The sequence below is a fragment of the Aquimarina atlantica genome, from assembly GCF_000626715.1.
GTDB lineage: Bacteria > Bacteroidota > Bacteroidia > Flavobacteriales > Flavobacteriaceae > Aquimarina > Aquimarina atlantica.
The window spans coordinates 345,355-403,025 of the sequence record NZ_AQRA01000002.1; the positions used below are offsets into that span (position 1 = coordinate 345,355).

47 protein-coding genes and 1 tRNA gene (2 of these 48 only partly in view) are annotated in these 57,671 nt (G+C 33.8%); 15 read left to right on the plus strand and 33 right to left on the minus strand.

What is annotated here, in order from left to right; all coding sequences use genetic code 11:
* The 3 genes from ATO12_RS06015 to ATO12_RS06025 form a co-directional block, all read right to left on the minus strand.
* A protein-coding gene (locus tag ATO12_RS06015) for an enoyl-CoA hydratase/isomerase family protein (RefSeq protein ID WP_034240100.1) crosses the window boundary here: on the minus strand, positions 1-58 show its 5' end (the start). It extends 707 nt beyond the left edge of the window; the window shows 58 of its 765 coding nt (coding positions 1-58); its start codon is at positions 56-58; its stop codon lies off the left edge, out of view.
* Positions 59-383: 325 nt separating this feature from the next.
* Positions 384-1,712 carry an MATE family efflux transporter gene (locus ATO12_RS06020; RefSeq protein WP_034240102.1) on the minus strand — a complete coding sequence of 443 codons (1,329 nt, stop codon included), beginning with the start codon at positions 1,710-1,712 and terminating at the stop codon, positions 384-386.
* Positions 1,709-2,209 carry a GNAT family N-acetyltransferase gene (locus tag ATO12_RS06025; protein WP_034240105.1) on the minus strand — a complete coding sequence of 167 codons (501 nt, stop codon included), beginning with the start codon at positions 2,207-2,209 and terminating at the stop codon, positions 1,709-1,711. The genes ATO12_RS06020 and ATO12_RS06025 overlap by 4 nt, the downstream gene beginning before the upstream one ends.
* A gap of 196 nt (positions 2,210-2,405) precedes the next feature.
* On the opposite strand from ATO12_RS06025, the gene ATO12_RS06030 reads away from it, so the two are divergent.
* Entirely contained in the window at positions 2,406-3,206 is an 801-nt protein-coding gene (locus ATO12_RS06030; RefSeq protein WP_034240108.1) for a universal stress protein, read from the plus strand.
* A gap of 76 nt (positions 3,207-3,282) precedes the next feature.
* A tRNA-Ala gene (locus ATO12_RS06035) sits at positions 3,283-3,356 on the plus strand.
* A gap of 84 nt (positions 3,357-3,440) precedes the next feature.
* Here ATO12_RS06035 and ATO12_RS06040 read toward each other — a convergent pair.
* From ATO12_RS06040 to ATO12_RS06090, 11 genes are all read right to left on the minus strand, one after another.
* Positions 3,441-3,977, minus strand: coding sequence for a hypothetical protein (locus ATO12_RS06040; protein WP_034240110.1), 537 nt, complete (start codon positions 3,975-3,977; stop codon positions 3,441-3,443).
* 5 nt (positions 3,978-3,982) lie between these two features.
* Positions 3,983-4,204 (minus strand): hypothetical protein, encoded by a 222-nt coding sequence (locus ATO12_RS06045; protein ID WP_165583343.1) that lies wholly within the window; start codon positions 4,202-4,204, stop codon positions 3,983-3,985.
* An 87-nt stretch (positions 4,205-4,291) separates the two neighbouring features.
* Positions 4,292-5,179 (minus strand): hypothetical protein, encoded by an 888-nt coding sequence (locus tag ATO12_RS06050; RefSeq protein ID WP_034240114.1) that lies wholly within the window; start codon positions 5,177-5,179, stop codon positions 4,292-4,294.
* Positions 5,176-5,550, minus strand: a complete 375-nt coding sequence (locus ATO12_RS06055; protein ID WP_034240117.1) for a hypothetical protein — start codon at positions 5,548-5,550, stop codon at positions 5,176-5,178. Before ATO12_RS06055 ends, ATO12_RS06050 begins: the two co-directional genes overlap by 4 nt.
* 53 nt (positions 5,551-5,603) lie before the next feature.
* Positions 5,604-7,190, minus strand: a complete 1,587-nt coding sequence (locus tag ATO12_RS06060) for a ComEC/Rec2 family competence protein (RefSeq protein ID WP_034240120.1) — start codon at positions 7,188-7,190, stop codon at positions 5,604-5,606.
* A gap of 248 nt (positions 7,191-7,438) precedes the next feature.
* Complete coding sequence (locus ATO12_RS06065) at positions 7,439-7,957, minus strand: site-specific integrase (RefSeq protein WP_034240123.1); 519 nt, start codon at positions 7,955-7,957, stop codon at positions 7,439-7,441.
* Positions 7,958-8,116: 159 nt separating this feature from the next.
* A complete protein-coding gene (locus ATO12_RS06070) occupies positions 8,117-8,512 on the minus strand; it encodes a hypothetical protein (RefSeq protein WP_034240126.1) in 396 nt (131 codons plus the stop codon).
* Positions 8,512-9,003 carry a hypothetical protein gene (locus ATO12_RS06075; RefSeq protein ID WP_034240129.1) on the minus strand — a complete coding sequence of 164 codons (492 nt, stop codon included), beginning with the start codon at positions 9,001-9,003 and terminating at the stop codon, positions 8,512-8,514. Before ATO12_RS06075 ends, ATO12_RS06070 begins: the two co-directional genes overlap by 1 nt.
* 467 nt (positions 9,004-9,470) lie before the next feature.
* Entirely contained in the window at positions 9,471-12,776 is a 3,306-nt protein-coding gene (locus ATO12_RS06080) for a VCBS repeat-containing protein (protein ID WP_165583344.1), read from the minus strand.
* Between the two features lie 114 nt (positions 12,777-12,890).
* Positions 12,891-14,411 carry a RagB/SusD family nutrient uptake outer membrane protein gene (locus tag ATO12_RS06085; RefSeq protein ID WP_081801980.1) on the minus strand — a complete coding sequence of 507 codons (1,521 nt, stop codon included), beginning with the start codon at positions 14,409-14,411 and terminating at the stop codon, positions 12,891-12,893.
* A gap of 29 nt (positions 14,412-14,440) precedes the next feature.
* Positions 14,441-17,506: a SusC/RagA family TonB-linked outer membrane protein gene (locus ATO12_RS06090; RefSeq protein ID WP_034240134.1), complete on the minus strand. Its 3,066-nt coding sequence runs from the start codon at positions 17,504-17,506 to the stop codon at positions 14,441-14,443.
* 142 nt (positions 17,507-17,648) lie between these two features.
* Between ATO12_RS06090 and ATO12_RS06095 the strand changes: the two genes are divergently transcribed.
* Genes ATO12_RS06095 through ATO12_RS06135 form a run of 9 tightly spaced genes read left to right on the plus strand, consistent with a single transcriptional unit; the run spans position 17,649 to position 31,942 of the window.
* Positions 17,649-18,647 carry a GntR family transcriptional regulator gene (locus tag ATO12_RS06095; protein WP_034240137.1) on the plus strand — a complete coding sequence of 333 codons (999 nt, stop codon included), beginning with the start codon at positions 17,649-17,651 and terminating at the stop codon, positions 18,645-18,647.
* A gap of 3 nt (positions 18,648-18,650) precedes the next feature.
* Positions 18,651-19,556 carry an aldose 1-epimerase gene (locus ATO12_RS06100; RefSeq protein ID WP_051575642.1) on the plus strand — a complete coding sequence of 302 codons (906 nt, stop codon included), beginning with the start codon at positions 18,651-18,653 and terminating at the stop codon, positions 19,554-19,556.
* Positions 19,549-21,552 carry an MGH1-like glycoside hydrolase domain-containing protein gene (locus tag ATO12_RS06105; RefSeq protein WP_051575643.1) on the plus strand — a complete coding sequence of 668 codons (2,004 nt, stop codon included), beginning with the start codon at positions 19,549-19,551 and terminating at the stop codon, positions 21,550-21,552. The genes ATO12_RS06100 and ATO12_RS06105 overlap by 8 nt, the downstream gene beginning before the upstream one ends.
* 3 nt (positions 21,553-21,555) lie before the next feature.
* Positions 21,556-24,594 (plus strand): aminotransferase class III-fold pyridoxal phosphate-dependent enzyme, encoded by a 3,039-nt coding sequence (locus ATO12_RS06110; RefSeq protein WP_034240476.1) that lies wholly within the window; start codon positions 21,556-21,558, stop codon positions 24,592-24,594.
* A gap of 7 nt (positions 24,595-24,601) precedes the next feature.
* Positions 24,602-27,742 (plus strand): glycoside hydrolase family 2 TIM barrel-domain containing protein, encoded by a 3,141-nt coding sequence (locus ATO12_RS06115; RefSeq protein ID WP_034240139.1) that lies wholly within the window; start codon positions 24,602-24,604, stop codon positions 27,740-27,742.
* 6 nt (positions 27,743-27,748) lie between these two features.
* Complete coding sequence (locus ATO12_RS06120; RefSeq protein WP_034240142.1) at positions 27,749-29,329, plus strand: solute:sodium symporter family transporter; 1,581 nt, start codon at positions 27,749-27,751, stop codon at positions 29,327-29,329.
* Complete coding sequence (gene galK, locus ATO12_RS06125; protein WP_034240146.1) at positions 29,330-30,481, plus strand: galactokinase; 1,152 nt, start codon at positions 29,330-29,332, stop codon at positions 30,479-30,481. It begins immediately after the preceding gene.
* Position 30,482: 1 nt separating this feature from the next.
* Positions 30,483-30,926: a YybH family protein gene (locus tag ATO12_RS06130; protein WP_034240149.1), complete on the plus strand. Its 444-nt coding sequence runs from the start codon at positions 30,483-30,485 to the stop codon at positions 30,924-30,926.
* Positions 30,920-31,942 carry a UDP-glucose--hexose-1-phosphate uridylyltransferase gene (locus ATO12_RS06135; RefSeq protein WP_034240152.1) on the plus strand — a complete coding sequence of 341 codons (1,023 nt, stop codon included), beginning with the start codon at positions 30,920-30,922 and terminating at the stop codon, positions 31,940-31,942. The genes ATO12_RS06130 and ATO12_RS06135 overlap by 7 nt, the downstream gene beginning before the upstream one ends.
* Before the next feature lie 274 nt (positions 31,943-32,216).
* Here the strand turns inward: ATO12_RS06135 and ATO12_RS06140 are convergent, their stop codons facing one another.
* From ATO12_RS06140 to ATO12_RS06170, 7 genes are all read right to left on the minus strand, one after another.
* Positions 32,217-32,489: a hypothetical protein gene (locus tag ATO12_RS06140; protein ID WP_051575644.1), complete on the minus strand. Its 273-nt coding sequence runs from the start codon at positions 32,487-32,489 to the stop codon at positions 32,217-32,219.
* A gap of 350 nt (positions 32,490-32,839) precedes the next feature.
* A complete protein-coding gene (locus ATO12_RS06145; protein WP_081801981.1) occupies positions 32,840-33,889 on the minus strand; it encodes a S41 family peptidase in 1,050 nt (349 codons plus the stop codon).
* 40 nt (positions 33,890-33,929) lie between these two features.
* A complete protein-coding gene (locus tag ATO12_RS06150) occupies positions 33,930-34,703 on the minus strand; it encodes a hypothetical protein (RefSeq protein WP_034240157.1) in 774 nt (257 codons plus the stop codon).
* A 44-nt stretch (positions 34,704-34,747) separates the two neighbouring features.
* The gene (locus tag ATO12_RS06155) at positions 34,748-35,215 is read right to left on the minus strand and encodes a hypothetical protein (RefSeq protein WP_034240159.1); all 468 of its coding nucleotides are present in this window, start codon (positions 35,213-35,215) and stop codon (positions 34,748-34,750) included.
* Between the two features lie 100 nt (positions 35,216-35,315).
* The gene (locus ATO12_RS06160; protein ID WP_034240160.1) at positions 35,316-35,519 is read right to left on the minus strand and encodes a hypothetical protein; all 204 of its coding nucleotides are present in this window, start codon (positions 35,517-35,519) and stop codon (positions 35,316-35,318) included.
* A gap of 168 nt (positions 35,520-35,687) precedes the next feature.
* Complete coding sequence (locus tag ATO12_RS06165) at positions 35,688-36,791, minus strand: helix-turn-helix domain-containing protein (RefSeq protein ID WP_034240163.1); 1,104 nt, start codon at positions 36,789-36,791, stop codon at positions 35,688-35,690.
* Positions 36,792-36,877: 86 nt separating this feature from the next.
* Positions 36,878-37,828, minus strand: a complete 951-nt coding sequence (locus ATO12_RS06170; RefSeq protein ID WP_034240165.1) for a helix-turn-helix transcriptional regulator — start codon at positions 37,826-37,828, stop codon at positions 36,878-36,880.
* Between ATO12_RS06170 and ATO12_RS06175 the strand changes: the two genes are divergently transcribed.
* From ATO12_RS06175 to ATO12_RS06190, 4 genes are read left to right on the plus strand one after another with little or no spacing between them, the layout of a single operon-like run.
* Positions 37,810-38,793, plus strand: a complete 984-nt coding sequence (locus ATO12_RS06175) for a polysaccharide deacetylase family protein (RefSeq protein ID WP_034240167.1) — start codon at positions 37,810-37,812, stop codon at positions 38,791-38,793. The two genes, ATO12_RS06170 and ATO12_RS06175, sit on opposite strands and share 19 nt — an antisense overlap.
* Entirely contained in the window at positions 38,790-39,197 is a 408-nt protein-coding gene (locus ATO12_RS06180) for a DoxX family protein (protein WP_034240168.1), read from the plus strand. The genes ATO12_RS06175 and ATO12_RS06180 overlap by 4 nt, the downstream gene beginning before the upstream one ends.
* A 3-nt stretch (positions 39,198-39,200) precedes the next feature.
* The gene (locus ATO12_RS06185; RefSeq protein ID WP_034240170.1) at positions 39,201-40,307 is read left to right on the plus strand and encodes an alkene reductase; all 1,107 of its coding nucleotides are present in this window, start codon (positions 39,201-39,203) and stop codon (positions 40,305-40,307) included.
* Between the two features lie 4 nt (positions 40,308-40,311).
* Complete coding sequence (locus ATO12_RS06190) at positions 40,312-40,689, plus strand: cupin domain-containing protein (RefSeq protein ID WP_051575645.1); 378 nt, start codon at positions 40,312-40,314, stop codon at positions 40,687-40,689.
* A gap of 7 nt (positions 40,690-40,696) precedes the next feature.
* Here the strand turns inward: ATO12_RS06190 and ATO12_RS06195 are convergent, their stop codons facing one another.
* The 12 genes from ATO12_RS06195 to ATO12_RS06250 all read right to left on the minus strand — a co-directional run.
* A complete protein-coding gene (locus ATO12_RS06195; protein WP_034240173.1) occupies positions 40,697-41,575 on the minus strand; it encodes a cation diffusion facilitator family transporter in 879 nt (292 codons plus the stop codon).
* Between the two features lie 2 nt (positions 41,576-41,577).
* Complete coding sequence (locus ATO12_RS06200) at positions 41,578-41,946, minus strand: DUF3703 domain-containing protein (RefSeq protein WP_034240176.1); 369 nt, start codon at positions 41,944-41,946, stop codon at positions 41,578-41,580.
* A gap of 58 nt (positions 41,947-42,004) precedes the next feature.
* Complete coding sequence (locus tag ATO12_RS06205) at positions 42,005-42,418, minus strand: Fur family transcriptional regulator (protein WP_034240178.1); 414 nt, start codon at positions 42,416-42,418, stop codon at positions 42,005-42,007.
* A gap of 2 nt (positions 42,419-42,420) precedes the next feature.
* Entirely contained in the window at positions 42,421-43,614 is a 1,194-nt protein-coding gene (locus tag ATO12_RS06210; RefSeq protein ID WP_034240181.1) for an efflux RND transporter periplasmic adaptor subunit, read from the minus strand.
* Positions 43,615-43,616: 2 nt separating this feature from the next.
* On the minus strand, positions 43,617-48,005 hold the full coding sequence (locus ATO12_RS06215) for a CusA/CzcA family heavy metal efflux RND transporter (RefSeq protein ID WP_034240182.1): 4,389 nt from the start codon (positions 48,003-48,005) through the stop codon (positions 43,617-43,619).
* Positions 48,006-48,130: 125 nt separating this feature from the next.
* Positions 48,131-48,448, minus strand: a complete 318-nt coding sequence (locus ATO12_RS06220) for a DUF6660 family protein (RefSeq protein WP_034240184.1) — start codon at positions 48,446-48,448, stop codon at positions 48,131-48,133.
* Between the two features lie 622 nt (positions 48,449-49,070).
* Positions 49,071-49,670, minus strand: a complete 600-nt coding sequence (locus ATO12_RS06225; RefSeq protein ID WP_051575646.1) for a hypothetical protein — start codon at positions 49,668-49,670, stop codon at positions 49,071-49,073.
* A 17-nt stretch (positions 49,671-49,687) separates the two neighbouring features.
* Positions 49,688-52,081, minus strand: coding sequence for a TonB-dependent receptor (locus tag ATO12_RS06230; RefSeq protein WP_034240186.1), 2,394 nt, complete (start codon positions 52,079-52,081; stop codon positions 49,688-49,690).
* An 80-nt stretch (positions 52,082-52,161) separates the two neighbouring features.
* Positions 52,162-52,446 carry a hypothetical protein gene (locus ATO12_RS06235; RefSeq protein ID WP_034240195.1) on the minus strand — a complete coding sequence of 95 codons (285 nt, stop codon included), beginning with the start codon at positions 52,444-52,446 and terminating at the stop codon, positions 52,162-52,164.
* A 57-nt stretch (positions 52,447-52,503) separates the two neighbouring features.
* Positions 52,504-53,352: an alpha/beta hydrolase family protein gene (locus ATO12_RS06240; RefSeq protein WP_316932917.1), complete on the minus strand. Its 849-nt coding sequence runs from the start codon at positions 53,350-53,352 to the stop codon at positions 52,504-52,506.
* A gap of 37 nt (positions 53,353-53,389) precedes the next feature.
* The gene (locus ATO12_RS06245; RefSeq protein WP_034240198.1) at positions 53,390-56,125 is read right to left on the minus strand and encodes a PD-(D/E)XK nuclease family protein; all 2,736 of its coding nucleotides are present in this window, start codon (positions 56,123-56,125) and stop codon (positions 53,390-53,392) included.
* A gap of 184 nt (positions 56,126-56,309) precedes the next feature.
* On the minus strand, positions 56,310-57,671 hold the 3' portion of the coding sequence (locus ATO12_RS06250) for an OmpA family protein (RefSeq protein WP_034240201.1). It continues 36 nt past the right edge of the window; 1,362 of the gene's 1,398 nt are visible here — the last part of the coding sequence; the start codon falls outside the window, past its right edge — the gene reads right to left on this strand; its stop codon occupies positions 56,310-56,312.

A 57,671-nucleotide genomic window follows, 5' to 3' on the forward strand; every position in this document is an offset into this window, starting at 1 on the left:
TCGTTGCAATGGTATTTTCTGTATGCGTATATAGACTTCCGTTAGATCTTGGTATCATTATTGTTATAACTTTTATAGTAAAAGTAACTAATACCAACCGAAGATTAAAATACCACATATAATTATTTTAGGTGGTATCATTCACCCATCTGGTGACCTCTGTATTGAAATTGTTTAATAAACAATCTTAATACGATCAAATGCTTATTTCTTAGTGAAAATTAATTGTAATTATCTAAAATATAATACGTTTATATAAAGATGGTTCATAAAAAATATATAAAGAAGATGTTAGAAGAGTTTTTTGAAAAAAATAGATTACGAATAGGGATTTTATTAATTCTTATCTATGCTCCATTACTATTTGTCCTTATTTATCCTTTTTAAGAGATCAAGGGCAAAAACTTATTTCTAAACTTAATGAGAAGTGCTACTCCTCTAAAAAGCGCCCAAACCGTAAATGCTATCCATATCCCATACAGCTTTAAATCAAAAAAATTGCATAAATAAAGAGTCGGTATAAATCCTAAGAATGTTGCTCCTAATAATACATTTCTTAAATACTTCATTTCACCCAGGCCTTTAAAAATTCCATCAAAGACAAAAGCCAAACCATTAATAGGCTGTACAATCAAAACAATAAAAAAGACACTGTAAAATGTTTCTAACACTATGGTTTCGCTTGTAAATACTTTTCCTATTGTATCATAAAATATAAACCCAAATATTGCCAAAATCAAACTCACACCAATACCATAGCTACTTACACGCTTTCCTAATTTCCAGAGGGATGTATAGTCTTTTGCGCCTAATAGTTTTCCGCCAAGGATATTACCCGCTCCACCATAACCATCAATAAAAAATGCAGTAAACATCCAGATATTCATTGCTATGGTATATGCAGCTATATATTCATCTCCATATTCGGTAGCATTAGATGTTGCAAAATACAATGCTGTATTTAGTGCAATAGATCGTACAAATAAGTTAAGACTCATCGTAACCAGTCTACCCAATTCTTTATTTAATGGAAAGCGTAACTTGAGACTTACATTAGTTTTGGTTAACAATAGTATAAAAACGATAACCGCCATTAAGAGTTGCGAAATTAAGCTTGCCCATGCTGCTCCGCGAATCCCCATCGGAGTAATAAAACCTTCGATCCCATATACCAGAAAAAAATCTAAAACTATATTGGCTACTGCACCAATCACAGCAACAATCATTGGCCAAAATGTATTCTGTAGTCCTCTAAAAATACCAAAAACAGCAAATGTGAATAAAGTTAAAGGAAATCCCCAAACTCTAATGTCATAATAAACCACACAGTATTCTAAAATTAAACCTGAAGCATTGTATAATTTAAAAATCTCCTCAACAAAGAAAACCGTAGAGATCAATACAAAAACGCTAAGTGCTACATTAAAGAAAATAGCTTGAGCGGGCAATGTTTTTACTTCTTCAATTTTGCCTGCTCCCAGGTATTGAGAAATAATAGCAGATATTGCACTTCGGGTTTGCCCGAGAATCCATATTAATGCAGACAAAAACGACCCTACAATACCTACCGCTGCAAGTGATTCGGTACCGTATTCGGGAATGTTACCCACGATAGCGGTATCGGTTATCGATAGTAATGGTTCTGCAATACCAGCAACAATAGCCGGAATAGCTAGTCGGTTTATATTCTTAAAACCAATTACCTTGCTCATAGAATGAGTTCATAACAGTGAAATGGGTGTTCGCTTTGTTTTGGGAAATAGATATCATCCAAGCGTTGATATCCTCTGATTTCATAAAATTTTTGGTTTCTCTTATTTTGACTAAACGTATCTAATCTTACCGATTGATATTGATTTTTTCGAGCATAGTCTTCACCAAAATCCATTAGTTTTTGAGCATACCCCTTTCCCCAATATTCTGGATCAACCGCTACACGATGTATGTAAAGATTATTAGTATTGGCTGTTAACCATGTTACAGGAACATATTCTTCATCCATTAGGTCTGTGAGTACAATAATCCCTTTGATGTGGTTCTCTTCCTCCAGGACATATAACTCTTGTAGTTCTACATCTTTTTGAAAACGTTCTTGGGTTGGATAATGCTCATTCCATTGATAGATACCATTAGCTATCATTGCTTTGGCACAAGCTCGAGTCAATGTGTAAATAGCATCCAGATCAGATAATACTGCTTTACGAATCATATTTTTTTTGGAAAGAAGCAAAAATACTAACTTTATATTGCAGTTAATAATCAAAGGTTATATTTAAAAAAACTTTAAGAAAAAAGCTTTTTTAAACTACCTGAAAAGGGTTAAAAATAATATTATATCAAGAAATGAGTTAGTAAAAGGTCTAAAATTGTAATTTTACACACTGAAACACAAATCATAATAATTAATGAAGAATATATTGGTTCCTTTGGGCTTGTCTGAACATTCAATTAGTATGGCCAGACTTCAATATGCTATTGATTTTGCAAAAGAACTCAAAGCAAAAGTTTATGTAGTAGAGGTTTTTAAAGAATTACCTAGATCTGGTAGTCTTCCCTCTGTAAACAAAACATTAAAGGAAATCACTGCATCTTCTATCGAAGAAAAAGTTGCAAAAATTGATAAAAAAGGAGTAGAAGTAATTGCTTTACCATTAGAGGGTGAACTTCTTGAAGCAATCCCTAAGTTTAATTTACAGCACTCTATAAATTTACTCGTTTTGGGAGCAGAAGTTAAGGATATCAAAGATCCTTATTTTCTTGGTGCAATTTCGGGAAGTCTTGTAAAAAATACCGAAATCCCGGTATTGATTATTCCTCAAATGTATACTTTTTCACCTATCAAAAAGATACTAATGGCAGTTAAATCTGGTATCGTAAAAAAGAAAAATGCGTTAACTCCCGTAAAGGAAATTTTAAGTACTTTTGGTGGTGATTTAAAACTGCTTCAGGTAAAAACAGCAAATTTCTTAGATGAAGATTCTAAGTTTGACAAAGATTTAGGAGAAATTACCTCATCCTATAAATCATCTGAAAATGCTACTTTATTTCAAGGAGTTTTAGAACATCTTAATGAGAATTATCCAGATCTTATTTGTGTTTTTAGACGAAAACGAGGATTCTTTGCGAAGCTTTGGGAAGAAGATGCTGTTCTCAAAAAAGATTTTGACAGTAGAATCCCTTTATTAGTTTTAAGAGGATCAGATTAAAAAATATAAGGGATGTAGCTTCCCGAAAACACTACGTCCATGGGGATAGGCACTTTGCCCTTCACCATGAGAAATTGGGGATGTAGCTCAGCTGGCTAGAGCGCTTGACTGGCAGTCAAGAGGTCGTGGGTTCGAGTCCCATCTTCTCCACTAGTAATAACGAGGCTTCACAGAAATGTGAAGCTTTTTTATTTTGATAGTAGTGGAGTATTGTGGTGGGTTTTAACAAAATAATTATTCTTTTTCCTCAAGTGTTAGCCTACCTAATAGTTCATAATTTTTATTTTCAAGATTTGTTTTAATCTCATCATCAACTTTTATAAGCTTCTCGATTAATTCTTCTTGAAGTTCAATTATTTTTCTTCCAGCTTTTTCGGGTTCTGTTTCTTTAAGCCCAAGTATCGGTCCTAATCTGGTTGTATGAATTCTGACAATCTCTCTTCTAACCCTGCTAAAAGCATTTTTAGCTGCGACAATACTTAATAGTTTATCTAAATTAGCAAACACTCGTTCTATGGCAGTAATTAGTAGAACAACTGCTCCAATTATCTGAACAACTATGTCTAAGTCCTTTAAAAAGCCCGAAGCTATCAAAATACCACTCACAACTACTATCAATTTTAGAACTATCGCAATTGTTTTTTTTGATTTAATTAATGTGGTCAATTTATCAACTTCAATATCAAGGTTATCTAACCAACCTTTAAAATTACGATTTGAAAACTTCAATTCTTTTTTAAGCCCCTTGCTAATGTTTTCTATTTCTTCCATTTTAACTATTTAAGTGGTGATGAAACTTCTATTTTACGTTGCCATACATCCCCTGATTGATTTTGAATTATTAATTTCAGATAACCGCCTTTTTCTACAAATACCGAAGGATTAGCGTTGAAATAAAATCTTTCTCCAGATATGAGTTTAAATCTTCCGCACTCATCACAAGGGTTAAGTTTTGGTGGTCTTGGAGGCTGAGTGAAACATAAAATGGAAATTTCCATTTCTGTATCTGAATTTGCAATCAACGAATTTCGTTGATTCAAAGCTATACGGGTTGTTTCTAATTGTACTTTAAGCATTATAATATTTTAAAATTTGACTTTAAGACTAACAGCATAGAAAGATTGCTCTTCAAAGTTCTTTGTTGGGTCTTCTCCATCTGTGTAGTCGATACCAATTTTTGCGGTTTTTTTACCGTCATCTATACTAAAGAACATATAGTTAAAACTTGCTGTGAAAAAGTTATGTTGTTCTTTGTCAAAGTTATCAACATCTTCAGAGAGAATATACCTGTACTGCCAATCTATATTGAATTCAAACTTATCTTTCCAATTATCACATGAAGGGAAAAGGCTAATGTTTGAGGTAAGTCTTAATAAAGCACGATAAATATTACCTTCACTCAGAATCTCTTCAGCCGATATTCTATTTTCATTTTCCAATCCTATATAAGGTGAATACACAAATTGAAATATTCTACCTATATCTACAATGGTGTTTGGAATATAAAAGAATTTTGCTTTCTTAGCCTTGCCTTTAGCAATAGCTGTAACATATAGATTACCTTGAAATGAAGATATATCTTTGACTTCATCTTCGTTATATTTCAAAGAAGAGATTAATATTGGAGTCCATTTTTTTATTGATATATCCCTTGTTTGCCATTCTAACGCTAATCCAGTTTGCCAATTGTCTTGTTCTTTATCTACTAAAGTGTTTTTATGATACTCAATGTAAGGTGATAATGTTACAACTTCATTAGAATCATTCAATACATTAACTCCGATAGCAGCATTTAATAGCCATGATTCACTTTTGTTTTTTGGATTAGTGTAAGTAAAATTTGCGGATTTTGCCTTATCATTTTTACTTTGAAATGACTTTCTTAACGTAATACGATTAAGAAAGTTTCCGCCTTGACTATATGAAAAATCAGCACAAATGATGAACGTAATAATCAATATTATATGCTTCATATTTTTGATTTTACCAATTTAATACAATCAGATACTTTAGTTAATTTTTCACATTCAATTACTGTGACAGTTTTATTGGACTTTAAATCTCTTACTATTCTTTGGAAATATCGCTTTAAAGATTTTTTATGGTAAATAGTTAATCCTAAATCTGTTTTCAAGCTTTGGTTATCTTTTATATAATCAATTTCGAATCCACTTAAATCAGATAATGCTTCGTAAACTCTTCTTTTAATATAACCATCCTTATCAGTTTTTCCGATTACTAGTTTTACTAAATTGTCCAACTCTCTAATTTGACTTCCTTGAACTATTGTTATAAATTTTTCCAATTCTTTTTGGTTCAGGGATAATATTATTTTTTGTTTCATGAAATACCTGTATTATATAGTTTTTATTTTATCAAATTCATGTATGATAGTAATCAACCACTTACATGTTTTAATTTTAATTTTCCATCATCGTCAATTAAATATTCGAAATAAAACCATTTTTTCTTATCGGATTTCTCCTCAATTTTAAATGCAGTAATTAACCTTTGTCCATCAGTTTTCAAATAAATTGCTCCATAAGTCTCAACATTTAACTTAGTTAAATCATGAATATCTCTTTCAATTTTTTCCTTAATCTCAGTTCTTTTAGCTTTATTTGACTCATTGGTCATAGTCTTAAGCTTTTTTAAAACCTTCTTAACCTTCGTCTCATCTTCAAACTCTCTTGTAGACCTTTGAAGCTCCGTGGATAAAATAACTGGTGATTCGCCTTTTCCAAATTTTCCTAATCTTCCTAACAAATCAGGTCTTGGATGTATATGTCCTTCTTCATCCCCTGATGAAATAACAAAGCACGCAGGATTTACAGCAGATAAAAATTCATCAGTTACATCTGTAGCACCGTGATGACATGTTTTCATTATATCAGCTTCAAACCAATTTTTGGCTTCTTCAATCATTTCTTTTGATTTTAAGCTTCCTTTTTGGGGGAAACGAGTTCTATTTGTATAATGTTTTAACAAAAACTTTTCAGCAATAGAATTTAGGTCGCCTCCAAAGAACACTTTAAATTTCCCAAAATGTAATCTTAGAAGAATGGAATGTCCATTTTTTGTTTTTCCATATTGATTACTAATTTTCCTAAGTCTTAATTTTCCATTCTTTTCCTCAATGATAGGTCCAAGAATTTCAATTTGATACGGTAGATTATTTGAAGGGGCAAAGCCTGGCATAAAGGCTCTACCATTTTCATGGGTGCTGTGTTTAGGATGGGTAGAAAGTATAGCAAAGTTTTCAATCAAAGGATTATTAAGAGCATTAAACATTATTGGAGGGAATTCATATCTCCCAAAGTTTGTATCATCCGAAAAATGCTTTTCTATATCATGTTTTGATTCTGCAAGGTCATATATATAATCTTTACCGTTATCAGGGTCAGTTTTGAATCCACCAACTTTTTCAAACTTTCCACTCACAGGTCTTTCAACAAGTCCATTTTGATAGATGTTTTTAAAACCAAATCTGTGGTCTTTAAAGATATTTTCAAAGCCTAGATAATGGTCTCTATCAGGATGTGTTATGATAGCACCTTCAAATTTAAAACTACGATAAGGGTTAAATCTTGCTTTTAAAAAAGTATACATGTTTTCACTTTCCCCGGCATCAATAACAAAAATTTTCTCCTCTGAGCTTTGCTCAGGAGAAATTAAAATTGCACCATCTCCCTGACCAACATCTAGAAAAATAATCTCTAATGGGCGTTCTTTAGATGTATAGCTTTCATCTATGTATAAAGTTTCTGGATTAAATCGAGGTGACCATACAACAGGAATCCATTTAGAATCAAGGTGGCTTGTATCATGATTTTCATCAATTCGTAAATAATCTCCCCAAATTACCTGTCTAGCTTTTTCTAGTTTTTGACTGCTAAAGTTATACCTGTAGAGATATACTTTTTTACTTTTTTTATTTAAACTTTCCTCCCCTTTTTTAACTAAGCGTACAAATTTATGTGCCATGATAAAAATATTAGAATCAATATTACATAACAATAGCTTCTAACAAAATACCCAATAAAAGGTATATTCGAATTAATAAAACTACATTCAAATCAATTCCGAAAATTCCAGCATATAGGTTTTTTCGGTTATTATTGAGTTATTAAATAGGAATTATAAGGGGGAGGGGTAATTATATTTTGGTTACTTCCTTTCGGAAAAACTTCGATAATAAAGTTAATATAATTTATTTGGGAATACAAAATTTTTTATTCAAAAATTCTCATATTCAACCCTTTAGAAACAATTTCAGCATCAATATAATGTTTGTTTAACGTTCTCATATTATCATGAGAGCTTAATTCAATCATATCATCTCCAGCAATTTTATTCAAGTAGGACAAGTATGTTTTTCTGAGTGTTTTGAATTTTTTTTGAGCGACATTAGGGAAGGCTTGACCATAGTAATGACTAAAACCTTTAGATAATGCATTTATTATGGTCCTATGCTTTACTTTTCGATTAGGTTCAATAATATAAAGCTCACTGTCTTTGAAATCATCATATCCAAGCTCATTTAACAGGTCAAATAAATCAGGCCCAATAGGGATAACTTTCTTTTTGAATATTTTTTCAGTGCATCTTTCAACTTTTAGGTTATCTACTACTAAAATCAAACAACCTGCTTTATCACTATATTGTACGTCGTTCCATGATAAATCAACTAATTCTTCCCGTCTTAATGTAAAAGATTGTATTGAGCTTTTAAAAAGTAAAGGGTACATCATATACAAACATGTATAATCCGAAGAATTGTATTCATTTTAAATTAGATAAACCCTATTTAAGTGTTATTTAATTTTTCGAATTGTAAACGAGTTAAAACTATATAATAAGAATCCTAAATATGCAATAAATAATTCAATATTTTATATATAAAATTATTACTAAGAATTTGAACCGACTAATGCCCTAATTTTATCTAAATATGATTTAGCTACTTTTGCTTTTTTTGGGCTAACACGATAATTACTATATCTACAGGTACGACAGAAATCATGAAGGCTTCTATATAAATTACCAGCACCTTCGATTCTTTGCTCAACTAGTTTTATAGTAGATTGATGTTTGGAAATTTTAATGCCTTCATTTAAAGATTTAGAAAAATATTGCTCAAAACTAGAATATTCATAACCTTCTTCATCTCTAAATGGGAATATTTCTTCTTGAACTAGGTGTAATGCAGAATAAAAAGCTGTCGTAATTACCCAATCATAAAACTTACCATCCTTTAAAAGAAATTCACATGCTTCAAAATTATGCTGAGAATGAGATTTAGACATTAGTTAGTTTCAGACATTTTATAGTCCATAAAAAATCCATCTGAAACCAATAAACTTGTATTGAACTGCCCATCTGCTCTATCAGAGAACAAAAACATTAAATTGTAATATTTATCGTTCGTCACTTCTTCTTCAATAGTTGCCGCAAAATCGTAACTTACTAGAAAATCTTCAGAAATAAATTCATCTTCTGGTAAGGTGATTAGAATAACAAAATCATTGAAAGACTTAATTTTTAAATGGGCAGAAATTGGATTTAACTTCCTTTTCTTTAAAAATGACAACATTTTATCAGTATAAACTGCCGATTTATTAATGTTTTCATTTAGTTTATCAACAAAAATTTGTTTAGTTTCTTTGATTCCTTCTTTTTTCCCTTTTAGATAAGCATCAATAACATCATCATTAGTGAATATAGAATTTTTATCAACAGAAACCTCCCAAGTTTGAGAATCACCTAATCCGCTTGTATTAGTTGTAGTTGTTTCCATAAAATCGCTTGCAAAGGTAGAATAATATTGTAAATAACAATGTTATAAATCTATTAGTTTCATTTCAAAAATCAAAATAAAGACAATAAGTGGATTAGCAATATATATAAAAATAGCGAATTCTATGCCAAAAATTTCATTAATCTTATTTTACAGGCTTAAATTATTTTAAACCTTAATATTAAATGATAAACTATTTTCTTTCAAAAAACTGTTTGAACCATCCTTTCTTTTCTTAGACTTTAAAGTGCTGTCAGGAGTTTTTATTGTAGTAGTATCATTATCAAGAACAGACTCTACAATAAAAACATCCCACATAAATATAAACAGGCATTAAAAGAGTAATAATTTATACTAACTCTGAAACTTATCTTTACACATACCTAGTATACATGAAAAATTTATTCCAAAAAGGTTTATGAATTTCTTCCCATATTATTTTTCCCGTATCAACTCTACATTAAGATTTAATCATTAGCTTCAATCCATACTAATTCTTTATTATTTCTGCCAAAAAGAACTGCTTTCTTTCCTTTATATCTAAATGGCCGTATTGCTTTTACATCTCCTTTAATTAAGATGCCACTTTTAGCTGCCGGAACGGGAACAAAACTATGTCCTCCATTATTTTTAAGTAGTAATCCGTAACTGGCGTCATTTCTCGGAGTTTCAATTTCTGATTGATATAAGTTTCCGGCAACAAGAATATCCTTTAATCCATCATCATCAAAATCATCAATATGAATATCGTTTATAGAAGATAGCTGTGCTTGTTTGGGAAGCTCTACAATGTTGAATTTTCCATCTCCTAAATTTTCTATAAAAACAGAAGCAAAGGTATACGCTTTGGCGTGTAACGCTTTTTCTAATTTTTCTTGCCCATATACCTGAATCAGGTCGGCAGAACCAAAATCTTCATAGGTTGGAAATTTTTCTTTTATAAATGGCATTTGAAGCGAGGTACATTCTCGACCACGAAGCGGAAACAAATTTCCATTGTTATAATATCCCAGTACAATATCATTGGTCCCATTATCATCAAAATCATTTGCATAAATCTCGAAAGGCTCTTTAGTAGATGCTTTATATTTATAATTTAACCCTAAGTTACCTACTACATAATCCATATCTCCGTCCTGATCAAAATCAGCACTATTAATCGAATTCCACCAACCATTAGTATTCTCAAACAAAGTGGCATCTTTTTTTAAGGTTTTATCTGTGTTTCTAAATACTGTTATAGGCATCCATTCTCCAACTATAACCAAATCAGATAAGCCATCCTGATCAAAATCTGTCCATAGTGCATCTGTGACCATACCGATTTCAGACAATTCTGGAGCAATCGTTTTGGTAATATCTTTAAAAACACCATTGTTATTTTCTAATAAATAACTTGCTCCGGGATAAGGATATTTTTGTGGTGTATGCCTACTCCCAACAAATACATCCAGGTCTCCATCCTGATCATAATCAAATGGTTTTATGCAGCTGCCACTGGATACTATCTTTGGTAATCTATTATTTTCTTTAACAAAATTTCCATTCGTATTTATATAGAAGCGATCCTGATACATACTATGATTTGCTGGCCATTCATTCCCGCCACTTACCACATATAAATCTAAATCATTATCACCATCTACATCAAAAAATTGGGCAGACACATCTTCAAAAGCTTTTTCTTTTTCCCATAGTGTACTGCCTGAAGATTGAAAAGAACCATCTGGTTGTTGTGTATACAATGCTGCAGGATGATCTTTTGCTCCGCCAATATAAAAATCATCCAATCCATCCATATTTATATCTCCAACTGCAAGTGCAGGCCCAAACTGAGACATTTTATGCGGCAATAAACTTTCTTTTGCATAGTCATCATACTCATTTTCGATATGCTTATGAGGTATATTTATATCTTTTGTAATATTCGTAAAAAGTGTTACCACAGTATCCTTCTTTTTTTCATTTGTAAGAGTGGCATTGTTGTGATTAACAATAATTCTTTTATTAATTTCTGGATGGTTAATCACCTCAACTTTGTTATCTGGCCAGGTTACAGTGACTTTTTGTACCTCGGTATTATTATCCAATCCAATATGTATAATAGGTGCTACTGCAGATTGATATCCTCTTGTGGGATAGTTTTCGAATACCTGAGTTGTCTTTTCTGTTTGCACAGCAATACGCGTACCTATTCCAAAGGGGTTTTGGGAGTCTCCTTTACATTGAAACTGAACATAATTCTTATTCCTGGTATTATTTTGTAGAATAGTAGCTTTTTGATCAATATTATTAATAACCAGATCCAAATCTCCATCGTTGTCTAAATCTGCATAAGCTGCACCATTAGAAAAAGTAGGATTATCAATTCCCCAGGATGTTGATGTCTTTGAAAAAGTTAAATCCCCGTTGTTTTTAAAAAAATAGTTTCTGGTTTTTCGTTGTGGCGTTTTACGAACTAACTCTTCGATTACTTTTTTGATGCTTTCCTTATTTTTATTTGCTTGCTCTAATCGTTTTAGTTTATATTTTCTAAAATCATTATTTCTAAAATCTCTTTTAAGGCCATTGGTAATAAATAGGTCCTTTAATCCATCATTATCAAAATCTGCAAATAGTGGTGCCCAACTCCAATCGGTATTTGATATTCCTGCAAGGTGTGCAATTTCACTAAAACATTCGTCAGAATTATTAAGCTGTAACGCATTAAACATATATTGATAATGAAATCCATTATCTACAGCATGATTAAATGCTTTTGGATTCATCCCACTCATACTGGTTTTGATGCTATAATTATCTTCGGCTACCATATCTAATGAAATGATATCCAACAGCCCGTCATTATTAATATCTGCAATATCGGTTCCCATCGAAAAATTAGAGGTATGCCCGATAGATGATTTTAGTTTTTCTATAAACGTGCCATTTCCAGTATTAAAATAAAGATAATCATGTTCTATATAATCGTTTGCTACATATATATCGGGCCATCCATCTTGATTAAGGTCTCCAATAGAAACTCCTAAACCAAAACCCAAAGAATTTTGTATGATTCCTACCTGATTAGAAACATCGGTAAATTTTCCTAAGTTATTTTGATACAATCGATCTCCTGCCAAGTCATTCTTTTCACTTTTATAGTCTTCTGGATTATTGGTATTAATAGGAGATACATTATGATTTAATAAAAACATATCGAGATCACCATCCTTATCATAATCAAAAAATGCAGCTTGTGTGCTATATCCCGAAAAATTAAGCCCATATTCTGCTGCTGCTTCTGTAAATGTCCCGTTTTTATTGTTTATGAAAAGCTCATTTTCTCGATTTTTAGCTTTTCCCTTACCAGACTTACACACATAAATATCTAACCAACCATCGGCATTGATATCTACCATGGTGACTCCTGTTGTCCATCCAAAAGAACCTTTTACTTTTGCTTGCTTTGTATGATCTTCGAATCTAAAATTGCCTTTATTGATATAGAGCTTATTTTCTTTGAGATTAGAGGTAAAATAAATATCGGATAACCCATCATTATTAACATCCCCGATAGCAACACCACCACCATTATAGAAATATTCATATACCATACTATTCATAGCACTACTTTCTGGTATCTGGTTTATAAAATGAACCCCCGAATGATCTGGTAAAACCGAAGTAAATAATGATGTACTTATTTCAGAATGTGAGTTTTGTTGAGAAGCTTCTTTGTTATGGCATGACACCATTAGCAATATGCTCATTATAACTTGAAGTATCCTCATCATTTTACTGTTTGTGACCATAGTATATAATGTATAATAGCATAAACACCTAAAAATAATAAAATTCTTAGGTGCTTACTAGTTTTAATAACTAACTCAACTTTCGGGGTTTCTTTACCATCCAGGATTTGGTTTAAGATTGGTATTAATATTTATTTCCTGCAATGGTATGGGGTATAAAATATGTTTATCCTGAAAATTCTCTACAAATGGTTTATTGTGATTTTCGAGTGTTGTTTTTATAGATTCTGTAGCTGTACTTCCTCTTTGCCATCTATAAAGATCAAACCAACGAATACCAAATTCCATGGCTAACTCAACTGGGCGTTCATGATGTCGAATTTGATCTCTTAGTTGGCTTTGAGTCATTGTTCCTAATGGAGCAGCTTTGCCTCGTTCTCTAACTTTATTGATCTCTATTATCGCTTGATCTGTTTTGCCATTTTCATTCAACGCTTCGGCATACATTAGTAAAACATCGGCATATCGAATTAAAGCAATGTTTGTTCCATTATAAAAACTTACATCCTGATTAAAAGCGTATTTTTTGAAATATTTAGGATGATTAAGATCACTAGATACAGCACTATACGCAACAACTGCATCGGCATCTCTACTATACATTTCAGAATTAGGGTCGTCAAAGAAAATACTTTCGTATACTCTTTCACTAATTTCTCCTCCAGTAGTTAAATCTGTTTTCATTTCTTCAACCAACCAATCAGAAGGGTAGAATAATTCCCACCCACCAAAGGCATAAGGAGAGACTTGAAAATTAAAAACCTGTCGTTCGTCATTACCATTAGCGCGATCTCCAGAAAATTGAATCTCAAATATGCTTTCATTTCCATTTTCGGCAGCTCCATTAAAATTATCTGCATAATTCGTTAATAAAGAATATCCCATACCGGTTACTTCTCCTAGTTTTACTTCTGCCTGGCTCCATTTTTCCTGAAACAAATATGCTTTACCCAATAATGCCTTTGCAGCACCTTGTGTTGCTCTTCCTTTCCATTCTGATGAATGCTCTGTCAATAAATTTGGTTCTGCTTCTGCGAGATCTTTTTCTATCTGCTCCCATATTTTATCCGGAGTTGTCTGGGATACAAAAAGACGATCTAATTCGGTTTCATAAGTAGTTACCAAAGGCACATTTTCAAAACCGGTTACCAGCCAAAAATAGTACAGTGCTCTTAAGAATTTTGCTTCGGCTACAATCGTATTCTTATCTACCTGAGATAGTGCTTGCATTTCTGGTATTCTTTGTATGATCTGATTAGCTCGCCCTATACCTGCATAGCTACTTTGCCATATATTGTATGGACCTGTATCTTCTGTGGTATTAGAGAAACTTGCCAGGGATCGACTATATGTTTCTCCTGTATTATTGGTCACATCATCAGCACGATATGCCATTGCGGTATATACCTCTTCAAAGAAAGCCCACTTACTTCCACTTGCACTATGCATTGCACCATAAGTAGCTGTTAAGGCTTGTAGTGCATGTTCTTTTGTTTGCCAAAAACTAGAATCGGTCAAATTCTCATTGTTAGGAACGTTCAAAAACTCATCACTACAAGAGTGCAATATTCCTATACAAAGAACTATAATTAATAAATAACTAATTTTTTTCATTGTTCTGTTTTTTTAATTTTTTCTAACTATTACATCGATACGTTAATACCGAATATAAAGGATCTGGTTAATGGGTAGAATCCTCTGTCAACTCCTCTATTAAATGTTCCTCCATTCCCCAGACCTGGATCAAAACCTGAATAATCTGTAATGGTAAATAGATTATTGGCAGTTGCATACACTCTGATTCTCGAAACAGGAATCTTACTTATTGCAGATTCTGGAATCGAATATCCTATTTGTAGGTTCTTTAATCGTAAGTATGATCCATCTTCAAGAAAATAACTAGAAGGTCTAATGTTATTGTTAGGATCACCAAATGCGTTTCTTGGTATATTGGTATTCGTATTCTGTGGCGTCCAGGCATTAACTAAATCAGAAGACACATTATTTCTATCGGTTCTGTATAACCACATTTTTACACCATTGTAGATTTTATTTCCCTGGGTTCCCTGAAAGAATATACTAACATCGAAGTTTTTGTATGTAGCATTAAGAGTTAATCCATATTCAAAATCTGGAAGTCCGCTACCCATATATTTTTTATCATCATCGTTTAATTCACCATCCCCATTTACATCGGTAAATCGTAAATCTCCCGGTGCGGCATCTGGTTGAACTCCATGTGCATCAATTTCTGCCTGGTTTTGAAATATTCCATTGGCTTCAAATAAATAAAATCGACCGATTTCTCCTCCTACTTCAGTACGAGTGGTGGGAAAATTATTAAATTCTATAAAACCATCAGTACGAGCTTCGCCCTCTACTCCAAGTTTTGTAATCTTATTTTTTGAAGTACTTAAGTTTGCAGTAACATCAAAAGAAAAATCTTTGTATTGTTTACTGCTATAGGTAGCAGAAAACTCCCATCCTTTATTTTCTAAATCTCCTGCATTGGTCAAAGGGTCTGTTGTAATTCCAGAAGTACCAGGAACTTTAGTAAACACTAACATATCTGTAGTCTTAGCATTAAAATAATCAAAAGAAGCTTTGATTCTATTATCTAATAAACCAAGATCAATCCCAACATTGGTAGTTGCCGTTTCTTCCCATCGAATATCAGGTGTTGGTAATGAAGTAGCAATTGCCCCAGATAGTATCGCTTGCGTTACATCCTCTCCAAATGGATAGTTTAATTGCTGTCCTCCAGAACCGATCCTTGCCAAAAATAAATGATTAGGGATAAGCTGATTTCCTAATGTACCATAGCTAAAACGAGGTTTTAGCTGAGTAAATAAATCCGACTTAAAAAAGTTTTCGTTATGAACTGCCCAACCCAATGAAACTGAATAGAAAGTACCGTATTGATTCTTAGAACTAAAGCGCGACGAACCATCTCTTCTGGCACTGGCCTGCACATAATATCTATTGGCATAATCATAACTTAAACGACCAAAAACAGATTGTAATGTACTAGAAAAATTTCGGCCAAAAGAAGAAGCATCTCCTATCCCGGCACTTAGCGCTTGTATTGCATCAGATGGTAATCTATTATTACTACCTCCTGCCGAGTTAAATACATTTTCTTCTTTAGAACCTCCAACAAGGATATCAAAATCGTGATCTCCAAATGTTTTGACATAGTTTAATGTATTGTTTAATGTCCAACTGGTAGTTCTTGATCTGGTTTCAGATAAAAACGGATCTTCATTAATAGATTGTGGACCAAAGTTGAATGCGGGCTGAAAGAAAAAGAAGTGCTCGTTTTCTACATTTAATCCGTATTGAAATTGATAACTCAATCCATCAAATAATTTTAAGTCGGCTGCAATATTAAATTGAGTGTATTCATCACGATCAATACGATCGGTTAATTCTCCTTGTCCGATTGGATTTCCCGAACCTAAACCAGTTGCTGGCGTAGCAAATCCATTTAAAGAATTTGCATCATAAATTGCTTTATGAGGTAATTGAGAATAGATGTTTAAAAACGGAGAAAAGCTAGCGTTACCTCCATCAAGAGGTTCAAAAATACTTCGTCTTTTTTCTTTGGCATAAGCCAAACCAGGAGAAATCTTCAAACGGTTATTCAACAATTTGATATCCATATTTAATCGGGTATTAAACCTATTGAAATCTGTATTAATTACAGTTCCTGAATTGGCAAAATAACCTGCCGAAAAATTATAGGTAGTATTTTCTGAACCTCCCGAAACCGAAATATCATGTTTCTGCTCAAAAGCATTTTTGTAGTAGGCGTCTGCCCAATCAGAATCTGCATATTGTTCTCCATTGGTAAGATATGGAGCAGGAGTTTCTCCTACATTAGCATATGCTTCTAGTTTTATCTGATCGTGTTGAGCTCTATTTGCTACCTTTATATTATCATCAATAGAGTGTGTACTTATGTATGAATTTACGACAACCCTCGGGTCTCCTCTTTTTCCTCTTTTTGTAGTAACGATAACCACTCCATTAGAAGCTCTAGATCCATAAATGGTTGCAGCAGATGCATCCCTAAGAATACTAATGTTTTCGATATCAGCAGGGTTTACATAGGATAAATCTCCCGGAACCCCATCAATTACAAACAAAGGGTCATTATTATTTACAGTACCCATACCACGAATTCTGATTACCGGAGCACTCCCTGGGGCACCACTCGCTATTGCTACATTAAGCCCGGCTACTTGCCCTTGTAAAGATGTTGCTATATCGGCAGTAGGTATTTTTTGTATCTCTTCTATATTTACTGAAGTAATAGCAGCAGTTAATTCTGATTTTTTTTGCGTTCCATAACCCACCAAAACAACTTCTCCTAAGCTCTGGGCGTCCTCTTCAAGGCCAATGTTAATTATTGTTTGATTTCCGACCAGAACTTCTTTAGTTACAAATCCTAAATATCTATATACTAATGTTGTTTGCGAATCGGAAACTTCAATTGAATAATTTCCATCGAAATCAGTTTGTGTTCCCTGAGTTTCGTTTCCTTTAATTGTAATTGTAACTCCTGGTAAAGGAGAACCGCTACTATTTTCTGAAACATTACCTGTTATTACTACATTTTGCGCATAAGTATTAGCGAATCCAAATAGAGTAAATCCAAGCAGAGTTAAAAGAAATATAGTATTGGTTTTTCTTTTTTTTGCTTTCATAATCACATTGTTTTTTGGTGATAACCCCTTATTTTACAAGGGTTTTAACGTAAAATATTGGCGCAATATAGAATTTTAGTTTTTAAAAAGGCAACTAGTACCTACCAGTTTTTTAAAAGAAAAAATATGATATATTTGTAGCATGAAAACAATTAATGTAGTAGATAATATAGGTGTCCCTAAATACAAACAGATCATTTCATCAATTGAAAGTGCTATCTTATCTGGGGAGTATAAACGTGGAGATAAACTACCATCGATTAACAGTGTAAAGCTTCGGTTCTCCCTTTCGAGAGATACCGTATTACTCGCCTACAATGATTTAAAAGTAAGAGGAATTGTAAATTCTGTTCCTGGTAAAGGGTACTACGTGAAAAGTGAAAGTATTGAAATCGCACAAAAGATTTTTTTACTGTTTGACGAATTAAATGCCTTTAAAGAAGATTTGTATAATTCTTTTTTAAAAAGTTTAAATAACAATGTAGAGGTAGATATTTATTTTCATCATTTCAATTATGATGTATTTAGCAAATTGATTTATGACAATATTGGGAACTACAATTATTACGTTATCATGCCTGCCAACCTAAATGATATCCCTTCTGTTTTAGATATATTACCTCAAGACAAAGTGTATATACTCGATCAAACTCGTCAAGAGCTTGCTCAATACCCTGCTATTCATCAAAATTTTAAGAAAGATATTCTAACTGGTCTGGTAAAGGGGCTTCATCTCTTAAAAAAATATCAAAAACTAGTACTCCTTTTTCAGGAACAGAAACAACCTTCAGGAATGCTCGAGGGTTTTGAAATGTTTTGCAACACGTATCATTTTAACAGTGAAGTAATTGATTCTCTCGAAGAAAGAACATTAACTAAAGGAGAAGTTTACATAATCCCAGATGATAGAAGCCTTATTCGTATCATAAAAAAAATTAAAGAAGTAGAGTTTACTCTTGCAAAAGATATCGGTATCATATCTTATAATGATACACTTCTTAAAGAAATTGTCGAAGGAGGTATAACCACTATTTCTACTGATTTTAATAAAATGGGAGAGCGCTTAGCCGAAATGATCATGAATAAAGAACAAATTAGAATCGAAAACATAAATAATCTAATCTTAAGAAACTCTCTTTAGCTTTTGTATCAAATAAATCACATAAAAGAACAAATACACCCTAAATATCATATTGAACTTTTAACCGCAGATCAAAGTTCGAGTGCTATAATAGCTTTAAATTTAGGAGGAAGTGTGCAAAGACTATCTATTAATGGTAAAAGTATAATAGCAGGGTTAGAGTTATTAGATTATAATACTACCTATGCTTCTGCTGTTTTATTTCCGTTTGCCAATAGAGTAAAGAATGGAAAATATAGTTTTGAAGATAAACAGTACACTTTAGACCTAAATGTAAAAGAAGAAAACAACGCTTTACATGGTCTGATATATAATAAAACCTTCGAATTTATAAAAGAAGAAATATGTGTTGATCATGCTACGGTAACTATTGGCTATGAAGAGACCAAAAGGGTGAAAGGGTTTCCTTTTAAATACGCTATATATTTAACATACACTTTATCTGCCAATGCCTTAGAGCTCTCTGTAGCGGTAATCAATAATGACAAAACTCCTTTTCCTTTTACTATTGGCTGGCATCCATATTTTTTAAGTAGTGATCTACACAAAAGTTTTCTTACTGTTGAAAGCAATAAAAAATTAGTGTTCGACAAGGATATGATCCCTATGAAGATTAAGGATATTATTATAAAAGGGCCTATCCAGATCAAAGACAGACTTTTTGATGATTGTTATATTCTTAATACTAATTCAGCAAAATTTAATACTCCTGATTATTGTTTGATGCTTGAGTCTTCCTCTGAAGAAAATTATTTGCAAGTATTCACCCCTGAAAAAAGAAATATAATCGCCCTAGAACCCAAAACTGGCCCCTCTAATAGTTTTAATAACAAGTTAGGATTAAGCATCTTAAATCCAAAAGAAACCTATAAGATAAATTGGAAAATTAAACTTCAGAACAATGAATAAAAATGCTCTATTTATACTAATTTCTGTTCTCATATCATGTTTTGGTTGTAAAAAACAAACTGAGATAACTGCACCCGTTGTTACTCCAAAAAAGTATCTCGCATATAGTAAAAACATTCTTAATTATAGCGTTACTCCAAAAGATTCTATCGACAAGTCTAGTTTGATGTTTTCTGATCAGGGAGCATGGTTTGCCTATAGTTTTCCTGATTCAATTCATCCTTCTCCCGGGTTCTCTGGGCCATTTTTAATGACGCAGCAAAATGGAATCTGGAGCAGCGAGATACTTGTAAAATTAAATATTGAAGATGTTTCATGGACTGAATATAAAACAACCGCATACAATAGTCATTTAGAACAAACTTTTACAAATGATGATCTAATACTAAAACAAAAACTGGTATTTGCCTCTGGACATTCCGCATTAATACAGTATACGCTTACCAACAAAACTGATAGAACTATTGAGTTGACCTATAACTGGAAAAACCAGCAGCTTTTAACAAAAACACTAAGATTAGAATCATCAGAAAATAAGATTACCATACACTCTTCAAAATCAAATGCTACCGGGTATATTGTATTTCCTGATGAAACAAAAATCACAAGCACCGATAGCACTTATTCTGCTAAAAATCAGCAACTACATTTAAAACCAAAAACCAGTAAAGAGATTGTAGTTTCACAGACTTTTATTTTTCCCGAATACTCCTGGGAAGAGGAGCAAAAAACGATCGCTACTATTGATTTTGACACTATTTTAAATAAACGTAGCATCGAAAAAGAAACGCAGTTAACCTCTTTGATCGACGCAAGAAAAGAAAAGTTTCAAGATGACAAATATGCTAAATTAATGGCCAAAGCGCATCTTACCTTACAAAACAACTGGCGTATTCCTGCTGGAGAAATACAACACGAAGGATTGTTCCCCAGTTATCACTACAAGTGGTTTAACGGGTTTTGGTCATGGGATTCATGGAAACACGCTGTTGGATTATCTTATTATAATACAGAATTAGCCAAAAAACAAATGCGGTTAATGTTCGAATTTCAGAACGAAGATGGTTTTGTTGCGGATTGTGTATACAGAGATACAAGTATAGAAGATCATAACTATCGAGATACAAAACCACCATTATCTGCATGGGCAGTAGTTAAAATTTATGAAAAAGATCATAATCTTGATTTCGTAAAAGAATTATATCCTAAACTTAAAAAATATCATTATTGGTGGTATCAAAAACGAGATCATGATAAAGATGGACTATGCGAGTATGGATCTACCGATGGCAGCCTTGTTGCTGCCAAGTGGGAAAGTGGTATGGATAACGCCATTCGTTTTGACGATTCAAAAATTCTTAAAAACGAAAAAGGAGCCTATTCTTTAGATCAGGAAAGCGTTGATCTTAATGCATACCTCTACGCAGAAAAACTGTACCTGGAAAAACTTGCAGAAGCCATTCAAAAAAATGATGATGTAAAACAATACCAGGCAGAAGCAAAAAAACTAAAAGAAACAATTCAGAACCAATTCTATGACCCTGCAGATGGTTGGTTTTATGACACAAACCTGGACGGAACAACATTTATAAAAGGAGAAGGTAGCGAAGGATGGACACCTCTTTGGGCAAATGTAGCAACCCAAAAACAAGCAGAATCCGTAAAAAACAAGATGATGAATCCCAGTAAATTCTATACCAAAATGCCTTTTCAGACCATGTCTGCCGATCACCCAAAGTTTGATCCTTTAAAAGGGTATTGGAGGGGCCCTAATTGGCTGGATCAATCTTATTTTGGTGTAAAAGGATTACGTAATTATGGATTTGATAAAGAAGCAGATCAGGCTACGGTACAAATCATTGAAGGAGCAGAAGGATTGTTAGAAAAAGGAAAAGCAATTCGAGAAAATTATCACCCTTTGACTGGGCAAGGCTTACATGCACAAAATTTTAGCTGGAGTGCAGCACATATCATAATGCTATTAATAAAAGAATAGATGATGAAATACTCAACCTTACAGGTAACCACTAATCAGGCAGAACAAATACTGCAACAATTATTCGGCATTACAGGAAAAGCCTCTTCCCTTCCTGGAGAAATTGATTTTAATTTTAGGATTAAAACTAAACATGGAGATGGATACATTCTTAAAATATCAAGACCCGATGAACATATTCATTATCTGGAGTATCAACAACAGCTATTAGAATATGTAGAGAAAAATGGGAAAAACCTTATAGCCCCCAGAGTAATTAGAGATAAAGAAGGCAATGACATATCCGAAATTGTAGATGAAAATAATACACGTAGAAAAGTACGTCTGTTATCCTGGATAAGTGGTAGAGTATGGAGCAGTGTTAATCCGCAATTAGATACGTTGCGATACAGTTTAGGAGAACAATGCGGCTTACTAACAAGTGCTTTACAAGGGTTTGACCATCCCGAAGCACATCGGGAATTTGTTTGGGATATCGCACAATCTTCATGGACCAAAGAACATGTACATCTGTTTGAGGGAGAAGAAAAGGATATCATTTCTTTCTTTCAAGATAGATTTGAAGCCATTCAGGATTCATATGCTACCCTTAGAAAATCGGTAGTTCACAATGATGCTAACGATAATAATGTTATTGTTTCAGAAGACTTGATTCATCCCAAGGTTAAAGCTGCAATCGATTATGGAGATGCGATACACACTCAGATCATTAATGATGTGGCTATTGCCTGTGCATATGCTATAATGAATCATAACGATCCACTAGAAGCGGCTTTACCCATACTACAAGGATACCATGCTACTTTTCCGTTAAAAGAAGATGAAATCAAGTATCTGTATGTAGCAATAGCTATGCGTCTGGTAATTTCTGTTACAAAATCAGCTATTAATAAAATCAAGGAACCCGACAATACTTACTTATTAATTAGTGAAAAACCAGCGTGGGAAGTATTAAAAAAATGGAGACAAATTAGCGAAGAGTATGCTCATTATAGTTTTAGGCATACCTGCGGATACTCTGCTCATCCTAATGAGAAGGCTTTTAGCGTTTGGGTAGAAAATAATAACTACTCCTTATCAGAACTATTTCCTTCGGTTCAAAAAAATGAGGTGTGCCTTTTAGATTTGAGCGTGTCCAGCAAATGGGTTGGGCATCAGCAAGAATTTAATGATTTAGATGTATTTCAATTTAAAGTAGATCGCCTTCAAAAGGAAAATCCCGATAAGATTATCGCAGGCGGATATTTAGAACCCAGAGCGTTATACACATCAACCACCTATGACAAAATAGGAAATAGCGGACGAGAAAGTAGAACAGTCCATCTTGGGGTAGATTTTTGGCTCCCTGACAATACTTCGGTTCATGCCGTATTAGACGGAGAAGTTGTAACAGCATTTAATCATGCCGGAGACAAAAACTACGGAGGATTAATTATACTCAAACATCAAACCGAGTCATTAGAATTTTATACGCTATATGGGCATTTAACTGTTAATAGCGCACTACAAAAACAGCCTGGAGATAGTATAAAAAAAGGGGAATGTATTGGATACCTTGGTGATCCAACTCAAAATGGAAATTGGGCTCCACATCTACATTTTCAGATTATGCTTTCTATGTTGGATTATACCGTAGATTTTCCTGGAGTAGCCTATTATAATCAAATAGAAGTGTGGAAAGGCCTATGCCCGGATCCAAACTCATTATTCAAATTAGAAAGTCTCAATTCTCTAAGTGATACCACTAATGAAGAATTGATCACTTACCGAAAAAAACACCTTGGTAAAAGCCTGAGTCTACAGTATAAGGTACCCATTAAAATGGTACGTGGATCCGGGCAATATCTAATAGATCAATATGGTAAAAAGTATTTAGATACCGTAAATAATGTAGCTCATGTAGGGCACGAAAATTATGCTGTGGTTAAAGCAGGGCAAGAACAAATGGCCTTGATTAATACTAATTCTCGCTATCTACACGACAATATTAATCAATTAGCCCAGGAGTTGATAGAAACATTACCCCCAGAATTAAATGTATTGCATTTTGTTAATTCTGGAAGTGAAGCGAATGAATTAGCCATTAGAATGGTTAAAGCTGTAACAGGAGAACGTGATATCATAGCTTCAGAAGTCGGGTATCATGGAAATGCCAATATGTGCATCGATATTAGTTCCTATAAATTCGATGGTAATGGTGGTCATGGCGCCCCAGAGTATACTCATATATTTCCCTTACCTGATGCGTATAGGGGTAAATACAGAGGAGAAAACACAGGAGAACAATACGCTCTAGAGGTTCAGAATTGTATTGACGAAGTACATAAAAAAGGAAGAAAAATTGGAGCATTTATTATAGAATCCATTATAAGTTGTGGTGGCCAGATCGAATTACCAAATGGTTTTTTACCTAAAGCCTACGAATATACTCGTGCCGCAGGAGGATTATGTATTTCTGATGAAGTACAGGTGGGATGCGGAAGAGTAGGAAAAACGTTTTGGGGATTTCAATTGTATGGTGTAACTCCTGATATTGTAACTATAGGAAAACCTTTAGGTAATGGACATCCATTGGCAGCAGTTGTTTGCACACAAGAAGTAGCCAACAAATTTGCTAATGGAATGGAGTACTTTAACACCTTTGGAGGCAACCCGGTTTCTTCTGCCATAGGAGCAGCAGTTCTTAAAACCGTAAAACGCGAAAACCTACAATCTCACGCTTTAGAAATTGGGGAATTTCTCAAAGAAGAACTACAAAAATTAGCCATAAAATATCCAATCATAGGAGATGTTAGGGGGCAAGGATTATTTCTTGGTTTTGAGCTTGTAGATAATAACATGAATCCTTTGGCAGATCATGCTGATTATTTAGCCAACAGGATAAAAGATCACGGCATCTTAATGAGTACAGATGGTCCGGATCATAATGTATTAAAAATTAAACCTCCCATTATTTTTACTAAAGAAAATGCAGAAGAATTAATTTTTTATCTCGATAAAGTATTTGCAGAAGACTACATGCAGAGTATTAAAGAAATATAACACAGTCATGAAATTAAAACATCTAATCATATTAGCAGGAATAATAGGGATATATAGTTGTAGTAAAGAGCCTTTACAACCTGTTTCAGAACAGACCAATCATTTTAATCATAAGGTATTCGAAGAAAATAAACTGCCTCCCAGAGCTACATTCTTTGGTTTTGAATCCAAATTGATAAAACAAAAAGAAAAATCGAAACGTTTTTTAAGTCTAAACGGAGATTGGAAATTTAATTGGGTAAAAGACCCTAAGCAACGTCCAACAACTTTTCAACATAATGAATATATAGACCTTGACTGGAGTACCATTCCTGTACCTGCAAATTGGGAAGTTCTAGGGTATGGAAAACCCATCTATCTCGATGAGAGATACCCTTTTACAACCAAATGGCCTAATGTTCCCGAAGATTATAATCCTGTAGGAACCTATAGAAAATTTATTCATTTAGATGAAAATTTTCTGTCAGAAGATGTTGTTCTTCATTTTGCAGGAGCTAAATCTGCCATGTACGTATATATAAATGGACAATATGTAGGCTACTCTCAAGGGAGTAAAACACCAGCAGAATTTAATATAACTCAATACCTTACTAAGGGAGAAAATCTTATCGCATTACAACTTTTTCGATGGAGCGATGCTAGTTATGTAGAAAGCCAGGATATGCTTAGAATGAGTGGTATAGAAAGAGATGTATATTTATATACACAACCCAAAGTATTTGTTTCTGATTATTATACCTATACCAACTTAGATGAATCCTATACCAAAGGAATTTTTAAAGGAACTATATCTGTCGCCAATAGTCTTGAAGATCCCGTGACCAGAACGGTATCTGTTAAGGTATTAGACGGAGAACATACTATTTACACTGCTTCAGAAGAGATAAAAATACCAGCACAATCAAAAATTGATTTTACCACAGAAAAAATAATCGACAACGTTAAGAAGTGGTCTGCCGAAATTCCGAATCTATATACTTTGGCAATCACTTTAGAAAACCCTGATCAGGGTAATAGTAATCAATATATTCATCGACATGTTGGATTTAAACGTGTAGAAATTAAAAATAGTCAGGTTTTAATTAATGGCAAAGCCGTTTATATACGAGGTGTAGACCGACATGAAACCGATCCTTTTACTGGGCATGTAGTATCTAAAGAATCTATGGAAAAGGATATCAAATTGATGAAACAAAATAATATCAATGCCGTACGAAGTGCACATTACCCTAATGATCCTTATTGGTTAGATCTATGTGATCAATATGGATTATATGTTATTGATGAAGCCAATATAGAAAGCCACCCATTGGCTATAGACGAAAAAACTCAAATCGGTAACGAGATGAGTTGGTTACCAGCTCATATGATGCGAACACAAAGAATGTTCTATAGAGATAGAAACCATCCTTCTATCTATTCCTGGTCACTAGGGAATGAAGCAGGAGAAGGAGAAATTTTTAGAACTACCTATTCATGGTTAAAAAAACATGATGATAATCGAATTGTACAATATGAACCAGCAGGTAAAGAAGAATATACCGATGTGTATTGCCCGATGTACCCTAAACCAGAATACCTGATTCATCATGGTCAATCGGATTCTGATAAACCTTCGATTATGATCGAATATGCGCATGCTATGGGTAATTCTGTTGGTAATCTACAGGATTATTGGGATATCATTGAAAAATACCCGAATCTTCAGGGAGGATTTATCTGGGATTGGGTAGATCAAAGTTTAGAATATAAAGACGAAAACGGGAATCCTTATTTGGCATACGGGCATGATTATCATCCTGATCTGCCCACAGATGGTAACTTTTTAAATAATGGATTAGTAGATCCGTATCGAAATCCGCACCCCCACTTATCCGAAGTAAAAAAGGTATACGAACCCGCACAATTTTATTACAAAGGAAAAGAGATTATAGAAATAGAAAATAAAAACTTCTTCGAGGATTTTACTGATAAAAGTATTTCATGGAAAATATTAGAAGATGGTATTAAAATAGCAGAAGGCAAAGGAATTTCGGCATTTGTACTACCTGGAGAGAAAAAAGCAGTAACACTAGAAAAATTCCCTAATGTTTTAGATAAAAACAAAGAGTATATTCTAGAAGTAAGCTTATTGCAGAAAGAGGCAAACTCATTACTTCCTAAAGGACATGAAATTGCGTGGGATCAATTTATTATTCAAAAAGGAACTGGATTTACAAATACACCTTCGGTTTCTAATGATTTAAAAATCGCCTCTACAGATCAATCTATAGCTATTCAAAATAAAATAGTAGATCTAAAGCTCGATAAAAAAACCGGCGAAATCATTTCCTGGAAACATCATGGAATTGTGATTACCAATCACCCTATTAAACCTAACTTTTGGCGCCCTCCTACAGATAATGATCTGGGTAATGGTATGGATAAATGGGCCAAAATATGGCAAGATGCTTCTTATAATTATAAAGCAAAACTTGTCGAAAATCCTGTAACAAAAAATTCTGGTGTTTCTTATAAAGTAGCCTACTCACTTCCTGCAAACGAAGCTAATGTAGCCGTAACTTATCATATTAATGCCAATGGAGAAATGAAAGTAGATTTTAGCTTTGCTCCAAACCAGAATGATTTACCTAACATCCCCAGATTAGGAATGTATCTAACCTTACCTAGCACATTTCAGAAAGTATCCTGGTATGGTAATGGCCCAGAAGAAAGTTATTGGGATCGCAAGACGGGAGTTAAAGCAGGAATATATACAGGCAGCGTAGATTCACAATTTCATAGGTATTCGAGACCACAGGAAACAGGGAATAAAACCGACGTGAGATGGATGAAAATTGCTTCGAATGCAGTAACTCTTATAGCCAATAGCACTTCATCATTACTTAATAGCAGTGTATGGCCTTTTGCTATGACCGAATTGGATTTTAACAGCGAAAAAGATGGGGCGGCTTCTGCCTCAGGATTAGTTCCGGTTACTAAGAAACACGGAGCAGATATCAAAACCGGAGAAACAATTCAATGGAATATCGACTATCAACAAATGGGAGTAGGAGGAGATACTTCCTGGGGGCGCTTAGTGCATGAAGAATACACTATAAAACCAACAAAACACAACTATTCATTTACAATACAACCAATTAAATAAGAAACTATGCAGTTTATCACATTTATAGGGTTTACATTATTAGTAGCAATAATAGCGTATATAAAAAGCAGAAAAACAGATGAATCTTCTTCTGACGGGTATTTTCTAGGTGGAAGAAGTTTAACAGGCATCGTTATCGCAGGGTCGTTATTATTAACCAATCTATCAACCGAACAAATCGTAGGCTTAAACGGAGCTGCCTTTAAAGAAGGGATACTGGTTATGGCATGGGAAACTCTGGCTGCAATCGCTATGGTAGTTACCGCAGTATTTTTATTACCCCGATATCTAAAAGGAGGAATAACCACTGTTCCCCAATTTTTACAAAGACGATACGATAAAACCTCCAAAACAATCACCTCTGCATTATTTCTAAGTGGATATGTGGTGGTGTTATTACCTATCGTTTTATATTCTGGAGCATTGGCCATTAATACAATGTTTGATGTACCTGACATGTTAAATGTTAATGAAACTACTGCTTTATGGATAACCGTTTTCGGAATCGGTATCATAGGGTCTATTTATGCCATTTTTGGTGGTTTAAAAGCAGTCGCAGTATCCGATACCATTAATGCAATAGGGTTACTGGTCGGAGGATTGTTAATACCAATATTTGGATTAATGGCCATTGGTGATGGCAGTATTTTTGAAGGAATTGCTACATTAACACAATCTCATCCCGAAAAATTCAAAGCATTAGGAGGGCCAGAATCTTCAATTCCGATAGGAACTATATTCACTGGTATGATGTTGGTTCAATTGTTTTATTGGGGAACCAATCAGGCGATTATCCAAAGAGCATTAGGAGCTAAAAACCTAAAAGAAGGCCAAAAAGGCTTGTTATTAGCTTCGTTTATAAAAATACTAGGGCCACTAATTGTTGTATTACCGGGATTAATTGCTTTTCACATGTTTGGGAACACATTAGATAATCCGGATGAGGCATATCCGATGTTAGTAACCAAAGTATTACCTGCTGCGTGGGTAGGTTTTTTTGCAGCAGTATTGTTTGGTGCTATTTTGAGTTCTTTTAATTCGGCTTTAAACAGTTCGGTTACCCTATTCGGAATTGATATATACCAATCCCATTTTAAACCAGATGCTACAGAACGCCAAACGGTAAAAGCCGGAAAAAGTTTTGGTATCATATTAGCAATTGTGGCTATGTGTATCGCGCCACTAATTGCATATGCACCTGATGGCTTATTTGGGTATTTACAAAAAGTAAATGGGTGTTATAGCATTCCTATTTTAACCATTATTGTAGTGGGATATCTTACCAAATATGTCCCTGCAATTGCTGCAAAAATTGCTATCATTTCTGGTGTTGTTTTATATGTAGCTTATATTTTATTAGATGAATTTGTTTTTGTTGGGCAATTCCCTCATTTCTTACATGTTATGGCTATTCTCTTTGTACTTAATGTACTTATCATGTTACTAATAGGTAAATTTAGACCCCGAACAGAAGCATACCAGCAACACTATACAGAACAAGTTGATATTACCCCCTGGAAACATCTTAATACTGTAGGAATTACGATCTGTTTGATCGTTCTAGGAATCTATATATACTTTGCATAAATGACAAATGAATCATTACTAGAAAAGGTAAAATCTTCTTTTCTGAAACGATTTGATACTAAACCTGTATTATCTTTTTCTCCAGGTAGAATTAATCTAATTGGGGAACATACCGATTATAATGAGGGGTTTGTCTTTCCCGCAGCAATTAATAAAGGGATCGTTTCAGGAATCCAGAAAAATAATGCTATGCTTTGTTCGGTCTATGCCATAGATACCAATGAAGTTTTAGAATTTTCGTTACAAAATATGCAACCTATCAAAAATGGAGGGTGGAAAAATTATGTGCTGGGAGTCGTTGCCGAAATTCTTAAAAGAGATAAAACGATCTATAATTTTGATTTGGTTTTTGCAGGTAATATCCCTCTGGGAGCCGGATTATCATCCTCTGCTGCCCTGGAAAACAGTGTTGTTTTTGGGTTAAATGAAGTGTTTGAACTTGGGTTGACCAAAAAAGAAATGATTTATATCTCTCAGCAAGCAGAACATAATTATGTAGGAGTACAATGTGGTATTATGGATCAATACGCCAGTATGTTTGGAAAAGAAGGTAATGCTTTATTACTAGATTGCAGAAATCTTAAAGCAACCTATTTTTCTGTTGATTTTAAAGAATACGATATTGTTTTAATCAATACTAATGTAAAACATAGTCTGGCAGAAAGCGCATATAATGAAAGACGTTCGGTATGCGAGGCGGTAGCAAAACGCTTAGAAGTACCTGTGCTAAGAGATGCTACATATGAAGCCTTATTTGCCATTAAAGAAGAAATCAACCAAGATCATTATCAAAAAGCGCTATTTATCATACAAGAAAACGAACGAGTTCTAAAAGCTGCTATTGCCCTGGAAAAAAAGGACTACGTAACTTTTGGCGAACTACTTTTTGAGTCGCATAACGGATTGCAAAATCAATATAATGTAAGTTGTACAGAATTGGATTTTTTAATTGATCAGGCAAGGCAAAATCCCGATGTATTAGGTGCACGAATGATGGGAGGTGGATTTGGCGGTTGTACTATTAACATCATTAAAAAAGGAACTGCAGATGTATTTATTGATACAATCGCTCCCTTATACCATAAACAGTTTAACAAAACACTAAGTCGATATGATATCCATATTGCACAAGGAACGTATAAAATCACATAATATGATCACAAGATATCTATATATATTAGGAGTACTAATAGGGCTAACCAGCTGTCATCAGGAAATAAAAGTAGATGAGAAAGCCGATAAACAGCAAATTATTAAAGTGCTGAAAGCACAGGAACAAGCCTGGTCGAATCATGATCTGGAAGGGTATATGCAAGGGTATTGGAAATCGGATTCTTTAAAGTTTTACGGGAGTAGAGGATTAACCTATGGTTGGGATAACACATTAGCTAATTATAAAAAAGGATACCCGACTAAAGCCCATACGGGCACATTAAACTTTGTTATTAGTGATATCTCCCGAATTGATGGTGAGTCTTATTTTGTGATGGGAGAATATCATTTAGTACGCAGCGTAGGCAATGCTGATGGTACTTTTATGATCATTTTCAAAAAAATAAATGGTAATTGGAAAATTGTAGCAGATTCCTCATGTTAGATACAGCATTACAAGACTATTCTCACAGGCGTTATAATCCACTTACAGGAGAGTGGGTATTGGTATCCCCACACAGGGCAAAAAGACCATGGCAAGGCCAGGAAGAAGAAACCAATACACAATCATTACCATCTTATGATAAAGATTGTTATTTATGCTCGGGAAATACGAGGGCCGGAGGAAAGAAAAATCCAGATTACCAGGATGTTTTTGTTTTTGAAAACGATTTTGCAGCATTACAAAACGAATCTCCTTCTTTTGCAATAGAAGAAGAACTGTTTAAAGTAAAAAGTGAAACAGGAATCTGCAAAGTAATCTGTTTTACCCCGGATCATTCTAAAAGCTTAGCCAATATGCCTGTATACGCTATTGAAAAAGTGATTGAAGTATGGCAAGAAGAATATCAAAAATTAGGCGCGCTACCAGAGATTAATTACGTACAGATCTTTGAGAATAAAGGTGCGGTTATGGGATGTAGCAACCCGCATCCTCATGGGCAGATATGGAGCCAGTTTCATCTACCTAATGAGATCTTAAAAAAAGATGATAATCAACGGCGCTATTTTTCTAAACATGGTACATCGTTACTAGAAGATTATGTGATCCTGGAATTAGAAAAGAGAGAACGCATCGTATTTCAAAATGAACACTTTGTTGTATTAGTTCCTTTTTGGGCTATTTGGCCATTCGAGACAATGATTATTCCCAAAAAGAGACAATCTTCTATTTTAGAAATGAGTCGAAATGAGCGAATCGCTTATGCAACATGTATTTCTGTATTGACCCGGGCGTACGATCAATTATTTAATTGTTCTTTTCCTTATTCTAGTGGGATTCATCAGGCACCAACTCATAATCTTGATCATACCCATTGGCATTGGCATATGAGTTTTTATCCTCCATTATTGCGAAGTGCTACTGTTAAAAAATTTATGGTTGGCTATGAAATGTTTGGGATGCCGCAACGAGATATAACTGCAGAAACCGCTGCAACAATGCTTTATGAATTAATATAACCTAAGTTCGGTATAATTTATAAAATTACAAAAGCCGTCATCTTTGCGCTGCAAAAACACTACCATTGACGTATTTAATAATGATTTGTTTTTCATAAAACCGATGACGCGGATTTACAATCCGTGCTTTTAAAAACTTCAAAAAAAATTTATTTATAGCGATATTATTAATAATTAACTATAAAAAAACAGCCATATTATTAAGTGACTGTCTTTATGTTTCGGTATGTTTCACGGATTACAAATCCGCGCTATCTTGTTCATGTTCTCTTGGTTACCCTATAGAAGGGTTAATGATATTTGTTTTTTGACCTTTTTTATAGAATCCAAAAGTAAACCCTACCGGTTCTGAGTATACGAAACTTTGCGTGAGCGTATCAAATTCTACAGGAGCATCCAATTCTTTCATGATACAAAGCATACGATATAATTTGGTTTTAGAGATACCTAACTTTGCTGCCAGTTCTACGGGAGATCCGGTAGCTTGCAAACGAATAAGCTGATCAGTTCGCTCTATCAATTGTATTTGCTTTAACATAGAATTCATAGCTATAGATTAAAAACACATACTGTACTTCGAAAAATGATAATGATTATTCGATTATCTTCTTTACTTTATTGGTACAGTAATAGAAAGTAAAATTATGGTTTTACCATACTTAATATGTACGGAAAACCGTAAGATTGTTTTTAATTTAGTACACCATCATTTTCTATGTTACATTTGATATCAGAACGTATTATTGCCGTATTCTTTCTATAATCCAGGTTACTCACCAAAACACAAAAAGCCCGAGGTTTTAGCTATTGTTAACTACAACCCCAGGCAAATGCTCCCCCGAACCTATCTACGTTTAATGCTGTTATATAAATTAGATCTATAGCGATTTATGAGCGCTATTGCAATTCTACTATTGCACGCTCTATCACCTCATCTTTTGTTGTATCTTCAAGGTTAAGTACTACAGGAATATCTGGCTCTACTCCATCGTCCAGGTGTCTTCCCTGGGCATCAATAAATTCACTTGTAGAGAGGCTCCAATACCATCCATTAGCTAAATATCCGTCGGCTATAGATCCGCTTCCTCCTCCTGTTCTTTGTCCTACTGTTTTTATGCTTTCTACCGGATCTACAGAATACAAGAAAGTAGTAGAGGCACTGTATACATTTCTATCGGTAAGTACCATTACGGGTTTTAGGTATTTGTTTGCACTACCTGCTGGTTGAAGCGTGATATGACTATCAGAAAAATCATTTGGCCCCGGACCGGTTTTAAAACGTTCAAACCCGTTATAAATAGGTTTATCTGTGAAATAAGATGCAAATTTGGTTGCCAAAGCCGGATCCCCTCCTGTATTAGTCCGCATATCAAAAACAAGACCTTTGGTATCTTTTAAATCCAGAAATATTCGCTCAATTTCATCATCAGAAATCTCAACATTCCACGAAGGAATCCATAAGTATCCGATTTTTCTATCTTGTGGTAAAGTACCCCATACAGCTCTAAATCCCTGCCCTCCTGCTAATGTCTTTATTTCAGAATTGACCGTATTACCAATATAATTATTCACTAAGATCGCAGCATCTATTCCTGCCGGATATCCTTCTTCAAGATCAAAACTTATAGACATCCCATTTGGATTGTTTTGATCTTCTATAAGGCTAGAATGACCGTCTCTTAAGCTTTTGGTAACCTCACCTAGAATTTCAAAAACTTCTTTTTGAGTTGTAGCATTATTAATCTTTCCTCTAAGGTTGCTTCTCAACGTATTTATATTCACATTCTTAAATTCGAGCATAGCATATTTCTCCTGTACCAGAGTGGTATACTCATCAAATACAGCAAGTGCATCTGTTTTTGGATTTGGTTCCATCAACGCTTTTTCGCAAGAACTGAACACTGCCAAAAATAGAAGCAGACCTATTTTTATTTTTAGATATTTCATTACAATGTTTTATTAAAAAATTAATTAAAGCGCATCACTCTTACTTCGTGCGTTTAAAAATGTTATATCGAATAGAGAGTGAATGTATACCATAGGTTACCGGATACTTCTTAACTTCAGAAAATTTCCTCAGGTGCCATTTGTATCCTACAGAAAACCGGTTTGATAATTGGTATCGTATACTTGTTCTTACCTGAAAATGTTTGGGTATAGTCCTCAATTCATAATACTTAAAGGCAAAAGGACTATCAATTTTATCATTCTGATAATCAAAATCTCCATTCTCCAATACATTCTGCGATGCCGAAAAGGCAAACCCAGTACTTTCTTTGAAATAAGAAACCAATCCTAAATCTAAGCCAAAACGAAACTTTTTATAATCATATATTGCCGAAGCCCACAATGTACTTCCTGTAACATTATATGCACTATTATTACCCAAGCCATCAAAGTTTTTTGCATATAAATCCAGCACATCCCATGTTGCACCAATAAATAGGTTTTCTCTAATACGATGAAGATATTTGGCCTGCAACATAGGATTGTAAGTGCTAACTGTATTGTCGTGAGTAGCAGCTTTTTCTGTAGTTACTATTCCTTGTAAATTAACACCCCAGATTGCTTTTTCATTTTCTTTTAGATATCCCAATCCAAATACACCACCAAATCCATTATACTTAACATTAGAGTATTTTACATCCTGAAAGGAGGAAAAACCACCTCCAATATCAACATAAAAAGAAGATGTTTTTTGTGCATAAAGCTGTACTAGGCTAACTGCAAAAAAGAGCACAATTAAATAGGTTTTTTTCATGTTTTCTAGGTTTTTTTCATGTTTTCGTTTTTATGAATTAATCACTATTGTATTGCGCGTTTAAAAATGAAACGTGTAATAAATATCCCATTACTATCTCCTTCGCCTGCATCACTTTCTACGGCACTGGTTACAAAAATCAGATCCCAACCCTCTGCCAGCATTGTGGTTATTTTTGACGAAATTACCGCATCGTTCGCTGCAATATTCTGAAAACGAATCCCTACCAGGTTATAAAAGTTTAAAAGTTTAGTTTCCTCAAAATCCTTAACACGAATTGCTTTTCTTTTTGATTTATTACGCGTATTATCATCTTCTGTTTGTGTAGAGGTAAACTCCTTATAATCTCTTTCTGCATTTGCCGAAATCAACCTTGAACGCCCTAAACCACTAGGAACTATAGATTCTACACTAGTAATAACTTTTACTTCATATTTCGGAGCCGAAGTTTGTGCACTACTTGTTACGATTGATGCGATAATAAATGCGCTTAATAGAATTACTTTTTTCATTTTTCTTACTTTTTATTATTTATTATTAATTTCGGTGTTCTTCCTTCTTACACAACAGTAAACTATTAGAACACCCTATTTTTACTGTTTAAAAAATCCTTTATTTCCTTTTTGATATTGTGATAATTTGATCAATCACATAAATCGTTATTCCGATCAGGATGGGAAGTATAAGTACGAGATCAACTCGTATTGCCGGACCGGTTATGGTTTTTTCCCATTTGGTTATCTGTAATTCCCAAACAATAAAACTGGACCAGATCACAACTAAAAAAACCAGCAATATTATAACTACACGTTTCATTTTTGAATAGTTTAATTTTTAACGTTGCACAAAGATTTGTGAAAAGGAAAAAGACAGCCAAGAAAAATAATAGAGTAGCGGTTCGGATTTCAGAAATCCGAACGGAAATAGTCCTAAAAACAAGGGTTTCACTCCTGCTTCAGGAATCCGGACATAAAAAAAAGAAGGTTATTCGCTGTTTTTAAAACGAGAAGGAGTGGTGCCTGTATATTTTCTAAAAGCATCATAAAATGTACTTTTACTTTGGAAACCAACTTCGTTACCAATGCCTTCGACGCTTAAGCTATTCGCAATATCACTTCTTAGAAGTTCTTTTGCTTTTTCGACTCTAAAACTATTGATATATGAGTTGAAATTTTGATTAAGCTGGGAATTTATTACTCCCGAAATACGCTTAGGATGTGCTCCTATCTTTTCTGCAATATCAATGATAGTTAAATCAGGTACAGTATATACCTTTTCATCCTGAATGAATTTCTCTATTTCTTGTAGTAATTGTGTTGTACTTTCATTATTTATTAAAGAATCATTGGCTTTGTCTCTTTTGTCAGTAGTTTTTTCACTATCCTCAATAGGAATTAAAGTCTTTACATTTTGTTGAAGAATACCTCGTACAGATATCCAATACAATAACATAACATTAATAGTAGAAAGCGTTAAATGAAAGTAAAAACCGGTATCAAAAAACTCAGAAGCTATTGCAACAAAAGTAAGGAGAAGTCCAAAACCAACAAACCCTCTTGCCCAACGCAGCTCTCGATATTCTGTAGATGTATATTGATCTTTTAACTCTTTGGTATGCTTTTTTATAAAATTTAAGGTTCTAAAACCTATAAAGAAAGAAAAAAGAACTCCTCCTAAAAGTATAAGATTATACCAAAGAGATTCTTCTATTGTCGTTTTCGAATCATTATCCTGAAAAAACACAAATACTCCGATAATAAATTCTGCTATACCAGGAATTAGTGTCCAGTAACTCAGTTTATTTTTAGAGAGTATAGAAACCTGTTGAACATAAATATAAAATAATGGGAACAACAGCCACGTAAACTCAAAAGGCAATAAATTGTATTGAGGATAATATGTTGTAATATTTAGGTCTTCTAATATTGCCGGGAGCAGGTTTAAAGCATATACAATTATGAACCAACCCAAAAATAAAGTAGACTTATCTTTTTTTCTATTTATAATAATAAGTAACAGACCAAGAATAACTCCTTGTATTAACCCGAGAGTGTCGATCAGCGATACAATATTATAATTTATCTCCATTATCTAAATGTATAGAAATTTATAGATTAAACATGGCTACAATAATGACTCCAAAAAAACTTTAATTATAAAATTATTTTGGCGGATTAAAAATCACTTGGGTTTTTACCTGTATATTTTTTAAATAGTTTATTAAAATGACTAGAGTCTGTAAAACCTGTTTTTTGAGCTATTTCAGAAATATTCAAATTTGTTTGTTTCAATAATCGTTCTGCCATTTTGATTTTTGTCTGAATCACATATTGCTGTATCGAAATACCTGCATGTTTTTTAATAAATACACTTACATAACTAGGAGACATATTAAATGTTGCAGCAATTTTTTTTATCCTAATAGCATCTTTATCCAAAACGTTCTGCCGTATATACGTAAGTATATCACTTACCTTTTCTTCTTCAGAAATGGTAGGTATAGCAACGTTTTTATTAAGATTTCTTGATATTATAATTAATAATGCACCTAATAGTTCTAACAAAATTGAGCGACTATACAAAGAGGGGGTTTGGTACTCTTTTTTAATAATTCGAAACAATTCGAATACATGTGATCTATCTGTAGGATTAGAAATAATATTTTCGGGAATGCTATTAGCATGTAATACAACAGCATCTAAATTCTTTCGCCATTTTAAATCCGAAACCAGTTCTGTTTTTTCTATAAAAAGCTGTTCTGTAAATTTAATAAAGCCAAAATCTGTATGCTCGCTAATAATAAATTCGTGTTCGTCTTTTGGGGTCAATAAAAAGATATCCCCTTTTGTATATTCAAAAATACTCTCATTTAAAATGTGTTGCCCATTCCCCTTAAGAATAAAAATTAATTCGAAAAAATTATGAGAATGCTTTGGATACTCCCACTTATCAAGCGACAGTTCGAATACATTTAAAGATTTTGCACTAAAAAAACGTTTTGACACAGGTATACTAGCATAGATTTTTACAAATATACAATGAATATATACCAAAAATAGATTTCTTCCTTCATCTAAATTTGCATTATAAACAAATGGTAAATCCAATGAAACTAATAAAAACATCTTTTTTAGTACTCTCTGTAAGTGCATGTGTAGCTCTATTTTCTAGTCATACTTCAGAAAAGGAACTTATAAAAACCACTACAATAGAAACCGATAGCATAACAGATCGTTTTTGGCCAAATAATGCACGATTAGTCATCTCATTCTCAATGCAATTTGAAACAGGCGGACAACCAGAAGGTGCAGAAAGTCCTTTTGCTGCAAAACCATTACCAAAGGGACATCCTGATCTTCCTGCAGAAAGTTGGTTTCGTTACGGTGCCAAAGAAGGGATTTACAGAATGCTCGATTTGTGGGATAAACACAATATCAAAGTTAGCTCTCATATTGTTGGTGCTGCTGCTATCAAATATCCCGAAGTTGCCAAAGCTATTGCAAATCGCGGTCATGAAATTGCTGCACATGGGATCGCCTGGAATGACCAATGGGATATGACATATGAACAAGAATTAGCATTTATAAAAACTGGTATTGATACCGTTGAAACGATTACCGGACAACGCGGTATAGGTTATAATGCGAATTGGTTACGACGCAGTCCCAACACACTAAAGGTGTTGCAAGAACTTGATTTCTTATATCACATAGATGATGTAAGCCATGATGAACCATTTATCACAGAAGTTAGAGGAAAAGATTTTGTAGTTATGCCGTATACACTTCGTAATAATGATATCGTAAATATTGAAGGTAAAAATTGGACTCCTGGCCAGTTTTTAAATCAACTAAAAATGGAGTTTGATCAATTATATGATGAAGCTGGCAATAAAAGAAGAATGATGTCGGTGAGTTTACACGACAGAATCGGTGGGGCACCATCAATTGTTCGTGTGGTAGATCTATTTATACAGTATGCTAAGAAACATAAAGGTGTGGTATTTATGCGTAAAGATGATATTGCAAAAATGATAAAAGATGATCCAAAGACGCCCAGAGATAATTCAGAATTAATGTATAACAAATGAAAAATACAACCTCAAAAAACCATGCATATTTTCTACTACGATTAGCAATGGGTGCCAACCTCTTAGCACATGGATTAGTAAGAATTCCAAAAATAGAAACCTTTAGCAACTGGATGACAACTCTTTATAAAGAAACCATACTACCCGAAATATTCATTTCTGCTTTTGCAAAAATAGTGCCTTTTGCAGAACTCACTATTGGTGTCTTCCTAATTTTCGGATTGTTTACCTATCCTACCTGTCTGGCAGGAGGAATATTAATGATTATTCTAATTTTTGGTTCTTGTTTGGTCGAACAATGGGAATGGGTCGGATTTCAAATGGTCTACGTATTGTTCTTTTATCTTTTGATTGATACAACACAAAACAACCATTTTTCAATTGATAACCTCTTACAAAAATAAGTTATGAAAATCACACTACATACAGAATACGAAATGAACGGGGTTTCATTAAAAAATCGTTTTTTAATGGCTCCCATGACACGCTCCCGAGCAGAAGAGCCCGGAAATATACCTAATGCTTTAATGGCAAAATATTATGAACAGAGATCTTCTGCCGGAATTATTATTACCGAGGCTACTCAAATTTCGCTACAAGGAATGGGCTATGCAAAAACTCCGGGGATCTATTCTCAGAAACAAATTGAAGGTTGGAAACTCGTTACAGACGCAGTGCACAAAAAAGGTGGTAAAATCTTTTTACAACTATGGCATGTGGGACGTGTAAGCTCTTCAAAAGTAAACGGGTTACAACCTATTGCTCCCTCTGCCGAAATAGCAAAAGATACACAGGTATATATTTTTGATGGTGCTCCTAATGGCGATGCTACATTTGTTCCTGTCGAAAAACCCCGGGAGATGACCAAAGATGATATTACTCAAGTTGTCGAAGAATTTAGGACAGGGGCAAGAAATGCTATCGAAGCTGGCTTTGATGGAGTCGAAATTCATGGAGCCAACGGATATCTAATTGATCAGTTTTTACGAAGTAATAGCAATCATAGAACAGACGAATACGGCAGCACCAAAGAAAACAGAATTCGTATTCTTAAAGAAATTACTCAAGCAGTGGCAGATGAAATAGGAGCTAATAAAACAGGGGTTCGTCTATCTCCTTTTATAAGTTTTAAAGATATGAATGATCCCGAAATTTTGGAAACCATTATGATTGCTGCCAAAGCATTAAACCAAATAGGAATAACCTATATTCATTTATGTGAAGCCGATTGGGATGATGCTCCTACAATTCCAGAAGATTTCAGAATTAAGTTGAGAGCTAATTTTACACATACAATTATAGCTACAGGAAATAAGACTCCTAAAGAAGCTAATGATCTATTGGATAAAAACTTAGTTGACCTGGTAGGATTTGGAAGAAAATTTCTAACCAATCCTGATTACCCTAAACGAGTACAATTAAATGCTACAATGAATGATATTTCTGATCCTCATACTCTTTTTGGTGGTGGAGATGCAAGAGGGTATACCGATTATCCATTTTTAGACGTATAAAATTATGATCACAAGAGAAATTAATCCTGCTGGTAGTTTTAAAAATTGGGATAACGCTAAAATACAAGAACTACAAAACAGCAAAAAAAGTAATCGCGTTGGAGATATTCTGTTATTTGAAGATGATCGTATTAAAGTTTGGTCTATACTATTAAAACCCGGAGATCAATTACCGTTTCACAAGCATACAAAAAACTATACCTGGATTTGTTTAACCCAAGGGGTTGCCATATCTCATTATGAAAATGGCAGGATTGTCGAAATAAAGTACCAAAAAGGAGATGTATCATATTATGATCATGATACTAAAGGCGATTTTGTTCATGATTTAAAAAATACTGGTGATCTGTTATTAAAGTTTAATACGGTAGAATATAAATAACCCTCTATTACTTTGTTAATATACACTCCTCACCATACAATTCTGTTTCGATAGTGCAATGACTAAAATGATACATCATCAAAGCCTTTTTAACTCCTGACTTTACATGAATAATCTGATCGGTTTCTGTGATGTTTTTTAGTTTAACATGTGCCGTAAAAACATGATGCTCTCCTTCTAGTGACCAAATATGAAGGTGGTGTATAGAACCAACATGTGGTACTTGTAGTATTTTTGATTTTATTTCTTCTACATTAATATCTTTTGGGATTCCTTGCAGAAAAACAAATAATGTTTCTTTTAATCGCTTAATAACATTATATAGAATATATAGTGTTATTAAAAGAGAAAGAGCAGGGTCGAGGTACTGTATATCTGTATAATATATAGCAATTGCTGCAAAGAGCACAGCAACCCAGCCCAATACATCTTCTAACAAGTGCCAGGAAACCACTTTCTCGTTTAATGATTTTCCGCTACTTACTTTCCATGCGGCATACCCATTAACTGCTATTCCCAGGAGTGCAAAAACAATCATTCCTTCTGCATCAGAATGTTCGGGTTCTAATAATCTACCTATGGCTTCATAAATCACATAAATGGATCCCAAAATCAAAACAATGCTATTAATCAGGGCACCCAAGAGAGAGAAACGCCTATACCCAAATGAGAATTTGGCATCGGCTTCTTTTTTCGATTTCCCCTCGAGATACCAAGCGGTACCCAAAGAAAGTGAATCTCCTAAATCATGAATAGCATCAGAAATAATAGCAATACTATTTACATAAAAACCTCCTATAATTTCTAAAATTGTAAAACTTAAATTTAGAAAAAATGCAATTTTTAAATTCTTTCCTGCGTGGTCATGCGAATGATCGTGTCCCATAATTACTTTTGGTATGATTCTAATTTTATTTTCAAATCATGAGGTATAGGCATTGTTTTTAAAGGAGGTACATTAGCACCTCCTGTATTACCTATAGGAACTTTATTAATAAAAGATTTCCAGCCTCCTACAATCAAACGAATAACTTGTCCAAAAATTTCTTTAGAATCTCTGGTAAGCATACCGTATTTAAGCATCAAATAATGCGTATAAGAATGCTCCCAGGGATATGATTGCCCCAAAATATGGCTGCGCTCTAAATGATCCCATGCTTTTGGCAAATTGTTATTGGATAATGCCGTTTTATAAAGTGACAATTCTTTATCATATTCGATTTTAAGTTTTGGTGGTATTGTTATGTTGAACTTCATATGGTGATATCTTTTATACAAAAATATGCATAGTAATCGTGCAATGGAAGTGCATTTCTTAACCACTACAATGCTCACATATACCTTTTATTACCATATTCATATCTTCGGCAATATATCCATCTGGCAAATTGATTTGAGGGATCTTATGCTCTGTAAGACATGTCGTTTCTCTACAATTATTGCAATGAAAATGTAAATGTAAATCTCTGCCAATATCACAATTGCAACCTGCTTCACAAAGTGCATATTTTATAGTACCGGTTCCATCATCTACCTGGTGTACAATACCTTTTTCTTCAAATGTCTTTAAGGTTCTATACAACGTGGTTCTATCTGCTTTTGCAAAAGCATTTTCAATATCTCCAAGTGTTCTGGCTACATTACTCTGGGCCATATATTTATAGACCAGTAATCGCATCGCTGTTGGTCGTACTTTCTTCGATTCTAAAAAAATTGCAATGGTGTTCATTATTAATGTCCGTGTCCGTGCCCCCCTTCTTCACTATTTTTTGCCTTCGCCAATATGGTAAAAGCATCTTTTATTACTAATCGAGTTGTACTAATGTCTTTATTTTTATCCTCTAACGTAATTGCTACGAATCCTTCTTCTTCGGTTCCCTTGGTAATCGGTATCATTTCAAAATCAGTAACTATTGTTTCTCCCTCTCTTCTTTTTTCTCCCGCTACAAAAACATAATGGTTTCCATCAAAACGTACTATGGCTTCTTCTGGTACCGCATATGCTTCACGGGCGCCAACTTCAATTTTTGCGTTTACAAACATTCCTGGAAGCAACTCCTGGTTTTTCTCTTTTAAATGCCCATGAATCGTTATAGATCTATCATCACTTACATTATTACCTATCAAGAAAATCTCTGCTTCCATCCATTTATCAGGTTCATTTGCTAATCGAAAACGAATACGTTGCTCATTTTTTATTAATGGAATATCATCTTCATACACTTTGAGCTCGACATGTAAATCTTCGGCATTAGTGATATCCATTAATACGTCTTCTGATCCAAAATATTTTCCCGTATTCACATATACTTCTCTTACCACTCCATTGATAGGAGAATATACGTTTACTATAGAAGATACTCTTCCATTGTTTACATTAGAAGGATTGATACCTACCATTTTTAATTTACTTTCTAACGCCTGAATATTTGCTTTATTAATTAGGTAATCACTTTTTGCCTTCTGAAATACTTTTGTCGAAGAGACACTTTCTTTATTTAGTGTTTCCTGACGTTCATAATCTGCTTTCAGGTATTCATTTTTTGCAACTGCTTCGAGGTAATCTCTTTGAAATTCTATAAAATCTGGATTCTCTACTCTTGCAACAAGTTGTCCTTTTCTTAATCGAGTACCAGGTAGCATGTCGGTAAATTTTAAAAATCCACCATAAGGAACTGTAATAGAAAGGTTACTTTGGGGAGGAACATCGATCATTCCATTAACACTTAACTCATTTCCTATTTTACGTTTCTGAGCTTTACCTATTTCTATTTGAGTTTGTTTCATTTGTTCATCGGTCAACTCAACAAAGTTTTCGTTACCTTCTTCATGTTTTTCTTCAGAAGTTGTAGCTGCTTTATTATTACACCCTAAGATAAGCAGAAGTACGAATATGGCTATTAATTTATATATGTTTGTTTTCATTTTTATTGAATTGCGTTTATACCTTCAATTTCGATAAGAGTTTGATTGTAAGCGTTTATGAATTCTAAGTATTTGGTTTGAATTTCTAGTGCCCGATTGAGTCCTTGTACATATTCTATATATCCGATAGCTCCTTCTGTAAAACCTCGCTGAGATTGTTTTAATAACAGTTCGGATTGTGAAAGCGCATTTTTCTCATAATATAACAAGTTCTTTTGGTTTTTTTCTAGTCGTTCCAATAGCATATTTAATTGGGTATTAACTTCATTTTCAACCACATTTAACTGTGCCTGGCTTTCTTTTTGACTAATTTTGGCTGCTTTTATTTTTGCTGCATGTGGTTTGCCCCAAATCGGAATAGCCAAACCCAACTTTACACCTGTAAATCTATTTCCAGAGTCAAAAACCACATCAGTCCCATTTGCCGTTTGTCCCGGGCCATTAAAAGATTGATTAAAATACCCTACTGTGATATCCGGAAGCATTTTTGATACTTCTACCGATTTCTTAATATCAGCAATAGTGATTTGTTCCTTGTAAAAAGATAGTACTGGATTTTTCTCTATAGCTATAGCATTTTGATGTGCCGGTAGTAAATTTGATTTTACCTTTAAATCTCCCACAGCAATATCAACACTGTTTTCAGAATTTACCAATTTTTGCATAAGCAATTGATATTGTTGTATGGTTGCATCATTCTCCTGTATTTTAATTTGTAAATCTGCTACTTCTGCATTGGCTGTTGCTTGCTCTAATGCATTACTTTCACCTGTCTTAAATCGCAGGTTTGCAGCATACACAAATCGCTGATAAATACTATCTTGTTTTCGAAGTAATTGTTGTTTACTCTTTAGAAACCACAATTGATAATACGTTGCTTTTAATTGTGTTACCATCTCATTCTGAACCACTTTTTGATTCAATTCGCTGGATTTTATCGATGCTTTTGCCAACTTGTTTTGGTTGGTGTAAAGCGTAGGAAAGGCAAACGTCTGGCTGACACTAAATCGAGTATCATTATCAAAATCGCTATTGGTTTGTCCATATGTTACATCAAAATCAGTTTTGGGAAGGTTAAAACTAGTTCCTTTTAAGGCATGTTCCTTCTCGGTTTGAAACGCAGCAACTTTTAGATTTGGATTATTTCTTAAAGCTGCATCCATAACTTCTTCCAAGCTTTGATATATGGTTTTTGCTTCACTAGTTTGAGCATTTACGTTAGCCATATTTCCTGATACTACAAAAAGTACTGCTAGTAAAAGCATTGTTTTTTTAGGTTTCATTCGTACTCTTTTTTCAAAATAATAATAGAGAATAGGTAATACCACCAGGGTTAAAAAAGTAGCAGTAATCAGCCCTCCGATAACTACTGTTGCAAGAGGTCGTTGTACCTCTGCTCCCGAGGTTTGAGAAATTGCCATTGGTAAAAACCCTAATGAGGCAACAGTTGCGGTCATAATTACAGGTCGTAACCGAGTTTTGGTTCCTTTATAGATTCGTTCAACAATATCGGTAATACCCTCTTTTTTTAATCGGTTAAACTCTGCAATAAGTACGATCCCGTTTAACACCGCTACACCAAATAAGGCTATAAAACCAACACCTGCAGAAATACTAAAAGGCAAATCTCTAAGCCAAAGTGCAAATACTCCTCCTATTGCAGAAAGAGGAATTGCTGTAAATATTAAAACTCCTTGTTTTAAAGAACCAAAAGTAAAATACAATAGAATGAAAATAAGCAGTAATGCTAAAGGAACTGCTATCGACAAGCGTTGCTTAGCTTTGACCAGATTTTCAAATTGACCTCCATAAGCGACAGTGTATCCCGATGCAAAATTTACCTGTTTATCAATTTTAGTACTAATTTCTTTTACAACACTCTCGACATCACGATCCCGAACATTGAAAGCAATGATAATACGCCTTCTTGTATTATCTCGTTGTATTTGATAAGGCCCATCCTTGATGGATACAGTTGCCAGTTGTTGTAGTGGAATTTGTTCTCCATTATGCCCATTGATATAAAGATTCTGTACATCTGCAAGGCTGGTTCTGTTACTATTATCTAATCGTACTACTAAATCAAAACGTTTCTCTCCTTCATAAACCAATCCTGTAGATGCTCCTGCAAAAGCTGCCTGAATTGTATTATTAACTGCTTTAATATCCAGGCCATACTTTGCTAATTGAGCTCTATTGTAATCGATTACGATTTGCGGTACTCCTGTCACTTCTTCTACATAAACATCGACTGCCCCCTTAACATTTCTGGCAATTTTACCAATCTGATTTGCATAAGAGGAAAGTCTAGCTAAATCTTCTCCATATATTTTTATAGCTACATCCTGGCGTACTCCTGTCATTAGTTCATTAAATCGCATTTGAATAGGTTGTTGAAAACCAAAAGCCACTCCTGGTAGTACTTCTAAAGCTTCTGCCATTTTATTAGCCAATTCTGAACGATTGGAAGCAGATACCCACTTTGATTTATCTTTAAGAATAATCATCATATCTGCAGCTTCTACAGGCATAGGATCGGTAGGTATTTCTCCCGAACCTATTTTTGAAACCACTTGTAATACTTCTGGAAAATTATCGAGCACTATTTTTTCTGCTTTAGTAGTCGCTTTTATTGTATTAGAAAGAGAGCTTCCGGTAAGCACTCTGGTTTCTACTGCAAAATCACCTTCTTCTAGTGTTGGAATAAATTCTCCTCCCAGGTTATTAAATACCAAATATGCGATTATAAAAAGTCCCGATGTAATTGCCAGAATCAATATTCTACTACGCATCGACCATTTGATTATAGGTTCATATAGTCGATAGAAGAAATTCATGATTTTATCAGAAATATTTTCTTTATGAGTTCCTTTTTTACTCAACACCAATGCAGACATCATAGGAACATAAGTTAGTGATAGTATAAAAGCTCCCAGGATAGCAAAACCTACTGTCTTCGCCATTGGGCCAAACATTTTTCCTTCAGTTCCTACCAGGGCTAAAATGGGTAAATACACAATAAGAATAATGATTTCGCCAAAAGCAGCAGAATTTCTGATCTTACTGGCTGACCTATATACTTCTTCATCCATCTCTTTCTGTGTCAACTTCCTATTAAGTTTTAAGGCTCCAAGATGAAACAAAGTGGCTTCTACAATAATTACCGCCCCATCTACTATCAAGCCAAAATCAATTGCCCCAAGGCTCATTAGATTTGCAGAAACATCAAAAAGATGCATCATACTAAAAGCAAACAAAAGCGACAATGGTATTACCGATGCTGTAATAAGCCCTGCTCGCCAATTCCCCAGTAATAATAATAGGATAAAAATAACAATCAATGCGCCTTCTATAAGATTAGTGGTCACTGTACCAATTGCATTATTAACTAATTTAGTCCTATCTAAAAAAGGTTCGATTATTACTCCTTCTGGAAGGGTTTTGGTAATAGATGCTATTTTGTTTTTTACATTTTTAATTACTTCTGCAGAATTTGCTCCTTTAAGCATCATTACAATAGCACTTACTACTTCTCCTTCTCCATTACGAGTAGTAGCACCATAACGAATGGCTTTTCCGGTTTGTACTTTGGCTACATCACTAATTAAAACCGGTATCCCTTCAGATGTTTGTTTGATGAGAATATTTTTTATATCCTCTATGGTTCCGATCAATCCTTCGCTTCGTATGAATAAGGCTTTATTATTTTTCTCTATATAAGCCCCTCCCGTGTTTTGATTATTAGTTTCTAATGCATTAAATATTTCAGAAATAGATATATTCATAGCATTTAATCGTTCGGGGCGTATCGCAATTTCATATTGTTTTAGATACCCTCCAAAACTACTTACATCTGCTACTCCTGGTGTACCTAATAGTTGACGTTTTATAATCCAATCCTGAATCGTTCTTAATTCTGTCGCATCATATTGGTCTTCGTAACCTGGTTTTGTAGTAATAACATATTGGTAAATTTCTCCCAAGCCAGTGGTTAAAGGAGCGATTCCTGGTTTTCCTATGTTTTCAGGAATTTGGGATTGTGCCTGGACAAGGCGTTCACTAACTTGCTGTCTTGCCCAATACACGTCTACGTTTTCTTCGAAAACAATGGTTACTACTGATAACCCGAAACGTGAAAACGAACGTATTTCTTCAATTTCAGGAATGGTCGCCATTGTAATTTCTACAGGAAAAGTAATTAGCCGCTCTATTTCTGGTGATGCCAATGTTGGAGAAGAGGTAATCACCTGTACTTGATTATTTGTAATATCAGGAACAGCATCCACTGGCAGCTGTTTTAATGAATATATTCCCAAAATAATCAATGCTAGTGTTAGTAATCCAATAATCAATTTATGAGTTATGGAATACCTAATTATTTTATTAAGCATATAATAGTTTTAATTCAGTTAGACATCACGATTCAATTCGATTAAACAGAATTTCTCGATGTTAAATAGCTGTTACTTTCTTTTAAAAAAGATAGCAACAAGACATAGTTATCCTATAAACTAAATTAAACTTGTGGCGGTTGGAATAGTGTATTAGAGATTTCTTTACCAACACTATCAAAATGGGCAAATAACTCTGTAGAAATTTCTGGAGATATTAATTGATATGTCTCAATACTGAAATCAATTACATGAATGTGGCAACAATGACATTGACAGAAAGGAGAGCATAAGTCATTTTCTACACTACTATGTTCGTGATTTTCACAACAATCTGCAAAAGCTTCAATTTGAGAATCCTCTGTGATAGGCATACTATCATTACAAGGCATAAAATCGAGTGCCAGAAAATATATTGATAATATGAATACTAAAATTTTCACATTACAAAGATAGTAATATTGTAATGCAATGGGATTGCAAAATTACCTAGATTTCAAATCTTATTAATTATTGCAGATATATTACTATAAAAATAATAGGGATCGGAGTCAGTTTTTAAAGGTTTTATATTTAAAACAAGACTAAAAAATCGACCCCCGGGTTAACTACTCCCAGGGGTCTAAATTGAAACTTAATTGTATTTAACACAAACTCAACTTATACTAATTATGATAGTTTCAATTATGTTGTTTTGTTAGGCTAGGCTTATGATACGAAGATAAGCGCTATCCCTTAAATATTTTAACGTTTTTTTGATGATAATTAACATTTAATAGTATGTTAATGCATTGATAAAACCAATACTACTAACTTATTAAAAGTCAATTTTTAAATTACTTTATTTTATGTAATAATTATGTTTATTGTATTCCCAGTGTTTTTAAACTTTTCCCTAACACTGTAGATTTTTTGTATATACAAAATTAATGCCAATTTTGTTTGGTTCGTCTTTTTTTAACTTAACTTTAAGTAAACCCTCGGGTAACTACTCCCGAGGGCTAGAATTGAAACTAATTATGAAATTTTACACAAATTCAACTTACATAATTAATCGAGTTTCAATTATTGTACTGTAATATTAAAGCTTTGGGTAATATCTGTATCACCTCCTGCATTAGCAATATTTCCAGCAGCTACTCCATCTGCAGCTTTATTAGGTTGGTGTCTCAATGTTACTGTAAAGGTTCCTGTTCCTGCATCTGTTGTCGTTACTGTAAATGTTAGCCCAACAGGATTAGTGGTCGTAAAAGAGGTTCCATCTTCTTTTTTATAATCTGATTCTTTATCTGTATAAGCTGTGGTAATGTTTAGTGCAGAACTTGCTTCATAGAAAAACTGATGTTCATCTGCTTCTGCCTCTATCTCTTCATTGATAGATTCGACAGGAGTCTCGGATTCATTAAGCAATTCTACAGATCCATTATATGTTGTATTGGCACTTAAATTACCTGATACTGTTATTACTGGTTCTTTTGGACCATCTGCTCCATCTTCATCACTAACAACCAAAGTTATGGTGTTTGCACCATTAACTAGAGATACTGTCATTTTGGTTATTAATTCTTCTTCATTAACCGGTACCGGATTATCATCATCATTAGAGCAAGATGCGAATAAAATACCTCCTACGATAAGCGTTGATAAAAGTTTGCGTGTGTTCATCATTTCAAAAATTTAATTTAATAGTTAACTGATAATCTTAATAAAAAGTTTCTCCCCAGATCATCTGCAAAATATCGCTGACGATTTAAGTAATTTCTATAGCTTGTATTTAATATGTTGTTTATTGTTAATCCAACTTTTAGTTTATTTCGTTCTCCTAACGAGAACTCCATACTAGTATCTGCATTTAACAAATGATATGCATCTGGGGGTGTATTGATCTCTAACAATACATTTTCATTTTGTTGTGGAGAAAACACAGATATATTGGGCGGGTATTCATTTTGTCTAAAAAAGTATTGACTTTGTAAAGAAATATTAAGTCCGAACCAATTTTTGTTACTATAAGTAACACTGTTATTAAAAGTTGGTGCAGGGATATTAATCAATGCAACATCTTTTTCATTTTCTTTTCCTTTTACTATAGAAAAACTATGGTCTGTTCTCCAGTTCTGATACCAATTAGCATAAATTTTTGCATCAACACCCAATAATCTAACATCGGTTTGTCGATATTCCCAAACAGGAAATGCTCCTCGTATTGATAGTTGGACATCTACAGGTTCTAGCAAAATATAATCATTTATAAAATTGGCATATGGTGCTATTTCCCATCCCCATTTTTCTGTATTCTTTTGTGCAGTTAGAGATACTTTATGAGATGTTTCCTGATCTATCCTTAAATCTCCTAACTCAATTCTGGCAGCCGAGTGGTGTAAGCCATCACTAAATAACTCTGAAGGGTTAGGAGCACGTTGTGCTAGTGCATAATTGAATCTAAATTCGTAATCTTCTCTAAAAGTATATTGTATTCCTGCAGTACCAGAAATACTATGGTAATCAAAAACTGGATTAGTTAACCATTGTGTATTAAAATCCTCAATAATGAGGTTAGAAAAATCTACATCATATCCTCTTTCTTCCCACCTTGATTTTAAATAAAATTTCTTAGCATCCATACGATTATAATCGTATCGAATCCCTGCATCTATAATGACATCATTTGTTACGCCATATTCACCTGTAACAAATACTCCTGCATCATACTTATCATAGTCTGGAATTAGTCTTCTTACTCCTGTACCAGGATCTGCAAAATTATTCTGATATCTAAATAGCACTCCTGCATTCCACAGAAAATCAGGATTCGAATCAAAACTAAAATCTGAGGTTAATGTATGTGTTTTTAACTCAAGATCTATGCTAGGTAGTTTGGTAAGTTCTTCTGTTCTGCGAATATCAAACTCAAATCGTTTATTATATTGAAAATCATATTGTGTATTCCATTTCCCAAGTTCTTCAAAACGTTTAAAATATCGAAAACGTCCCAAATGGTGCGTAACTTCTTGCTTAGGATTATCAATCTCATAGGTAAAATCTCGAATGATTGCGGGTTGTTGATCATTAATAGCATTTATAAGATCGTCTACATTACCAATATGAGATGTTGCCAGTACAGCAATTTCATTATCAAAAAAAGAATAATATGCATCCCAGCCATGGGTAAATTTATTTACTCCAAAAGACAGGGAAGCTCCTTTTTCGAATATTCCTGTATTAGAAAGAATATAGTCTGGTGCTTCTACATCTCCAAAGCGCTTTAGTGTTCCTTGCGCTTTAAAAAACCACCCATTTTTATATCCTTTTATCAATTCTGAAGAAATCGATCCTCCTCTACCATTTAGAGCCCCAGATAATCGGGTTTTTCCGAACAAAGTATCTTTTGCTGGTACTTTACGAGGTTCCATAATGATAACACCACCTATTGCATCTCCTCCGTATTGTAATGCAGAAGCTCCTTTAACAACAGTAACATTTCCTGCGGTGTTAATATCTACATTAGGAGCATGTTCATCACCCCATTCCATATCTTGCATGCGAACGCCATTATTCATGATCAATACACGACTTCCGCTAAGACCTTGAATAATTGGTTTTACAATCGTAGATCCGGTATTTAAAGACGAAACACCTGTAATTTCTCTAAGGGCATCTCCTAAAGAGGCACTACTATATTTTTCTATGATATCAGAACCTATAGTCTCTTCTTGAGCAGAAGTTGTTTTATCATCATTAGCTCCCGAAACTTTTACTTCTTCTAATTCATTAAGGTGGTGTTCTAAGGAGAAATCTTTTGAGGACGTTTTGCCTACATCAAGAGTTACTACCTGCGAATTACACTTTTCATGAGAAACAGTAAAAGCATATGCTGTTGCACATAAACCTGTAATAGAATATTTACCAGAAGCGTCTGTCACGATTGTGCGATTATTAAATGTTATTGTGGCGCCTTCAAGGGGTGCTCCATCATGAAAATCTATGACTCTACCAGAAAGTGTTTTATCACATTCTTGTGCAGAAAGGAGATGAATCCCTAAAAGAAACACAAATAACCAAGTGTGTCTTTTCATTTGTAAAATAAATAATAGATAAACTGATTGGTATGGATATACCACAGTTAAGTTTCAGTAATAAAGTTTTTTAGGTAAAACTATGCTGCAGGGGGAGCTTTGTTTAGAAAATTGTAAGCAGCAGATGAATCAAAATATCGATTCACATAAGTTGCTCTAACAATATCGGCAGGAACATGCACCGCTTCAGGAACAGTAACAGTGTCTGCAGATGTAAAGTTATCATTATGATGATCTGAAGTAAATTTACAAAGAGTGCAATCTGTATCATCAGCATCATGACCCACAATATGTAAGTCTGCCAATTGAATGATACCGAAGAGTACCAAAAATACGGAAGCCAGTATTTGTCTATTAAACTTCATAACAGCAAATAAACGAAAAAAAATGATTGCTTATTATATTTTTTGGCTAAGAAAGTGTTAAAGACGTATAAAATCTATGCTTTTTTGTGCTATTGTCTTAAGATGTTTTGATAAATTATTGCTTTGCCATGGATGTTTTACCCCAAATATATGATCGGCTCCTTCTACCAAGAATATTTCACTGTTAATGCTCCATTGATGTATATCTTTACTCTCCTGCACATCAACTGTAGGGTCCTCTGTACCGTGAATAATCAAATGTGGAATTTCAATTTTTTTGGCCGCATTAGCAATCGTTAATCTATCTTCATTTTCTACAAAAGATGTGTAAAACTGATAATAATGTGGCATTTGCTGTTTGGTTCTTCCGTTTTCGATATACATTACTCCTTTCTTCTGCCAATGGGTAAACGCTTCTCCTTTTGGAAACCGGTTTTTATAATCAGAAACACTTGCCCACGTTATTAATGTAGTGATTCTCTTATCTTCTGAGGCTTTAATAGTTACAATCCCACCACCACGAGAATGCCCTATCAAAGAAATGTTTGAAGTATTAATGTCATTTTTGAATTTGAAATCTGAAGAGGTTACCCAATTTACAATAGTGTCTAAATCATCTAATTCTTTAATATAATTATTATTGCCAAAAGCTTCGAGGTCAGGAAAATCGATAGGTTGTTTTATCGTGCCTCCATTGTGTGAAAAATTAAATTTTATAAAGAAAAATCCAGCCTTGGCAAAAGCTTCTGCCACCAAATCCCAGGCTCCCCAATCTTTAAAACCTTTATATCCATGACAAAAAATAACAATAGGTTTTTGCAACCCGGTATCTGTATAAAAAACATCTGTCAAAATTGGTTTTTGATGTTTTCCTGCAACTATTATATTTTTGTTTTTGATCATCATAATTCTAAGTATAGAGTTTAGTGTCTACGTTATTGAGCTACACTTCTTTTTCAATAAATGGGGTTTCAATATTAAAAATTTCCAGGATCAATTTTTTTAACTGTAGCAAATAATCGTCGAACACTGTATTTGTAATTTCGTAATTTGCTTTCCCTCTTATGCTTTCTTTTGTTCCAAACTTAAGAAATCCTTCTTGAAGATTCTTAAATGAAATTATACCTGCTTGAAAAGCTTTTGAAATTGGATTTTCATTATGTTGCATGTATGCATATGCTAAAACCTGGATTACCTTGCTATATTTATATTCATCGGTAATTATATCCCAATCCATGATAACGACATCATTTCGACCTACTCTTCCTGTCTTATAATCTATTATCCTTACTTGCCCATCCAACTCATCAATACGATCTACTTTTCCTTTAATATAAATAGGAAAATCTAACTCAGGAATTTCTAATTTCGTTTTTAGATTACTTTCTATAGCCAGAATCTTTAATTGTGCTCCATCTTTTATTAGTTTTTCTTCTGCTTTTAGGAAATTATATACATATTGCTTAGCTACTTCAAAAATCAAAAGATTTTTACCTTGAGTGATATTGAGTTTTGTATACTCTTGTCTAAACTGATCCCGAAGTTCGACATCAATTTGGTTTCTCATCTTATTAATATCTTCTATAGTAAGAAATTTATCTTCTAATGGTTTATAAAAAGTTTCGAGTGTATTATGGATCACTGTCCCTAAAGTGTTTGCTGCAATAGTTTCTTCTACCTGTTCGGTTTCTGTAACGCCCAAAACATATTTATAATAGAAATCCATAGGGTTTCTTATATAAGTAGTTAATGCAGATGGGGATAACCCGTGTGCACCTAGTTCTTTCAACTTTAGCAAAACAGCTTCATTTTTCTTTATCTGTAATGGTTGGTTGGTTAACATAGGGACTTCTGCCGATACTACATATTTTGTGAGTTTATGTTTGGGTCTTTTATCTATATCTAACTGAAGTAGAAACCTACTCTTTTCTCCACCACCTACTCCTTCATCTTCTGTATTATACAGTAGATACACTTTTTTAGCTCTTTGGATCAATCTATAAAAATGATATGTATATATAGCGTCTTTTTCTTTATATGTAGGAAGATTGTATGCTCTTTTGAGATCATAAGGAATGAAAGAATTCATACTTTTACCAGCAGGCAAAACTCCTTCATTAACCGAAGTGATAATAACAGTTTCAAAATCAAGACATCGAGATTCTAACATTCCCATAAGCTGTAACCCACTAAATGGCTCTCCAGAAAAATCTAATGTCTCAGACATCATAATATCTTTATATAATGTATATAAAGATCCTATCGTTTCTATATATTGATAGCTATTATGTAACGTAAAAACTTTATTAAAAACTAAATGAAAATGATATACATATTCTAGTTCTAATTCATCGTTTTTCTTATCAAGATTATTTTTGAGTAATAGTATTATTTTCCTACAATTCTCTAAGGCTGTAGTAACATCTTTCCAAGGTTCGAATATTAATTTAAGTGCTTGTTTTTCCTTATCTGAAGCTTTTTCCTGTAGTTTATCTAATGATATGTAAACGATATTTTCTTTAGAAATGGTATTGATCAATCGTGTTGCTTCAAATCCTAATATTCTATATGCGGGTAGGCTATTTAAAATCTCTACTACCAATTTATAATAGAATCCTTTGGAGCTAGAGTTTTTATGGAGGCTAAATAATAATTCAAAAAATGCAGCTATAGGAACCTCTTTAAGAGGTAGTCCCATCGTAATATTTAAGGCTTCGATTGTATTAGGCAATGAATTAAGCAGGGGCTGCAATAGCGTTTCGTCTGCAAGTACCAAAGCTGTTTTTTCGACCTCGGACTTGGGGACCGAAGTAAGTATTTGACCAATAGATTTTGCCTGGCCTATATTTTTAGGTACTCCTACCAGAGTAATGTCTTTTTCTTCAGAAAAATTGTTTTGCACCCATTGAAACGGATTCTTTTTATAATATTCCCATTGATTTTTATATGTTCGTAAGAATAATGATGCTTCGTGGTAGGTATTCTCCATAAAAAAATGATCTGCATCCCAATACACCTGAGCAATATTAGCCTCTAAAAGTGATTGAAAAATGATCTGTTCTGCATTATTTAGAGCATTAAATCCTACCAGGATATGTGTTCTATTTTCGGTATTAATATACGCCTGGATATCTTCTGATGCTTTTCTGTACAGCAATCCTTGATATCCTATTTTTTTGGAAAGTAATTTATTTTTAAAATTGTTATAATAATCCATCAGGTTTTCCCAAAACCTAATGTAATTTTTAACCAATTCGGTTTTTTCTTTTTGTAAATACCAATGGTTTAGGTCTTGTATCCCTGATAAGTAAGCAAAAAAGCTCTTGTGATCTATACAGTATCTATCGATTTCATTAAAATCATAGATTAAGGTCTGAGCCCAATTACTAAATGTCTCAAAATCTTCTTTTTCTAGGTGAGTATGGGTGTTTAAATAAGTTTCATAAAACTCAAATAAAGTCTGTACGTTATCCATCTGTTGCAACCCTGATAATCGAACGATAAATTCTTCAATACTAAGGATTATTGGTGCAAAAAGAGTTTGATCGGGATATGTTTCTAAAAGTTCTTTTTTAAGAAAAAGTCCTGCTCTTTTACTAGGTACCAGAAAAATCAGATCGCTTATTTTTTCTGTAGTGCCTTGCACTTCTAGTATAACTTCTTTTAGAAAACTTTTCAAGTATTTATGATTTTATGTGCAAGATATTAAATCTCTAAACAAACCTTAATCTAATAAGTAAAATCAATTGTGTTAAACCCAGATTATGCATTAGAAAATCTATTATCTGTTTAATTTTCTAAAAATAAAAAACGTCCCGAAAATTTCGGGACGTTTTTATTAGTATGATTAAGAGACTTTATTCTTATTTTACTAAGTTAATCTCTACACGTCTGTTTTCTCCTCTACCTTTTCTAGTTTTATTAGAAGCGATAGGTCTGTCTTCACCATAACCAACAGCTGATAATCTGAACTGGTCGATACCATTTTCTGTTAAGTAGTTCTTAACAGCATTTGCTCTAGAATCAGATAATCTTTGATTAAGTTTAGCACTTCCTACACTATCAGTATGTCCTTCTACAGTAAATTTAGCAGTAGGGTACTCTTTTAATATTGCGATAATATCTCCAAGTACTTTATTAGATGCTTCTTTGATTGTAGATTTACCAGAATCAAATAAGATAGTTTTTGCATAAGCGTTAAGAGTCTTCTGTACTTCTTCAGTTACTTCTGGACAACCATTGTTAGCAACAGTACCAGCAACGTCAGGACAGTTATCATCTTTATCTAATACACCATCACCATCTTTATCTTGGTAAGGACATCCGTTATTTGCAGCTGGTCCAGCTTCATTAGGACAACCATCTTTACCGTCAGCGATACCATCACCGTCAGCATCAGGACATCCATTAAGAGCAGGTAATCCAGCTTCAGTAGGACACTCATCTTTAGGATCTGGAACTCCGTCACCGTCAGTATCAGGACATCCATTAAATTCAGCAGTACCTGCAGTATCAGGACATTCATCTTTAGCATCAGTGATTCCATCACCATCAGTATCAGGACATCCGTTGAATTCCTCTAAACCAGGAACATCTGGACACTCATCATCTTTGTCATATATTCCGTCACCGTCAGTATCTTTACCTCCAAATGCGAAAGTAAGTCCTGCAGAATGTTGGAAATGAGTTGGTGGGTAACTACCAGTCTCATAATCTTCAAATACGTGCTTATAAGTTGATTGAAGGTTAAATGCTAAGTTTTCAGTTAACCAAAAGTTGAATCCAAGAGAACCGTTTAATGTTCCAGCTCCTTTTTCATCAAGCCAAGTATAACCTCCACCTACACCTAAGTAAGGATCGATCCAACTTGAACCAAATACTTTCTTAAAGCTGTAGCTAATTCTACCATCTAAGGCATAATAAGATAGGTCATCAACTTTTAAATCTTCTCCTGTAGTAGGATTTTCTCCCCAGTTTTCTATTTTGTTAACCGATCCTGCCGCTGTAAAACTAAAACCATCTCCTATATATCTACCAACAGATAATTTGGAAACAGATGGAAGGATGTTCCAGTGGTCACTAGCATTAAAATATTCATCGAAAATTTCTCCCTGACTAGTAAGGTCTCCCCCAGTAGGAAAGATGTCAACGGCATTAATGCCTATAGAAACCGCCCAAGGATTGTTTTCATCTTGTGCATTCGCCGTACTAAATCCAAGTACAAG

What these genes read in the sequence shown, in the direction of transcription:
- ATO12_RS06020 (WP_034240102.1), bottom strand. Translation starts at nt 1,712, where the DNA reads ATGAGCAAGGTAATTGGTTTTAAGAATATAAACCGACTAGCTATTCCG.
- ATO12_RS06025 (WP_034240105.1), bottom strand. Translation starts at nt 2,209, where the DNA reads ATGATTCGTAAAGCAGTATTATCTGATCTGGATGCTATTTACACATTG.
- ATO12_RS06030 (WP_034240108.1), top strand. Translation starts at nt 2,406, where the DNA reads ATGAAGAATATATTGGTTCCTTTGGGCTTGTCTGAACATTCAATTAGT.
- ATO12_RS06040 (WP_034240110.1), bottom strand. Translation starts at nt 3,977, where the DNA reads ATGGAAGAAATAGAAAACATTAGCAAGGGGCTTAAAAAAGAATTGAAG.
- ATO12_RS06045 (WP_165583343.1), bottom strand. Translation starts at nt 4,204, where the DNA reads ATGGAAATTTCCATTTTATGTTTCACTCAGCCTCCAAGACCACCAAAA.
- ATO12_RS06050 (WP_034240114.1), bottom strand. Translation starts at nt 5,179, where the DNA reads ATGAAGCATATAATATTGATTATTACGTTCATCATTTGTGCTGATTTT.
- ATO12_RS06055 (WP_034240117.1), bottom strand. Translation starts at nt 5,550, where the DNA reads ATGAAACAAAAAATAATATTATCCCTGAACCAAAAAGAATTGGAAAAA.
- ATO12_RS06060 (WP_034240120.1), bottom strand. Translation starts at nt 7,190, where the DNA reads ATGGCACATAAATTTGTACGCTTAGTTAAAAAAGGGGAGGAAAGTTTA.
- ATO12_RS06065 (WP_034240123.1), bottom strand. Translation starts at nt 7,957, where the DNA reads ATGATGTACCCTTTACTTTTTAAAAGCTCAATACAATCTTTTACATTA.
- ATO12_RS06070 (WP_034240126.1), bottom strand. Translation starts at nt 8,512, where the DNA reads ATGTCTAAATCTCATTCTCAGCATAATTTTGAAGCATGTGAATTTCTT.
- ATO12_RS06075 (WP_034240129.1), bottom strand. Translation starts at nt 9,003, where the DNA reads ATGGAAACAACTACAACTAATACAAGCGGATTAGGTGATTCTCAAACT.
- ATO12_RS06080 (WP_165583344.1), bottom strand. Translation starts at nt 12,776, where the DNA reads ATGAGGATACTTCAAGTTATAATGAGCATATTGCTAATGGTGTCATGC.
- ATO12_RS06085 (WP_081801980.1), bottom strand. Translation starts at nt 14,411, where the DNA reads ATGAAAAAAATTAGTTATTTATTAATTATAGTTCTTTGTATAGGAATA.
- ATO12_RS06090 (WP_034240134.1), bottom strand. Translation starts at nt 17,506, where the DNA reads ATGAAAGCAAAAAAAAGAAAAACCAATACTATATTTCTTTTAACTCTG.
- ATO12_RS06095 (WP_034240137.1), top strand. Translation starts at nt 17,649, where the DNA reads ATGAAAACAATTAATGTAGTAGATAATATAGGTGTCCCTAAATACAAA.
- ATO12_RS06105 (WP_051575643.1), top strand. Translation starts at nt 19,549, where the DNA reads ATGAATAAAAATGCTCTATTTATACTAATTTCTGTTCTCATATCATGT.
- ATO12_RS06110 (WP_034240476.1), top strand. Translation starts at nt 21,556, where the DNA reads ATGAAATACTCAACCTTACAGGTAACCACTAATCAGGCAGAACAAATA.
- ATO12_RS06115 (WP_034240139.1), top strand. Translation starts at nt 24,602, where the DNA reads ATGAAATTAAAACATCTAATCATATTAGCAGGAATAATAGGGATATAT.
- ATO12_RS06120 (WP_034240142.1), top strand. Translation starts at nt 27,749, where the DNA reads ATGCAGTTTATCACATTTATAGGGTTTACATTATTAGTAGCAATAATA.
- galK (WP_034240146.1), top strand. Translation starts at nt 29,330, where the DNA reads ATGACAAATGAATCATTACTAGAAAAGGTAAAATCTTCTTTTCTGAAA.
- ATO12_RS06130 (WP_034240149.1), top strand. Translation starts at nt 30,483, where the DNA reads ATGATCACAAGATATCTATATATATTAGGAGTACTAATAGGGCTAACC.
- ATO12_RS06135 (WP_034240152.1), top strand. Translation starts at nt 30,920, where the DNA reads ATGTTAGATACAGCATTACAAGACTATTCTCACAGGCGTTATAATCCA.
- ATO12_RS06140 (WP_051575644.1), bottom strand. Translation starts at nt 32,489, where the DNA reads ATGAATTCTATGTTAAAGCAAATACAATTGATAGAGCGAACTGATCAG.
- ATO12_RS06145 (WP_081801981.1), bottom strand. Translation starts at nt 33,889, where the DNA reads ATGAAATATCTAAAAATAAAAATAGGTCTGCTTCTATTTTTGGCAGTG.
- ATO12_RS06150 (WP_034240157.1), bottom strand. Translation starts at nt 34,703, where the DNA reads ATGAAAAAAACCTATTTAATTGTGCTCTTTTTTGCAGTTAGCCTAGTA.
- ATO12_RS06155 (WP_034240159.1), bottom strand. Translation starts at nt 35,215, where the DNA reads ATGAAAAAAGTAATTCTATTAAGCGCATTTATTATCGCATCAATCGTA.
- ATO12_RS06160 (WP_034240160.1), bottom strand. Translation starts at nt 35,519, where the DNA reads ATGAAACGTGTAGTTATAATATTGCTGGTTTTTTTAGTTGTGATCTGG.
- ATO12_RS06165 (WP_034240163.1), bottom strand. Translation starts at nt 36,791, where the DNA reads ATGGAGATAAATTATAATATTGTATCGCTGATCGACACTCTCGGGTTA.
- ATO12_RS06175 (WP_034240167.1), top strand. Translation starts at nt 37,810, where the DNA reads ATGAAACTAATAAAAACATCTTTTTTAGTACTCTCTGTAAGTGCATGT.
- ATO12_RS06170 (WP_034240165.1), bottom strand. Translation starts at nt 37,828, where the DNA reads ATGTTTTTATTAGTTTCATTGGATTTACCATTTGTTTATAATGCAAAT.
- ATO12_RS06180 (WP_034240168.1), top strand. Translation starts at nt 38,790, where the DNA reads ATGAAAAATACAACCTCAAAAAACCATGCATATTTTCTACTACGATTA.
- ATO12_RS06185 (WP_034240170.1), top strand. Translation starts at nt 39,201, where the DNA reads ATGAAAATCACACTACATACAGAATACGAAATGAACGGGGTTTCATTA.
- ATO12_RS06190 (WP_051575645.1), top strand. Translation starts at nt 40,312, where the DNA reads ATGATCACAAGAGAAATTAATCCTGCTGGTAGTTTTAAAAATTGGGAT.
- ATO12_RS06195 (WP_034240173.1), bottom strand. Translation starts at nt 41,575, where the DNA reads ATGGGACACGATCATTCGCATGACCACGCAGGAAAGAATTTAAAAATT.
- ATO12_RS06200 (WP_034240176.1), bottom strand. Translation starts at nt 41,946, where the DNA reads ATGAAGTTCAACATAACAATACCACCAAAACTTAAAATCGAATATGAT.
- ATO12_RS06205 (WP_034240178.1), bottom strand. Translation starts at nt 42,418, where the DNA reads ATGAACACCATTGCAATTTTTTTAGAATCGAAGAAAGTACGACCAACA.
- ATO12_RS06210 (WP_034240181.1), bottom strand. Translation starts at nt 43,614, where the DNA reads ATGAAAACAAACATATATAAATTAATAGCCATATTCGTACTTCTGCTT.
- ATO12_RS06215 (WP_034240182.1), bottom strand. Translation starts at nt 48,005, where the DNA reads ATGCTTAATAAAATAATTAGGTATTCCATAACTCATAAATTGATTATT.
- ATO12_RS06225 (WP_051575646.1), bottom strand. Translation starts at nt 49,670, where the DNA reads ATGAACACACGCAAACTTTTATCAACGCTTATCGTAGGAGGTATTTTA.
- ATO12_RS06230 (WP_034240186.1), bottom strand. Translation starts at nt 52,081, where the DNA reads ATGAAAAGACACACTTGGTTATTTGTGTTTCTTTTAGGGATTCATCTC.
- ATO12_RS06235 (WP_034240195.1), bottom strand. Translation starts at nt 52,446, where the DNA reads ATGAAGTTTAATAGACAAATACTGGCTTCCGTATTTTTGGTACTCTTC.
- ATO12_RS06240 (WP_316932917.1), bottom strand. Translation starts at nt 53,352, where the DNA reads ATGATGATCAAAAACAAAAATATAATAGTTGCAGGAAAACATCAAAAA.